Source organism: Moraxella atlantae NBRC 14588, assembly GCF_001591265.1.
GTDB classification, from domain to species: domain Bacteria; phylum Pseudomonadota; class Gammaproteobacteria; order Pseudomonadales; family Moraxellaceae; genus Faucicola; species Faucicola atlantae.
The window spans coordinates 230,687-284,737 of record NZ_BCUL01000002.1 but is presented as its reverse complement, the minus strand read 5'-3'; the positions used below and the strand labels follow the sequence as shown (position 1 = coordinate 284,737).

Sequence of the window (54,051 nt, the reverse complement as noted above, 5' to 3'; positions counted from 1 at the left end):
TAGTTTTTAAAAAACAAGTCCATTGACAAACGTGGGCTTGTTTCTTGTTGAGTATTAATTAGGCGGATTTTATTGAGTTAGCAGTCGCCAGCCGCGGTCGGTGTTCAAAAGCCGTAAGCGTCCGTCCGCCGATACATAGCCGCCTTTGACCGCCGTCAAAATCGTATTTGGCGCTACATCGACCGCAAATAATTCAGCTTGCTGACGATCATCGGATAAAATCACATCTACACGGTATGTTGTGCCATTTTTTTGCTGATTAAAGCGGATATCGGCAACGTCAAATGTCTGCACACACTGTTGTTTGAGATACGACCATGTTTGCCCTGCAGCAGGCAAACAGCCTTGTATATCACGCTGCCCACCAATGCCAGCAGATGGTATTGCAGCAGATTGCGCACCACTGGCAGCGCACCCACTTACACCCAATGCCGCCATACCTACCAACAAAACACTTACCCATCGCTGCCGTATGGCATTGGTCAAAGTCATCATATTGCCCCCGATTTTGGTGTTTAGCGCTTTATTGCCCACCAAATACGCTTGAAAAAATCTTGCTCAAACCATAAGTATAAGCCAGCATGTATGGCACTACCATACCGTTTGCGTAACGTTTGGCATATTGGATACAAATCTGCTAAGCGTCTGTTTTATTTAATTTTTTATTGGATCAATTTTTAGGAAAATTATGTCACAACAACCAACCAATCAGGATACCACCGCGACAGGCGAAGCCAAAAATCACGTGTTTGAAGCTGAAGTCGCGCAATTATTGCACCTTGTCACCCATTCTTTGTACTCAAATGCCGATATTTTTGTGCGTGAATTGGTGTCAAACGCCTCAGACGCTTGTGACAAGCTGCGTTTTGAAGCCACCCAAGACGATAGCCTGTACGAAGGTGACAGCGATTTGCACATTCGCATTGACATTGACAAAGACGCAAAAATCATCCGCTTTATGGACAACGGCATTGGCATGAATGAAGCCGATGTCATCGAAAATCTTGGTACAATCGCCAAATCTGGTACCAAGGCATTTTTAGACAAATTAAGCGACGCGCAAAAACAAGATGGCAATCTGATTGGACAGTTTGGTGTGGGTTTTTACTCAGGCTTTATTGTTGCCGATACCATCACCGTTGATACACGCAAAGCAGGCGAACCTGCCAGCCACGGTGTGCGCTGGGTATCGAGCGGTACAGGCGAGTTTACCACCCAAGCCATCGACAAACCGACGCGCGGCACAGTGATCAGTCTACACATCAAAGACGAGTACAGCGAATACCTTGACCGCCACAAAATCAAAAGCTTGGTCAATAAATACTCTGACCACATCAGCCTACCCATTCAAATGCGCAAAGAAGTGTGGCAAGAAGAAGAGCTACCTGCCGATGCAGACGAAAATGCCGTGCCAAAAGGCGAGATGGTGCTGACCGATGAGTGGGAAACCATCAACCAAGCCAATGCCTTGTGGACGCGCTCACCTAGCGAAATCAGTGACGATGAATATATCGAGTTTTACAAAAACCTAACTTACGACTTTGAGCCACCGCTGACATGGACGCACAACCGCGTCGAGGGGCGCTTGCAGTACACCCAACTGCTTTACATCCCACAAAAAGCACCGTTTGACTTATATCACCGCGAGCAAAAACACGGGCTTAAACTGTACGTCAAACGCGTGTTTATCATGGATGACGCAGAGCAGCTATTGCCTATGTATTTGCGCTTTGTCAAAGGTGTGATTGATACCGCCGACTTGCCGCTCAACGTCAGCCGCGAGATTTTGCAAGAAAGCCGAGATGTCAAAGCCATCCGTGACGGTAACGCGCGCCGCGTCTTGACACTATTGGCAAGCCTTGCCAACAGCGCCGAGACCGAAAAACAAGACAAATACAAACAGTTTTATGCAGAATTTGGCGAAGTGCTTAAAGAAGGTTTGGGCGAAGACCAAGCCAACCAAGAACGCATTGCCAAGCTGCTACGCTATGCCACCACCACCGATGACAACGTGGCAACCAGCCTTGAAGACTACAAAGCGCGTATGAAAGACGGGCAAAAAGCGATTTATTATTTGACCGCCGACAGCCTAGCCGCTGCCAAAAACAGCCCACAGCTAGAAGTATTCAAGAAAAAAGGCATTGAAGTGATCCTCATGACCCAGCGTGTGGATGAATGGGCGATGAACTTCTTGCACGAATTTGACGGCACACCGCTACAAAACATCGCCAAAGGCGCCGTGGATTTAGGCGACTTGACTGATGAAGCAGAGAAAAAACAAGCCGAAGAAGCCGAGGCGACCATGAAGCCTGTGGTTGATAAGCTCAAAACCGCGTTATCAAGCCGTGCCAAAGACGTGCGCGTCTCCAACCGTTTGGTTGATAGCCCTGCACTGTTGGTCACTGCTGAGGGTGAATTGTCGCCACAGATGGTACAAATGCTCAAACAAATGGGGCAACCTGTGCCAGAAACCAAACCAATTTTAGAAGTCAACCCTAACCATCCGCTGATCCAAAAACTAGACAGCGCAGAACAGTTTGACGATTTGGCACAAGTGATTTTTGACCAAGCATTATTGGCAGAAGGTGGGCAGCTAGATGACCCAGCCGCATACCTAAAACGCATCAATGCGTTGCTCATGCGCTAACCAGCACGCTATTGATTTAAAAATGTAAGCAAAAAGTCGGGCACTGCTCGGCTTTTTTTGATTGAAGCTTTTTTTGGTTAAAATACCGCAAAATCAACCCAAAAATTAGGTGTACCATGCCGCGCACTTTTTTACCAACCTCGCCACATTTTGTTTTGCCTGCTCGGCTCATACGGTACACGCGTGTTGGCTTCATCAGCGTCGGCACGGTGATGATAGCGTATAGCCTTGTTTTGCTGGTGCAGCGTAAAATCCATTTGGGTACGCTGTTGCCGCTAGCGATTGGCGCGGCATTGACGGGGCATGGCATCTACTGGCAACGCTTGCAAAACTGGCTGCGCCAACACCCAACATGGCGACGACTGTGGCAAGGTGTTTGGCTTGGGTTTGGCGTGTGGCTGGTCAGTTTTATCGGGTTTTGTGTGCTGCTCAATCAGCACTTGCACCATACGCCTGCCACAGATACAGCACGCGCTATCGTCGTGTTGGGTTCTGGTTTTAAAAATGGTCAGCCCACACCGACGCTGGCACTGCGCCTTGACCGCGCAGCACAGCTTGCTAATCAAGCCCCCAATGCGCTGATCGTGCTGACAGGCGGCTTTGGCATCGGTAAAACCCAAAGCGAAGCTGAGGTGATGGCAAATTATTTGCACGCACGCTATGGCATAGCAGCGCGGCGTATGGCATTAGAAACCAAAAGCACCAGTACCGCGCTCAACATTGCCAACAGTTTGCCAATTTTGCGGGCGCATGGCATTGCACCAACCGATCCTGTGGTGGTGGTGACCAGTGATTTTCATACATTGCGCGCGCAGAAGATCGCACGGCGGCAAGGCTTAGCCCATGTGACGATGGCAGACGCACCCACCCCACCGCTCATGCGCCCTGCAGTATGGCTACGCGAATATTTTGCGTTTATCAGCGGTTGGGTGCTGGGTGAGTTTTGATTTATCATCCGTTGCCGTAAAACCACCGACTTCAGGCGGTGGATATAAGGCAATTGTTAAATGCGATGAGTTTTGCTATACTCATCTCACTATATTCAATGTCTTACATTCCACAGTTAAGTTAAGACTAAATTGCGAGTACGCAGTAACTTAACTGGTAAGACGTTTCCAAACACACACTTAAGCCAATTCGTGTCTATGACAATCCTAACGGTAGGATTAGCTTAAAATAAGAACCTAAGATGTACGGTGTGTCGTACGGGCGGTTGCCATTGTCTTAGGTTTGCGGTGGGGCTTCACCGTCTTGCAGAAGGAATCCCCTCACTTTAGGGAGGGGAGGAAGTCAATCAACCCACACGCCATTTTGTAACGCCAACTGACGATCGGCAAGATTGGCTAATTGGCGGTCATGCGTCACCATCAGCAGCGCGGTATTAAAACTGGCTTGTAACTCGCTTAAAATTTCAAAAATCGCCTGTGCGTTGGCGTAATCCAAATTGCCTGTCGGTTCATCGGCTAAAATCAGCGATGGTTGTGTCACCAACGCGCGCGCAATTGCTACTCGCTGACGCTCGCCGCCTGACAACTCTCCAGGGCGATGACTTAGCCGATGCCCAAGCCCAACACGCTCTAGCAGGTCAATTGCGCGTTGGCGTGCGGTATCAATCGGTACATCAGAGCGCATCAGTAGCGGCATGGCGACGTTTTCAACCGCGTTAAATTCCGCCAATAGATGGTGAAATTGATAAATAAAACCCAAATGCTGATTGCGCAGCTGTCCGCGTTGGGTTTCATTCAGCTGATTAACACACTGCCCATGCAGCCATACCTCGCCTGACGTCGGCACATCCAGCCCGCCCAAAATATGCAATAACGTGCTTTTGCCTGAGCCGCTGGTACCGACGATGGCGATTTTTTCACCTTGTTGCACGCTGATATTCAGCCCATCAAGCACGCGCGTCACGGTTTTGCCGTCTTGGTAGGCTTTGGTGATTTGTTTGGCGGTTAAAATCGGTTCGGCGGTTGGCATAATTGGCTACTTGTTAATCAAATATGTTAAAAAATGTGTTGATTTATTCATAACGCAAGGTTTGTGCAGGCTGAATACTGGCAGCACGGCGTGCAGGATAAATAGTTGCCACAAAGCTAATCACCAGCGAGGCTGCAACGATAATCACCACGTCTTGCCACTCTAAATGCGACGGCAAATACTGCACAGGATACGCGTCAAATAAATGCAGATTAAAGGCATTGTTAATTGCCCCGATAACAGGACTCACCGACAACGCCATGATAATACCCAGCAGCGTGCCCGCCAGTGTACCCACCACACCGATAAACAGACCTTGCACCATAAAAATTTGCGTGATGAGCTTGGGCGATGCGCCAAATGTTTTTAAAATTGCGATATCGGCTTTTTTGTCGGTCACCAACATCACCAGCGATGACACAATGTTAAACGCCGCCACCAGTACGATCAAAAACAACAGCAAGCCAATCATGGCTTTTTCCATCTGAATTGCGCTGAATAAATTCCCGTGCGTCACCGTCCAGTCACTGGGTATCAGCAAATTTGGCTGCAAATTTGCTGCTTGTTGGGCGACCTGTGGTGCGGCAAACAAGTCATTAAGCTTCATGCGCACGCCTTGCGCCCCCTCGGGCAACCGTAGCAGTCGCGCCGCGTCTTGCATCGGAATGTACGCCATCACGCTATTGACCTCGGCGCTGATGTCATAAATACCGCTGACGGTAAAACGTTTAAACCGTGGGATCACGCCTGCAGGCGATGGTGAGGCTTCAGGTAGTACCAAGGTGACCTTATCGCCAACGTTGAGTCCCATGCCTTGGGCCATATCTTTGCCCAAAACGATAGTAAACTCACCGCCGCGCAGCGTATCCAGCGAGCCTGCCTGCATGTGCTGTCCGATAATCGACACCTGTTTTTCATAATCAGGCTCAACACCCGTCACCACCGCGCCTGCCACCTGCCCATTTGCGGTCAGCATACCTTGCAGCTGAATAAACGGCGCCACCGCCTCAACTTTGGGATTTTTGGCAATATCCTGCGCCAACACCTGCCAATTTGGAATAATCTGATTTGCCGTGACGGTGGCTTGTGGCACCATGCCCAAAATTCGACTTTTGATTTCACGATCAAAGCCGTTCATCACCGACAGCACTGTAATCAGCACCGCCACGCCAAGCGTCAGCCCAATCATCGAAATTAGCGAGATAAATGAAATAAAGCGGTTGCTGCGTTCGGCGCGTGTATAACGCAACCCCACAAACAACGCCAACGGTCGAAACATACCTTTTTGCATTGCGCTCGCTGTCCCAAGTTAACCCATCTAAACGCCTGTGTGGCACTGGCGTTTTCGGCAATTTAAAAGCCCATAGTCTGCCACAAATCGGCGCAAAATGGCAAAAAATTTGCAGCCATACCCACCATCACCTGCCAAAAACCCTGCTAAAATCAAAAAAATCAATCACAGACTTGAGCAAAAATCGCTTGCTATTGCCAATATCTATGGAAAAACCTGCGTCTGCCCCCATAACAACACCAACCGCCGACACATTCGGCTTGCCTAGCTACTGTACGCTTAGCTACTGTATCCACAAATACTGAGCGCCTAGATACAGATTCAGACTTATTTTACATTGCGCATATTTTAACAAGGACAACGCCATGACTGCTCCCAGCCAACAGCCCGATATCATCGATTTAACACCAGAACAAATTGTCGGGCATGCCGACCATTGGCGCTGTTTTACCCACAATATCAGCGATGATGTGCCCAGTTGGCTACGCGAACACATTGACACCTGCGCCCTGCCTAAAGCATTAGCAGAAAGCAGCACACCGCGCACACATTTACTTTTGACGGGCAACACGCCCATTCATCTAAATCAATTGATTGAACTTGATGACCAGCAAAAACCGACGCGCTTTATTAACGCTTATCCTTGCGTGGATAGCCCATACGGCCGATGGGCGACGATCGAAAGTATTTACCAAGCACCAACCACGCTTGAGGCCGTCTTGCGCTTGCAGCTTGATGACGACACTGTGATGTATGCGTTTGACCCGTATTACAGCATCAACCGTGAGCATTACTGCAAAGGGCAGCGGTATTATGTCAATCTGTCCGCGCTGGCGTATGAAGTCAGCCGCAGCAAGCGCGATGAAGTCATTGTGGTTGATGATCCTGAGGCGATTCGCTACCATCGCGCATTCAATGCCATCATGGTGCAAAACAATGGCAACCTGCCTGCCGACCTACAAGCCCAAATCGCAGCCTGGCAACCTGCCGCTGATGAACTACCCCTCGCGCCCATTCATATCAATGTGGGCGATATGTGTGCGTATTTATTTGGTGACACCATTGGTCAGCAAGATGAAGCGTGGTGTCAAGGACAAGTTATCGGAAAATCCACGACAACTTTTGAAGGGCAAGCGTTTATCCTACTTGATGTGGTGATTTTGCGCGAAAGTTTGGATAAACCTGTGGTCATTCGCCTGGCGGTCAATCAAAAAGATTTTGATGATAGCATACAAGTCAATGATTACATTCAAGCCAATATTTGGCTACAAGGCATTATCTACCAAGAAAACCAAACCCAAAGCCCAGATGTACCGAGCAAATCTGCCTAATTTTGCCCGATAGTCTTGCGTAACGTTAAAAATAGTAACAAAATATTTCTTAGGCGAATTTTTGGCGATAAAGTGTTTGATTTTATCGCCTTTTTGTTTTATCGTGAAGTCGTTTTAAGGCACAGTAAAGCGCTATTTAAAGATAGCAGACACACTGGCGTATACATTTAAAATCGCTTTGCTGATTGTGGTATTTGTTCGTTTGTTGGATTTATGATGACTGACCTTGCCCCCTCTGCACAATTTTCACCCACCGCCGCACCTACCGCTTCCATCACCAATCCGTCTGTTCATCCGCCAAGGCTGGGTCTATCGCCTGCAGCGAATTTGATAACAGCAAAGACGGTAAGTTACTACCATCTAGTCCGTTTTATTTTGGCTGCGGTGTGTTTTGCGTTGGGTGCAGGGCTGATGGCGTGGTTATTGCATGGGCTTGGCTGATTTTTTACAAGCAAAACAAAAAGGCAAATCGATACAATTTGCCTTTTTGATTAAAATTTATGCTTTCGCGCAAGTTTAAATTACAAATCTGTGATTTCTAGGATTTTTTCAAATAGCTGACGTTGTTTTGGGCTTGGTTTGCCTGATTGCATGGTGATCAGCTGACCCATGTCGCCATCGACACGAATTTTACCTGTCATAAAGGCTTCCATGGCGCGGTTGGTATCACCATCTAGCATGACTGCCTTTAGCGTATCTGCATCTAAATGCACGGTAGTGGTCGCATCGTCGTTGCTACCTTGATGGATGGTGCCGTTTGAGAATGACGCGCTAACGGGTTGGTCTTGCAAGCCTGATACTTCAAAATTCATGTTCAAGCCTGCAATAGCAGGTGGCAAATCTAGGTCACCTGCGTCTTGGGTCAATTGATTGACTTGTGAAAACCATTCATCGGATAAAAATTTTGCCTTTGCCATCATTTGCTACCTTGCTTATGCTGTAACGGTGGATTGTAAAAGATTAAAATCTTTGATTGAACAGCTATCATAGCAAGTCTAACAGGCTTGTCAAGCAGAACCCATGAGCATAAGGTTCATACAGGGCGGTTAAATTCCTTACAATATTTATGGGATTTTGACTAGGTTTCGTATTATAATGGCAAGGCAAAAATTTTTTTCCCCGTCTTTTAGCAGATTTTTTTGGTATTCGTGGCGTTACACTGGGTGCTATTTAGCAAACTTTACGTTACAATAGGGCGTTAAAAAACGGGTGTCTAGCAGCGTGCTCGCTCATCGCCAGCTAGCGACTGACCTATATTTTGTACCAAATTTATAAATAGTTTATACGACAGGGGTGCAAATTAGGTTGGCATCTGTTTGGGCTACAAGCTGTCAAGGAAAACATCGAATGAATGTACAAACCACAGCAGTACCTGTCACCGATGACTATGATATTGAGATTGTTAAATACTTCTCAATCATGGCGGTGGTGTACGGTATTATCGGTATGGGTGTGGGGGTGTTCATTGCATCGCAATTAGCATTTCCCGCGCTAAACTTTGGTATTCCGTGGCTGACGTTTAGCCACTTGCGTCCGCTGCATACCAACGCGGTTATTTTCGCGTTTGGGGGTTGTGCGCTGTTTGCTACGTCATATTATGTCGTGCAGCGCACGTGTAAAACACGGCTGTTTGCGCCGTATTTGGCATGGTTCACGTTTTGGGGTTGGAACTTGGTGATTCTGGCGGCGGTGATTACCTTACCGCTTGGGATCACGTCGTCCAAAGAATATGCTGAGCTTGAGTGGCCAATTGATATTTTGATCACGATCGTGTGGGTATCTTACGCAATTGTGTTCTTTGGTACGCTCATCAAGCGTAAAACTTCGCATATTTATGTGGCTAATTGGTTCTTTGGTGCGTTTATTGTGACCATTGCGTTGCTGCATGTTGTCAATAACATGGCAATTCCTTTGACATTATGGAAGTCCTACTCGCTATACGGTGGTGCAACTGATGCGATGGTGCAATGGTGGTACGGACATAACGCGGTCGGTTTTTATTTGACAGCAGCGTTCTTGGGTATGATGTATTACTTTGTGCCTGTACAAATTGGTCGTCCAATTTACTCCTATCGTTTGTCAATCATCCACTTTTGGGCATTGATCAGTGCGTATATGTGGGCAGGCGGTCACCACTTACATTATTCAGCCTTGCCAGATTGGACACAGTCTTTGGGTATGGTGTTCTCGTTGATTTTGTTCGCGCCATCATGGGGCGGTATGATTAATGGCGTTTTGACCTTGTCAGGTAGCTGGGATAAGCTGCGCACCGATCCAATCATTCGTTTCTTGATCGTGGCGTTGTCATTCTATGCGATGTCCACGTTTGAAGGTCCGATGATGTCAATCAAGACTGTAAACGCACTATCGCATGATACAGACTGGACGGTAGGTCACGTGCACTCAGGTGCATTGGGTTGGGTGGGTATGATCACTATCGGCTCACTGTATGTGTTGATTCCGCGTATTTGGCACAAAGAGCGTATGTATTCAACCAGTTTGATTACCACGCACTTTTGGCTAGCAACGAGCGGTACGATCTTTTATATCGTGTCTATGTGGATCTCGGGTATCGGTCAGGGCATGATGTGGCGTGCCACTAACCCAGATGGTACATTGGTGTATAGCTTTGTAGACACTGTTGCGTTTTCACACTTGCCATATATTGGCCGTGCATTTGGTGGTTTGTTGTATCTATCAGGTATGTTTGTGATGGCATACAACGTATATCGCACCATCAAGATGCCTTCGCGTAAAGAGGCAATCACAACAACTACAGCTGAGACAGAAGCGACCCCTGTGTTGGTTAAGCAAGCGTAAGGGGCAAGACGATGAAATTTACTCATGATATTATTGAACGTAACACAGGACTGCTATTGACACTCATCGTGGTGTCAATCAGCTTTGCCACGTTGGTTGAAATTGTGCCGCTGATTTTCACCAAAGAGGTCAATCAGCCGTTGCCAAACATGAAGCCTTGGACAGCACTTGAGCTTGAAGGCCGCGATATTTATATTCGCGAAGGCTGTCACGTATGTCACACCCAAATGGTTCGCCCGTTGCGTGCTGAGGTAGAGCGTTATGGACCTTACTCACGTGCTGCAGAATCTGCGTGGGATCACCCATTTTTATGGGGCTCAAAACGTACAGGACCTGATTTGGCGCGGGTTGGCGGTCGTTATTCAGATGACTGGCAACGTAAACACTTAATCAATCCGCAATCGTTGGTGCCTGAATCGGTGATGCCACCGTTTCCTTGGCTAGATAAGCGCACAGTAAACGGTGAGCAAGTGCAAGCCAAAATGCGCCTATTCCGCGATCATTTTGGCGTACCCTACAGCGATGCCGACATTGCAGCTGCACCTGATGCCGTACAGGGTAAGACCGAACTTGACGCGTTGGTTGCCTACCTACAACAGCTTGGCACAGCCATGCAAGGACAACGCTAATGTCGTTGGCGACGTTACACAGTATTGCAACGGTCGCCGCGTTTACGGCATTTTTGGCGATCGTGTGGTGGGCTTACTCACCACGCAATCGCAAACGATTTGAGGAAGATGCAAAACTTGCGTTAGATGACGACTTGAATGACGAAAAAGTGGCTGACGTGACCGATTTGTCAGACGCATCACGACGTGATAAGGATAACAAATGAGCCTATTTTGGAATATTTGGGTAACGATACTTTCCATCGGCTGTTGGGCGTGGATATTATATTGGCTAGCCAGCACGCAGCGTTTTCGTCCAGAATTGGATGAAGAAGGCACGACAGGGCACGTATATGATGGTATCTCTGAACGTGATGGTCCATTGCCAAAGTGGTGGCTAGTCATTTTTTGGGGTACGCTGGCATGGGCATTGTTGTATATGCTGCTCTACCCGTCAATTTTGCCATCGCATTGGAAAGGTCTAGCTACCGTCAAGGTTGATGGGCAAGAAGTGCCTTGGACAAGTGCCAATGAGCTTGCTAGTGACCTTGAGCGCAACAACGCGCTGTTTATCAATACCTTTAATGAAAAAATCTTGCAAGATCCACAAACAACGCAAGTTTTACAAAAAATCGATCAGCTACAAGCCGAGCAAATGAAAAAGCAAGGCGATGATGCCGATCTAAAAGCTGAGATTGATAAAAATATCGAATTGCTTGCACCTGCTGTTTTAAAACTGTCACAAAACCCACAGGCGGTTAAAATCGGTCAGCGTTTGTTTTTACAAAACTGTTCGGTTTGTCACGGTTCGCAAGCCCGTGGCGCACCAGGTTTCCCCAATTTGACTGACAACGACTGGTTGTATGGCGGTAAACCTGAAAACATCTTGATGACTTTGAACCACGGTCGTGTTGGCGGCATGCCTGCTTGGAAATCACAAATTGGTGAAGACGGTGTGCGCGCTGCCTCTGAATACGTTTTGTCATTGTCATCAGAACATGGCGGTGCGCAAAACGGTAAGCTTGACCCTACCCTCGTGGCACAAGGTAAAGCTATTTTCTCTGCCAACTGTGCAGTGTGTCACGGTGAAAATGCCAAAGGTAACCACGACGTGGGCGCGCCAAACTTGACAGACAATATTTGGTTATATGGCGGTGATCGTGAGACTGTGCGCGAAACGCTACGCGGTGGACGTGCAGGTGTAATGCCACACTGGGATACCAAACTGGGTGAAGAGCGCATCATGTTGCTAGCAGCATACGTGTATCAGCTAAGTGATCACGGCAAAGACGTGCCTGATAGCAAAGAAATGGCAGCTTCAGCAAACGCTGATTCTGCTTCTGGTACGGCTAGCACGCCAATGAACACAGCGGCAAGCAGCAACACAGCGACTGCTACAGCCAGTACAAACTCAGCAGCCAGTAACGCTAACGCCAGCTAACATCCAATCAGTAGCAACAAAAAAGCGGATTTTGACATCCGCTTTTTTTATCAGCGCGTATTAGCTTGCTAAAGCTTACATCAGCTGTTGATAGGCGGCTTTATCGAAGCCAACAATCAAGCCATCAGTATGTTGCAAGATCGGGCGTTTGATTAGATTGGGTTTTGCCGTCATCAAAGCGACCGCACCATCGAGTGTATCGGCATTGGTTTGTTCATCGGGCGATAATCTGCGCCATGTTAGGCTGTTTTTGTTTAGAATTTTTGCCAATCCTGCTTGGGCAATCCAATCGCGCAATAAACTTTCATCTACACCTGCCTTTTTAAAGTCAGTAAATTCATAATCTGCGCCTGATGCATCAAGCTGTGCTAAGGCATTTTTGACTGTGGTGCAATTTTTTATGCCATAGATTTGGTAAGCTGCCATTTATTTTACTCCTGTTTAAACACGTTGACTTCCTCCCCTCCCTAAAGTGAGGGGATTCCTTCTACAAGACGGTCAAGCCCGACCGCAAGAATGTTCCGACTGGCGTTAATATCTCTATCATGCCGTGTGCCACACTTCGCACAAGTCCATTCTCTTATTCGCAAACCTGCTCTACCTTTCGGACTACTGGACGTATCGCCACAGCACGAACAAGTTTGGGTAGTGTATTTCTCATTGACGATTTCAAAACGGCAACCTGCGTGCTCGCATTTGTAGGTCAGTTGTCGTTTGAGTTCAAACCAACCTGCATCGTAAACCGATTTGGCTAGTTTGCCTTTTTTACGGCTGAATTGGGTGGTTTTTACATCGCCGACCACGATTAGGGCATTGTCTTTGACTAGCCCTGTGGTGAATTTGTGGATGAGGTCTTGGCGTGTGTTTTTGATTTTGGCATGAATCGCTTTGACACGTTGTTTGTTTTTGGCTCGTTGGGCGATACTCAATTTTTTAGCCCATGCCTGTGTTTGTTTAATTTGTAGTTTATCGCCATTTGAGGCGGTGGCACTGTCTTTTAAGCCTAAGTCAATACCGACACTACCTGTTCCGCACTCGGTTTTTGGGTAGTTTTTAACGGTGATACAGGCATACCAACGGTTACGGCTGTCTTGGACGACCTCAAGGGTGTTTATTTGATATAGGCTAAGATTGTAGCTATCCCATAAGTCTATAATTAGCTTCTGCCCTTTGGCTAAACTAAGCTGTAGGGTGGATTTTAAGCCTTTTTTACCCGTCTGATGGGTAGCCAGTAACTTGATTGCGGATTGCTTAAATGGAATCCAACCTAGGCTTTTACGCTTTGCCTTTGGGTTGTTGGTTCGCCATGATAGTTTAGCCTTTTTGAATTGGCGTCGCGATTTGGCGTGAGTTTCGTTAATGGCTTGTATGGTTTGAGAATGCAAGCCAAGTAGTTCACCGCTACCTTTGGTGTATTCGTTTAGGTCATAGGCACTAAAGAATTTACCAGTACGTTGTAGGTATTTAAAACTCAAGTCATTCACATAGTTCCACACAAAATTGACCAAACCGCTTAGGCGGTTTAGTTGGTCTGTGTGTTTGTCTTTTATGCGTAGCTTGAGGGTTTTCATGGGGTTAGTTTAACATATTTAATAAGTTTCTGTGTGTAAGCATGGTTTCGGAGTTGCCTTATATCCACCGCCTAAAGTCGGTGGTTTACGGCAACGGATGATAAAACCGTCTTGTGCGTATCGCAATTTGACCTATTTTGCGGTATGCTATGCGGCTTAGCTTGGTCTTACTGTTTTAATCTTGCCGATCATTTAGCTTTTTAGTTGTCTTATTTTAACACCGTTAGATTGTTTGCCAAACCATGATGAAATCAACCACTATTGATCCACAATACGATCCCCAAGCCATCGAAACTGCCCAGCAACAGCAATGGGCAGCGGATAAGCGTTATGAAGTCAGCAATGCGCCAACGGATAAGCCAACGCGCTATTTGCTATCGATGTTCCCCTATCCAAGTGGCAAGCTGCACATGGGGCACGTGCGTAACTATACGATTACCGATGTGCTAAGCCGCTATTATCGTTTAAAAGGCGATGAGGTGTTGCAGCCAATGGGTTGGGATGCGTTTGGTTTGCCTGCCGAGAATGCGGCGATTGCCAATAATGTCGCACCTGCAGCATGGACGTTTGCCAATATTGAAAACATGCGCGCGCAGCTTAAGTCGTTGGGGCTGTCGATTGATTGGTCGCGTGAGTTTGCTACCTGCACGCCTGAATACTACCGCTGGGAACAATGGTTGTTTGTGCAGTTGTTCAAAAAAGGTTTGGTGTATAAAAAACTTTCAACGGTGAATTGGGACCCTGTGGATAACACGGTGCTTGCCAATGAGCAAGTGGTGGATGGACGCGGCTGGCGGTCGGGCGCGTTGGTTGAAAAGCGTGAAATCCCGATGTACTATTTTAACATCACCGCGTACGCTGAGGAGTTGCTCAACGATTTGGATAAACTTGAGGGACATTGGCCACCACAAGTTATCACCATGCAGCGCAATTGGATTGGACGCTCTGAGGGTATGGAGCTGCGTTTTCCTTATACATTAGACGGAAAGGCGCGTACGTTGGATGTGTTTACCACCCGTCCTGATACGCTGATGGGGGTAACGTATGTGTCGGTCGCAGCTGAGCATCCACTGGCGCAACACGCTGCTGCCCAAAATCCTGCCCTGGCAGATTTTATCCATACCATCAAGCAAGGCTCGGTAGCTGAAGCCGATATTGCTAAAGCCGAAAAGCTTGGCATGGACACAGGGCTGACTGTGCGCCATCCTTTGACAGGGCAAGATATCCCTGTTTGGGTGGCTAATTATGTGTTGATGAGTTACGGCTCGGGCGCGGTGATGGCAGTGCCTGCGCATGATGAACGCGATTTTGAATTTGCCAACAAATACGGGCTACCTATTCAACAAGTCGTTGCGGTGGCAGATCAAAATGACTTTGACCCAGCCACGTGGCAAGACTGGTATGGCGATAAACAAAACGGCGTGGCGGTGAATTCGGGCGAATTTGACGGCATGAACTTTGCCGAATCATTTGCAGCGATTTTAGCCAAACTTGCGCCACAGGGCTTAGCCGAAAAAACCATCAACTATCGCCTGCGCGATTGGGGTGTGTCACGCCAACGCTATTGGGGCTGCCCAATTCCTGTCGTCAACTGTGAACATTGTGGCGCAGTGCCTGTACCTGAGGCAGATTTGCCTGTGGTATTGCCCACCGATGTTGTGCCCGATGGTCGCGGCAATCCACTAAACAACTTGCCCGCTTTTACCGATACCACTTGCCCAAATTGCGGCCAACCTGCCAAACGTGAAACCGATACGTTTGACACGTTTGTTGAGTCCAGCTGGTATCAAGCGCGTTTTGCCTCGCCACACAGCCAAACTGCGATGGTTGATAAGGCAGCAGCGGCAAAATGGCTACCCGTTGATCAATACGTGGGTGGCGTTGAACACGCGGTGCTGCACTTGCTATATGCGCGGTTTTTCCACAAATTGATGCGCGATGAAGGGCTATTAAAAGGTGATGAGCCGTTTGTCAATCTTTTGACCCAAGGCATGGTGTTGGCAGGTACATTTTATCGTCAAAATGCTGACGGTAGCAAAACCTACTATTTTGCCGATGACGTAAGCCTTGAATTTAATGACAAAGGACAACCGATTGCTGCATGCCTAAAAGCCGATGGTGGGCCTGTGACGATTGGCAAAATTGAAAAAATGTCGAAGTCTAAAAACAACGGCATTGACCCACAAGCAACGATTGAACGCTATGGCGCAGACACCGTGCGGCTTTATACCATGTTCACCGCGCCTGCTGACCAAACGTTAGAGTGGATTGACGATGGCTTAAAAGGCCCGTACAACTTTTTGAAAAAAGTTTGGCGTTATGCCTCAGAGCACCAAGCGCGTCTACAACAAGCCAACTGGCAAGCCGATACCGTCAAGGTGACAGATTTTGACTTTGGCGCGGCTGCTAAAGACTTGCGCCGTAAAACCCATGACACGATTGCCAAATTAGATGATGCACTGGGCAAAAACTTAGCGCTTAATACGCCTGTGTCGTTTTTGATGGAACTTGCCAATGCGCTGACGGCATTTGATGTGCACAATGACGCGGATTTGGCAGCAGCCAATGAAGCGTTAGTCACGCTTTTGACCTTGCTGAGTATGTACGCACCGCACATGGCGCAGGCGTTGCTAGAGGCTTTGGGCATTGACCCATTGCAGCTGACCTACCCAACGGTTGATGACAGCGCGCGCGTACAAGACAGCATTACGTTGGTGGTGCAAGTCAATGGCAAGGTGCGCGGACAGCTGCAAGCACCGCCCGATAGCGATGCTGACTGGCTCAAAGCACAGGCCAAGACGTTGGCTGGCGTGCAAAAATTCTTGACAGGTGAAATTGTTAAAGAAATCGTGGTGCCCAATAAGCTTATCAATCTTGTGGTCAAAGGCTGATCGGCTAAATGGTACACCGCTTAACCCAACTAGCTGACACCAGAAGGCTTACAAAGGATATCCTATGCAGCAGCCGCTAACTTTCATCCGCGCGTTTGGTGTTGTCATTGCGCTTGGTATTGGCACGGTGACATTACACGGTTGCGGCTTTCAGCTGCGTGGCTATCCATCTGCGGTGGTGCAACTGGCGCAATCCACCGAACTGGTGTTTGGTACCAAACCCGATGACATCATGGTCAAAAATGCGCTCAAGCGCCAATTGGATTTGTTGGCATTGGGCTATACTGACTCGGTAAATGATACCGCTGTCAGCCATGTGCCTGCCGCCAGTGAAGTGCCGCGGATTCAGGTGGATAACATTCGCCTTGATACCTATCAGCTACGTGGAATTTTGACCGAAATTCGTATGGTGATGAGTGCCGATGTCAGTTACAGTGTGCAGCAAAACGGCGTGTGGCAAAACAAAACCCAAACCCTGCAAGTACAGCGCAGCTACCAATACGACCAAGCCAGTGTTGCCACTGACAATCCCCAAGCCGACCAAATTCGCGCTTGGTTGGCAGATAATTTGGCGCAGCGCATTGCCGATCAATACGTTGCCTTATTGATGCCTGCCACGTCTTGATTGATTAAGCCCATCATCTACCCCATGCAGCTGGATTTTTTGACTGCCTTTCGGCAAGCCCAACCGCAAAATAGCTCTACGCCCGCAACGGGACTGTGGCTGCTGCACGGTGATGAGGATTTGCTACAACAATGGTTGGTACAGCGCATGGCAGTCACTTGGCGTGCGCAAGGCATGGCGATACAACGCACAGATATCGTCAATGCCAAGTCTTGGCAGGCGGTGTTGGGCGAGTTTGATAGTCTATCGCTGTTTGATGAGCGCCGCGTTATCATCGCGCAAGGCAATCACAAGCCCGACGGCAAACGCGATGGTGAAATTTTACAAGCTCTCAAAAACTTTGCCGAGCATGCGCAAGCCGATCCACAAAACGCGCTGATTGTCCTAAGCCCACGGTTTGATAAGCGCGCGCAAAACTCGGCGTTTTATCAGCTTTGCAACCAATACGGGCAGGTGGTGGATTGCCGCCTGATACAGGCGCGTGACCGCCATGCCTTGCTGATTGCCCATGCAGCCGATTTTGGCTTGACGCTGACCACTGATGCTTGGCAACAGCTAGAAGACCAAACCCAAAACAACCTGCTCAGCGCGTACCAAACCTTATGGCGGCTCTCTTATCTGTTCGCCGCGCCTGCGCCATACCCAGCCAAACCAACCCTGATGACCATTGACAGCACACAATTGGCGCAAGGTTTGGTACGGCAGGCACAATTTAGCACGTTTGACTTGTCTGATGCGATGTTGGCAGGCAACAGTGCGCGCGTGGTACGCATTATGCGCCAGCTGAAAGCCAGTGACGAGCCGCCCAGCTTGGTGCTGTGGACACTAAGTAAAGACATGCGCGCGCTACAAGCCATGCAAACAGGTACCAGCCCTGCCAGTCTTGGCATTTGGCAAAGCAAGCAAAGCCTGTATCAACAAGCCGCCCACCGCCATCATGGGCAGAATTTGGACGCGTGGACAACGCTGTTGTATCGCTGTGACCAAGCCATCAAAGGGTTAATCGCGCAACCTGCTTGGGAACTATTGCTACAAGCCGCGCTGACAGTGGCTGGGGTAACCCTATTTACCCCATAGTCAGCGACTATTTAGCCATATTAAACCCATGCCATTTTTTGGCAAGTTAATCTTGAGCAAAATACGGTTACCTATTCTTACCACTCGCCCAAATAAGCGTCAGGCAAGTTTGTTATGCTAATGCATAGCTTATTCATCAATATTTCAGCGCGTGCTAGCAGTACAAAATCTGGCGATTATAAATGCAATCTGTTATCATATGATAATTATTTGCCAAAATCTAACAGATAGCTGACCCAACACGGATCTGACTATTAGACAACGCTGTTTAGTAGACAGCGCTGTTTGGTAAAATTGCTGGGTACGGCATATGTTTTACCTTGTTGATACCAAACTATCAAACGCTAACCACAACCGCCAACAGGTAAGGGCGCACGATGACGCGAATGCAAAAAAAATGGTTAAAATGGTCACTCATCGCACTGGTGATCGGCGCACTGGCGGTAGCAGCGTACTGGTATTTGCGCCCCAAACCTACCGAACCCAATTACATCACCGCACAAGTTGAGCGCAGCGATATCGAAAACAGCGTCATGGCAACGGGCAAGGTTGAAGGTCTAAACCAAGTCGATGTCGGCGCGCAAGTATCAGGCGAGGTCACCAAACTATATGTTGATGTCGGTGACACAGTCAACAAAGGCGACCCGATTGCCCAAATTGACCCCGTGACCATGCGCAACCAACTCACCACCCAACAAGCCAACTTGCAGCAAAGTTTGGCAAATCTTGACAGCACCAAAGCGGCATACCAAACGCGGCAAGCAGCATTGGCGCAGGCGCAAGCCGATCTTGCCAGCAAACAGGCGACACTGGCACAGGCGCAAAACGAATACCGCCGTATGCAAGGCTTAATGAGTAGCGATGCAATTTCACGCCAAGAGCTTGAGCAAGCACGTACCAGCGTACAAACCGCGCAAGCCGCCGTTGATAACGCCCAACAAGCCATCAAAACCGCACAAGCCAATCTGCAAGCAGGCAAAGCTGATATCACAACCGCCGAAGCGTCAATCAAAAAATCACAAACCGAAGTCAGCACCGCGCAGCAAAACCTAGGCTATACCCAAATCACCGCCCCCATGTCAGGCACAGTGATTTCTGTCACCACCAAACAAGGGCAAACAGTAAACGCCAATCAAACCGCGCCGACCATCGTCACCTTGGCGGATCTAAGCACCGTGCGCATCAAAGCAAAAATTTCTGAAGCCGATGTCATCAACCTAAAACCTGGTATGCCCGTGTATTTTAACATCATCGGCAACCCCGACAAAAAAATGCACGCCACCTTAAGCGCGATCGAGCCCGCCCCCGAAGGCACCACTGCCAATAGCAGCACAAGCAACGATGATTCTGCCGTGTATTACTTAGGCTATTTTGATGTACCCAACCCCGACGGTATCTTACGCATCAACATGACCGCACAAGTATATATCGTTGAAAGCAAAGCCGACAACGCGCTAAGCGTCCCTGCTGCCGCCATTAAAACCGACAAACAACTGGGTAAATACGTTTTGCTCCTACAACCTGACAACACAACCAAACAGCAGCCCGTCAAAACTGGTTTGAGTAACCGCATTAACACACAAATTTTAAGCGGCGTGCAAGAAGGTGATACCGTGGTGATTAGCGAAGAAGGCAGCGACGATAGCAAATCGGGCAAAGATAGCAGCGGCAAAAACAGACGCAGCAAACGCCCACCGATGATGTAAGGTGATGGCTATGCACCCAACCACCACCCCAATCGACACCCCGATCAACACCTCAGCCGCGCACACTGCCAGCCCTCTCCCACAAACGCAAACGGCTAAAATTCCCATTATGCAAGTTGAGGGCTTAATTCGTGAATTTAGCGCAGGCGAACAAAAAATCCGCGTACTACACGGCATTGATTTAACCATTTATCAAGGTGAAATGGTCGCCATCATCGGGCAATCAGGTTCAGGCAAATCTACCTTGATGAATATTCTAGGCTGTCTTGACCAACCAACGGCAGGTAGCTACCGTGTGTACGGCAAAGCCATTGACCAACTTACACCCGATGAACTGGCAAAGCTACGCCGTGAGCATTTTGGCTTTATTTTTCAGCGTTATCACCTACTTGGCGATATCAACGCACAAGCCAACGTTGCCGTGCCTGCTGTATACGCAGGTATGCCTGCCGATTTGCGCGAACAGCGTGCGCAGGCGCTGCTTGATCAGCTAGGGCTTGGTCAAAAAACCGAAAACCGTCCCAGTCAGCTATCAGGCGGACAGCAACAGCGCGTGTCAATTGCGCGCGCGCTGATGAACGGCGGCGATGTGATTTTAGCCGATGAGCCAACAGGTGCGCTAGATAGCCAATCGGGTAAAGACGTGATGGCGATTTTGCGTGACCTCAACGCGCAGGGGCATACCATCATCATGGTGACGCATGACCCATCGATTGCTGCACAAGCCGAACGCGTGATTGAAATCAAAGACGGGTACATTTTAAACGACTATTACACCAACAACACCTTTGTGCGTAAGCCTGCTGCCGACAAACCGCCACTAACCCAAAAAACGGGCGTGATGGCATTTTTAGACAGACTGTCTGAAGCGTTTAAGATGTCGCTGCTTGCTATGCGCGCGCACAAAATGCGCACCTTACTGACCATGCTTGGGATTATCATTGGTATTGCCTCAGTGGTCACTGTGGTAGGCTTGGGGCAAGGCTCACAGCAGCGGATTTTGGCGGATATCAGCGCACTTGGCACCAATACCTTGACAATACGTGACGGCTATCGCTACGGCGACCCACGTCGCCGCTACCACAAGCCCAACCTAACCGATGACGATGCGTTTGCCGTTGCCGATCAGCCGTACGTGCAAAGCGTAAGCCCCGTGGTCAATACTTCAGCAACCGCACGTTATCGCGAAACCGAAGCGTCAGTCAATGTCAGTGGCGTGGGGCAAGATTATTTTAGCGTCTCAGGCAACAAGCTCAAACGCGGACAAAATTTTGATACCACCAGCATCCGCCAGTTGGCACAAGATGCCATCATTGATGACAACGCCAAAACCACGTTTTTTCCCGAAGATTCTGCAATTGGCAAGGTGATTGTCTTAGGTAGTGTTCCTGTACGCGTGGTGGGTGTACTTGCACCGCAGGAATCGGCAATGGGTCCAAGCAGTGACACGCCAACGTTTTACCTACCCTACACCACCGTCATGCGGCGTATACTAGGTACCAGCAATCTAAACAGCTTTGTGGTGCTGCTTAAGGATACCATATCCAGCAGTGCGGCAGAGCAAGCTGTCAGTGACCTGATCGAACAACGCCACGGTACGGATGATTTTCGCATTCAAAATGCCGATTCAATTCGCCAAACCATTCAATCGACCACCAACACCATGACGCTGCTGATCTCATCGATTGCCATCATATCTTTGATTGTTGGCGGTATTGGTGTGATGAACATCATGCTGGTGTCAGTGACCGAACGCACCAGCGAAATTGGCGTGCGCATGGCGGTGGGTGCACGGCAAAGTGATATCTTGCAGCAGTTTTTGATTGAGGCGGTGCTGGTGTGTATTTTGGGCGGTGTGCTTGGTATTGCGCTGGCATTTTCTATCGGCGCGTTGATCAATCATTTTGCTGGCAGTACGTTTGAGGTGGTGTATTCAACCAGCTCCATCATCGCCGCGGTGGTCTGCTCAACGCTGATTGGCGTGGTGTTTGGCTTTATTCCTGCGCGTAATGCCGCCAAGCTCAACCCCGTGGACGCACTTAGCGGCGAATAATCCTGCTAAATTGGTATAAAATTGCCCCAAATTGCGATTGGGGCAATTTTTTTGACAAAAAAACTTGCAATGATGCGATTTATGCGTATAATATGCTCTCACTTGATGGCTAAGCGGTAAAATACACCGCAAACGCTGATGGATCGTTAGCTCAGTTGGTAGAGCAGCGGACTTTTAATCCGTTGGTCCCGCGTTCGAGTCGCGGACGATCCACCATTTTTTGAATGCGCTGATAGCGTTTATTCACATGATTTGGATCGTTAGCTCAGTTGGTAGAGCAGCGGACTTTTAATCCGTTGGTCCCGCGTTCGAGTCGCGGACGATCCACCACTTTCAAGTAAACCAATGCGTCCCTCGGTGGGCGTATTTTTTTGTCTAAAATCTGCTTGAGGATTTTAGCTTGGTGTTCATACACGCGTTAAAAAACCAAACACTCTAAGCAGTATTTGGTTTTGTGTCATTATTTATATTATTAACTGAAGTTACGCAAACCATCTATATGTTGCGTTTTTAAATCTCCAAAAACCGAATATATAGTAGTATTTCTATTCTTTCTGCGTAACTCCACTTATTAAGCGTTCAAGCTAATCTTTCAGGCGACTAGCCTATTAACGTTGATAAGGATAGCTTTGGGTAGTGCTTAGGGCATAGCCTGTTGCACCACCAGCTGCCGCACCGATTGCTGCGCCTTTGGCGATGTCACCGCGGTTACCGTCTGATCGCGCCAATGCACCGATTGCCGCACCTGCCAATGCGCCGTTAGTTGCTGCGGTTGTTGAGCCTTGATTGGTGCCGTATGGGTTGCTAGCACAAGCCGTCAAGCCCAATGCTGCGCCGATTACTGCGATACCTGTTAGTTTGCTTACTGCTTTCATTATGATTCCTCGCTAAAATATTTGCTCATGGAGTTGTTAGAAGCCAGCTAGGCTTTGTATTTAGCATACACGTTTATGGCGCGGCTTGTGTTATGTACACGCGAATTTTTTTACCTGTTGTGTAACTATTGTCTCATATTTGCTTGAATATATACCAAACCACGTTTATGGCGTGGCTGTATGCGCAAAATCTGCCAGTAGCTGCATAAATTCGGCTTCATTGACAATGCGAATACCTAAGTTTTCGGCTTTGACAAGTTTGCTGCCTGCTTTTTCACCTGCAAGTAGCACGCTGGTCTTACTCGATAAGCTACCCGATACGCTTGCGCCCAATGCTTGCAGTTTGGCTTTGGCTTCATCACGCGGCATTTGTGCCAATGTGCCTGTGATGACCCACGTTTGTCCTTTGAGCGGCTGTTGCCCATCGGTGGTTTGGCTGACTGCCTCCCATTGGATACCTGCGGCAAGTAGGCGTTCGATGACCTCGCGGTTGTGCGTGGCGGTAAAAAATTCATGGATGGACGCGGCAGTGATATCGCCGATGTCGGGCGTTTTTAGCAGCTCATCGGTGCTTGCCGCCATCAGTGCAGGCAAATCGCCAAATTGGCGTGCTAAATTTAACGCAGTGCTCTCTCCCACACCACGAATGCCCAAGGCATAGATAAAACGCGGTAGGGTTGTGTGTTTGCTTGCTTCGATGGCATTGAGCAGGTTATTGACGGATTTTTCACCAAGTTTGTCAAGTGCGATCATGGCGCTTTGGTGCTTGGGCAAGTCGTAAATATCGGCGACGTTGTGTAGCCAGCCTAAGGCAAAAAACTGTGCCAACAGCCGCTCACCTAGCCCGTCAATATCCATCGCACGGCGTGATACAAAATGCACCAACGCCTCTTGCTGCTGTGCAGGACAATATAAGCCGCCTGTACAACGTGCCAATGCTTCGCCTTCGGGTAACACAACGGGAGATGCACACACCGGGCATTGTTTGGGCAGAGTGACAGGCACGCTGTCGGCAGGGCGTTCATCCAACCACACACGGGTGAGTTTAGGAATTACATCGCCTGCGCGGTGTACGCTGACCATATCGCCCACGCGCACATCTAGCCGTTGAATCTCACCAATATTGTGTAGGCTAACGTTGCTCACCGTCACACCGCCAACATTGACAGGGGCAAGCTTGCCTACGGGGGTCAGCTGTCCTGTGCGCCCAACTTGCCAGTCAATGGCATTTAGCCGTGTTATGACGGTTTGGGCGGGAAATTTGTACGCCATCGCCCAGCGCGGTTCTCGGCTTAAAAATCCAAGCTGGCGTTGCAGGCTTAAATCATTGACCTTAATCACCACGCCGTCAATTTCATACGGCAAGTCGGCGCGTTTGACGTTAATCGCCTCATAAGCAGCCTGCACGGCGGCGCTGTCGGTAGCGGTCTGAATTTCACCAATGCTAAAGCCTAAACCTTGCAGCCATCTCAAGGCTTGCGTTTGGGTGGTGATATCGGCAGGCAATCCGTCATTGACCGAATAAGCATAAAACGCCAGCGGACGCTGAGCAGCAATACTGGGGTCAAGCTGGCGCAAACTACCTGCCGCCGCGTTACGCGGATTGGCAAAGGTTTTGTCGCCGCGTGCTTCGGCTTCGCGGTTAAGGCGCAAAAACCCTGCTTTGGGCATCAGCACCTCGCCGCGCACCTCAAGGCGTGCAATGGCTTGCCCAATCTTGGCAGGCAGCACCTGTGGCAAATTGCGAATCGTGCGTGCGTTGTGGGTGATGTCCTCGCCGACTTGTCCATCACCGCGTGTCACAGCTTGGCGCAACGTGCCGTGTTCATAAACCAATGCCACCGCCAGCCCATCGAGTTTTAGCTCAATGTCATACTCAGGATTTTGCTGCGCGTCGCTTAGACGCTCATTGACGCGGCGCATAAAATCTTGCAATTCGGCATCATTAAACACATTGCCCAACGACAGCATCGGCGTAGCGTGAGTGACTTGGGTGAATTGCGCCAGCGGTGCGCCGCCGACTTGGTTGGTTGGGCTATCAGCTTGCACCAAATCAGGATGCGCCGCTTCTAGGCTCAACAAATTCTGGCGCAACTGGTCGTATTCACTGTCTTGCAAGATGGGCGCGTCTAGCACATAATAAGCATGGTTGTGGCGTTTGAGCGCGTCGATTAAATGGCGCATTTTTGCTACGATGTCGGCAGCATCACTGGGCTGTGGTGTCGAATTTGGTATCATGATTGGACGATAGCAAGTTTGGTAAATGTTCTAATTGTGATTGGTCTGGCGACAAAAAGACGCATGACCGTTGGTTGCGTCTTTTTGTTTTTTCATTGATGCGCTTAAGTTACTGGACAATACAAGGCTTAAGGTTGTGAAAAAATTGGGCAAAAACTAGGCAAAATTCACCGCAATTTCGCGCATACGATGGATCTGCTCTTTGGTTAGCGGCATATTGTTTTCATCATACAAGCTAGCTTGTAAGGCTTGCGCCATCAATCCTGCAATGCTGATCATGCTATCAAAACCCTGCGCAGCTTTGGGATGAGGTAGCGACAAAAACAACGCCAAACCATTGACGCTTTGCATGGGCAAACGGTTTAAATCAAACGCTTCAATGTCCTGATCGCCAACCATCATTACGCTAAACCACAAAATCCCCGTGCCATCTTTGCCCTCATAGCGGTGAAACATGTTCATCGCGCCATATTTAAGCCCATACACGTCAAATAGCTGCAACAAATCGCGTCCTGCAATGCGCGCGTTGGGCTGATTGGGATACAAAAACACACTGACGTTTTGTTCGGCGTGGTTGAGTGGGCTGTTTTGGTCGTGGTCGATTTGGCTTTGGATATGCCCATCCACCACTGGGCTGTTGTCGGTGAATTGCTCACGCAGCTGGCTTTCATCGTACGTCGTCACAGGCGGTCTGATGTGCTCGGTGGCATCGGCAAGCAGGCTAAACGCATCGGGTTCGTTATCTGGCTCAACCGTGGCACTGGTAAAGGCTAAGTGACTGCTGCCAGATGGTGCTTGATCGCTATGGGTCTGCGTTGATGACTGCGGATACTCAAAATCGGTGTTCGCCGCACTCAGCTCAACGCTGCCATCGGGATTATCGGGTGTGATTTCGGCTTTAAATGTCGACTCATGCTCAACAGGTACGCGCTCGTGACGTGGCACAATGGGCAGACCGTTTTTGCCAGTTTGCTGATTGACCGCGCTGTCCACAGGTGTGCTGCTTAGCATTTTGGTGCGGACAGGCTTGTTTTCAGGGTGTTTTTTTTTCTTGAGTGCACCCACCAGTGTCACAATGCCCCAAACGATAGCGATAATCGCCAATACCAACAAAATCATTTGAGTCACAGTCATGGGCATGTCACACCTAATATTATTAAATTTTTAAGAATCAAATTTTAGTACCGTTTAAAAAAATCGCGCTGAGGTTTTAAGGATACAGATTTTTGCCTATACTAGCACGACAAGCCGCGCACGGCTAGCAAAAACCGTGACAAAACGACGGTTTGGCGCGGTTTTTTGGCATTTATGGCAGTTTATTGCTAAAAAAATTGTCGCAAAATATTACACCGTCTTTCATCAAGCAATGTGTCACTGTTTGCCAAACATCTTCAATCTAACGCGCCTCATCTTGCGCCAAATAACGCTCGGCTTGGGTCAAATCCACATCAACCAACGTTGAAATGCCTGCTGTCGGCATGGTCACACCTTTAAGCTCGTCTGCCGCTTGCATGGCAAGTTTGTTGTGGCTGATAAAAATAAACTGCACGCCTTGTGCCATCTGCGCAATCAAGCGCGTAAACCGTTCAACGTTGGCATCATCAAGCGGCGCATCGACTTCATCAAGCACACAAAACGGCGCAGGCTGCTGCTCAAAAATCGCAAAAATTAGGCTGAGCGCGGTCAAGGTTTTCTCACCACCCGACAGTAAGGCCAAACGACTGTTTTTTTTGCCTTTGGGCTGCGCCATTAGCGTCAAGCCTGCTTGCCAGTTTTTGTCAGTGTTGGGGTCGCTGTTGGTGTCTAACACCAACTCGGCATGTCCACCGTCAAACACTTCGGCAAACAAACGCTGAAGCGCGGTATTGACATCGCGTAAAGTGGCCAAAAACCGCTGTTTGGTTTGGTTGTCAATTTGGCGCATGGCATGGGTCAGCTGCTCAATACTTGCGGTCAGATCAATGATTTGCGCATCAAGCGGCGACAAACGTGCCTCAATATCGGCAAGTTCGGCGGCAGCGGCGTGATTGACGGCACCTAGCTGCTTGATTTGGTTGTGTTTGTGGCGTTGTTGTTTCGTGATTTTTTCACGCTGTTGGGTGGATAGTACAGGCAGCGTGGTGTCGTTGGGCACGGCTAAGCCGCGATCTATCAGGGTTTGTTCAATTTGCGCCAATGCGTGCTGCGCCAAGGTGCGTGTGGTGTCGGCTTGGTGGCGTTCGGCTTGACGCATAGCAAGCGTCTGTTGGGCGGTGCTCAAGGCGGTGGCATGCTGCTGTTGGCGATCGTGTAGCGCGGTAATGGCCTGACGCTGTTCGGCAAGGCGTTGCTCACTGCGCGCATGCGCGGCGGTGGTGGCGGTAAGATTGGCTTGCTGCTGCGGCAACTGCTGTTGCCCGTCGGTTTGTCGGTCGGTAAGCTCGGCGATGGTATGTTGCAAGCGTTGGGCGCGTGTTTGCAACGTGGCAAGCTGTTCGCGCTGATGTTTGGCGGTCAATTGCGCTTGGGCAAGCTCGGTTTGTAGTGCGTGTTGCTGACGCTCGGCTTGTTTGACGCGTTGGCTGTGTTCACTGATGGCGTGCTCAATGGCTTGACGGTTGCGGTTGGCATCGCTTAGGGTTTGTGGGTCAAACTGATGGGTAAGCTTATGCTGTTGGCGTTCTTGCTCGCTGATAGCCGCTTGCACCTGCGCCATGCTTTCGTGTAGGCGAATTTGCTCTTGTGCCAAACGCTGCGCGGTGGCGTGGCGTTGCTCGGCGGCACGGGTCAGGCGGTGGACATCATTTTGCAAGCTCAGTTGTTGTTTGCCTAAACGTACCAGTTCAGCGCGCTGCTGTTGGTTTTGTGCTTGCCACTCTTGCACGCTCATGGTTTGTTGGTCAAGACGGCGGCGCAATGCAGCAAGTTTGGGCTGCTCGCGTTGGATTTGGGTGTTTAGCGCGTCAATGCGTATTTGTTGGCTAAAATGCTGATTGGTAGAGGCAGTTTTTTGTGCTTGCTGATTGCTCGCCGTGTGCCACGCGTCAAGGTTTAGACAGATTTGTCGATTCAGCCAAAGATGGCGGTGCGCTTGCTGGTCTGGGTGTGTCACCATGGCATATAGCCACCCATCGGGCGATAAATCGGCAAGCATTGCTGCTAGCTGCACGGGGGTGACGGGCTCGGCATTGAGCCAAATTTTTTCAAACAGCGTCAGTGTGGGCTGGGTTATCAGTTGCGCCAAGCTGTACCAACCTGTGGGCGGTGCTGGGTATATGATTTGCGCGTTAGACGTTGGCGCATCTGTTGGCAAGATGGGCGGCAAAACCACGGCAGGATAATCCAACCACATTTGCCACGTTTTGGTATCGGACAAAAGCTTAGCCTGCGACGCGCTAAACCAGTACGTCAGCCAATCGCCAAGTTTATCAAAACGTGTGGCGAACGCCTGCCCTGTCGCGTTAAGCTCGATTTGTTGGAGTAGGTTTTGCGCGGTGTCAGTTTGCGCGGTGGCTTGTGCGTGGGGCTGAGCCGTGGTAAGCGGTGCAGTCGTCAGCTGCTGCAAAGTCGCAAGCTCGGTTTGCCAGCGTTCAAGTTGGCTGGTCGCGCGGCGGTAGTCTTGCTCAAGCTCTGCCAAAGCGTCTTGCTCATCTAGCAACGTATCTTGACGGGCTAAAATCGCCTGTTCGGTGCGCTCAATGACGCCAACGACGTCGGCAAGCTGCTGCTCGCTGATGGTAAGCTGCTGCTCTGTTGGGCTATCGTCTGTGTCAAATTGCGCTTGGCGTTTGGTGTGCTCGGTTTGCTGTTGTTGCAGCTGCGCCAGTTGCTGGTTAAGCCGTGTAAGCTCACGATGTATGAGCGTCTGCTCGGTGTCATGTGCTTGTTTTTGTTGATTGAGCGTGTGCAGCGTACGCTTGCTGGCTTGGCGGTCGGCTTCAAGCTTGGCAGTGGTGGCGGCGTGGGTTTGCAGCTCATCGGCAACGGCGGCAAGGCGTGGCGGCAGCTGCTGCAAATGTGGCGCGATATCTGCTAGCGCGGTTTGGCTGCGCTGGATATCGGCTTGCAGTTCTGTGTATTCTTGAATCAATCGCGCCTGTTCGGCGGCAAATTGACTGAGCTGCTGCTCAAGCTGCGTCACGGCATTTTGCGCGGCAAGTTTTTCGGCAAAGGCGTGTTGCTGCTGCTGTTGGATGTGCTGCTCGGCAGCTTGAGCGGCTTGTAAATCGGCGGCAAGCGTGTGCGCGGTTGCGGTCAGCTGCGCCACGATATCGGCTTGCGCCTGCCATTGCTGCACCTGCTTGGCGTAGTCGGCTTGAGCAGCTTGGGCATCGGCGTGGGCGCAAGCATAGTCATCTAACAGCAAGGTTTGACTGAGCGCGTCATATTCAGCTTGCCACGTTTGTGCTTGTTTGGCAGCGGTGGCTTGTTTTGCCAGTCGCGCCTGCTGCTCGCGCAAGCCATGCGCCATATCCCCTAAGCGCGCCAAATTGTCCTGTGCGGTGGTCAGTTGGCGTTCGGTGTCATCGCGCCGCGCTTGATAGCGTGACACACCTGAGGCTTCCTCAATAAATGCGCGCAGCTGTCGCCCATCGGCATCGATAATGCGCCCAATCATGCCTTGCTCGATGACCGCATACGAACGCGCGCCTAACCCTGTGCCCAAAAAGACATCAACCACATCACGCCGCCGCACCTTGCTACCGTTGATGAAATAATCGGATTTGCCGTCTTTGCTCATCTGGCGGCGTACAGATAGCTCATGATATAGATTAAGCGCGTGTTGAATGCCACCTTTGCCATCATCGCCTTGGGTGTGCTCAAACACCAGCTCAACACTGGCAAGGCTTTTTGCTGCGTGCGCCTGTGTGCCTGCAAAAATCACATCACTCATCGCACCGCCGCGCAGCTGTTTGGCAGAGCTTTCGCCCAATACCCAACGAATCGCGTCAATCACATTGGATTTGCCGCAGCCATTGGGACCAACAATTGCGGTGATGGGGTGTTTAAAGTACAAGGTGGTTGGGTTGGCAAAGGATTTAAAGCCAGAAAGTTTAAGCTGCTTTAAGCGCATGTTACTAATTTGAATACATCAACAAGGCGGCGATTTAGCAAATCGGCTGCTTGACACTTGAAAAAGACTGCGGTTTAAAAAGTCGGCTATTTTAGCAAGATTTGCGCCTTTGGCAAAGTTTGTTGGCGGTTAAGGTCAATTATTTGACACATAGGCAAATTGAGCCAAAGCCATTTTTTCAACCAGTCGTCTGCCGTCCGTGTGCTACAATCTTTAGCCGATTGTTTGCTGGCTTAAAAAAGAGGAAAATATGCAGCTACAAGTCAAAATTTTAAACCCTAATATCGGCAAATTGCCTCACCTACCCTTGCCTGCGCGCGCTACCGATGGCTCGGCAGGGCTGGATTTGCGTGCCTGTATTGACACGCCGCTCACCATCGCCGCAGGGCAAACCGTGTTGGTTGGTACGGGATTGGCGATTTATTTGGCTGACCCAAACTATGTTGGGCTGATTTTGCCACGCTCAGGACTTGGGCATAAGCACGGCATTGTGTTAGGCAATTTAACGGGCGTGATTGACGCGGATTATCAAGGTGAGTTGATGGTATCGGTGTGGAACCGCAGCCAAACCGATTTTGTGCTCCAGCCAGGTGAGCGCATGGCGCAGTATTTGGTCGTGCCTGTGGTGCGTCCACAGTTTGAGGTGGTCGAGGAGTTTTCAGATATTAGTGCGCGTGGCACGGGCGGCTTTGGCTCAAGCGGGCGTATTTGATCACTTGTTTGATGCAAGCCCTTAAAAAGTAACATAATATTACAGCATTTTGCCGCGTGTTGTTTCTATAATGCGACACGACGTGGATAAAATTGTAGTGTTGGCGTATGTGGTTACATCCTTTTTTACCGCAACAAGCCTTGTTTAAGGCGTATGACATTCGTGGCGATATCACGCTATTTAGCGACGATTTTTTGTGGGCGTTGGGGCAAGGCTTTGCACGGCTGTTTGTCCAACATGGCGGCGGACGTGTGGCGATTGGCTATGATGTGCGTAAGTTTAGCCCGCGCATGGCTGCCTTTATTGCCTATCACTGTCATGTGCAGGGCTTGCGCATCGACTGGTTGGGACAGGTGACCACGCCGATAATGGCGCACGCTGCCAGCTGCCAAGACGGGCACGGGGTGATGGTCACAGCAAGCCATTCACCGCGCCATGTGCATGGGGTCAAGTGGCTGTGCGCCCATCATTCGCCAAGTGCAGAGGCGATTGGTGCATTGTTTGATACCCTTGCCGATGTGCCTGCGTATGTGCCCACGGCAGCGGATTTGGCAGCAGTGCAAGCCTTTGTCACTCAGCTTTGCCAAACTGATGCCACGGTGTTCAATGCTTATCAAGCCTCGATGACGCAAGCCTTCGCCCGTATTCAACACGCCTGCTACTGTGCTCACACGCCTAGACACGCGCCGCTACGTTTGGTTATTGACTGCATGAACGGCGCGACCAGTCGGTTTGCCGAGCGGTTATTTAGCGGTTTTGGCTACGATTGCCAGATGCTCAACGCCATGCCCGATGGCAGCTTTCCCAAAGGCAACCCCGATCCTGCCGAACCTGCACGCCTTGCTGAGCTTAGCCATGCGGTGGTGGCAAGCGGTGCGGATATGGGGCTGGCGTTTGATGGCGATGGCGATCGTGTGATGGTCATTGATGGGCATGGGCGCATGATCGCACCTGATAATCTGTTGTATCTACTGGCACAAATTGCACTTGCCGAACGCCCAACGCTTGCTGGTGTTGAGAGCACCGCTGAGGTCATGTTTGATGTCAAATGCTCGCACCATGTGCCAACGCTACTTGCCGCACACGGCGCACTGCCTGTCATGCAAAAAACTGGCAGTAGCCTGATGCGCCAAGCTTTGCAACGTCGTCACCGTGCGTCGGTGTTTGCAGGTGAATTGTCGGGGCATTTTTTGTTTAATGATGGCTATTTTGTATTGTATGATGACGCGATGTACGCCGCACTGCGCCTGCTCAACTGGCTGCGCTATCAGCCTGTGACGTTTGCCGAATTGCTTGCCCGCTTGCCTGTCAGCGTCAGCACAGCAGATATGTACTTGCCGATTGCCAGTGCTGAATACGGGCAACGCCTGCTCAACCAACTGCTTGCCGCTGCCCAAAAACCGTTTAGCCGCCTCAGGCGTGCGCTTGCTGTGCGTGAGGTTAGCACTGTTGATGGCTTGCGGCTGGATTTTGCCCATGGTGTAGGGATTTTGCGCCGCTCAAACACAGGCAACTATCTGACGGTGCGGTTTTGCGGCGATACCTTGGCAGATTTGCAACACGCCCAGCAGGTATTTAGTTGGCTGTGCGCGTCGGTTGATGATGACCTTGCCACACAGATCGCCCAAATTCAGCCCGTATAGTGTTGTTATTCGGCAATTTTAGCTTTATTAAATTTAGTCTATAACTAGGAATAACTATGCTTGATTTAGCCCAAGCCACCCAAACCGCCGAGGTTTTGACCGAAGCCCTGCCCTATATTCAGCGTTTTGAAGACAAAGTCATGGTGGTCAAATACGGCGGCAACGCGATGACCGACCCTGTATTAGAAAGCTCATTTGCGCGCGACATCGTCCTGCTCAAAACCGTGGGCATACACCCAGTCGTTGTGCACGGCGGCGGCCCACAGGTCGATAGCCTGCTCAAAGAACTTGGGCGCACCTCAGAGCGCATCGACGGCATGCGCGTGACTGACAGAGCGACTATGGATGTTGTTGAGATGGTACTTGGTGGTAGCGTCAATAAGTCCATCGTCAATCTAATCAACCAACACGGCGGTCGCGCGATTGGTTTGACAGGCAAAGATGCAAGCCTCATTCGCGCCAAAAAACTGATGATGCACAAAATCGACGACGACGGCAACATGGATATGTTGGATTTGGGTTTTGTCGGCGATGTGGTATCGATCAAAAAAGACGTGATTGATCTGATGATTGCGGCAAATTTCATCCCCGTCATTGCACCGCTTGGTGTCGATGAAGATGGCAATACCTACAACATCAACGCCGACGTCGTCGCAGGCAAGGTCGCCGAATTTATGCAGGCAGAAAAATTGATTTTGCTGACCAACATCAAGGGCGTACTTGATAAAAACGGCAACATAGCCACAGGTTTAACGCCGAGCAAGGTCGATGACATGATTGCCGATGGCACAATTTCAGGCGGTATGATTCCCAAAATCAGCTACGCACTTGAGGCAGTCAAAAACGGCGTGAAAAGTGCAGTGATCGTCGATGGGCGCGTACCACATGCCACACTGCTTGAGGTTTTCACCGACAAGGGAGTCGGCACGCTCATTAGCCAAGGCAGCTAGCTCCATCGCACCACAGACAAACGCGCTCAATCATTGGCAATATGCTATACTAAGCGCGTTTTTTATCGGTTAAAATTCAGCAAATGTTGGATGTTAAACCAGTTTGCAGATTTTGGCGTTTGGGTGAGGTAGGTAAGCGATGCGTTTAGGTTTAAAAAATACGCTGCGTTTTTGGATGATAAGTTTTGCGTTCATGGGTGCAATCGACACGATTAGCGTCGCACACGCCGACCAAGTACCACCAAGTGATAAACCTAGCGATAAAAGCAGCAACAAAAAAACCGATACCAAAGCAAGCAAAAAAGCCTCACCCAGTTCAGCCGACACATCCGCCAAGTCACCTGTCAATCCGTATCTGGACAAATCAGGGCGAATTGATTGGACACCTGTACTCAAAACCATGCAAAACGGCTGTGACTTGCCCGACATCGACAACGCGCCGATGGAAATTTTAGCCTCCATTCGAACCGACAGCGGCGAACGCGGTGGCACAGGCAAGATCACCGACGGCTACAAAACCTTGCAACTAAGCAACGCCAGCGCGTTTGGCTATCCCATTCGCAAGATTTATTTTGGCTCACAAGGTGCAGGCTTTAGCTCTGCTACCATCTATTTTACCGACAACCGATTTTTGGCATTGCGCCCCAGATTCTATGTTCAAACCGTGGCAGGTAAATTGACCGCCAAAGACAGAATGGTCATCACCGACCGCAACGCCTTTGCTGGGCAATACCTTGCCAATGGCATGGGTTACAGCGACGGGCGCAGCGGCGTGATCTTTAGCCCAAAAACCCATTCTATCACTTGTAGTTGGGCGCATTTATAAGTTTGCTTATGCCGTGCGCGCGCTGCGTTGCCATTCATACAGCCCGACCAGCGCATTGACTTGATAAATCACGGTTTGAATGGCAAAAATATAATTGTGGGTCATTAGATTAACAATCAGCCACACGGCATTGACCAAAATCCACAGCCACCAGTTAAACGAATAGCGCAAAATCATCGCAGTTTGGGCGGTAATCGACAGCACAAACGCCAACACATTGATCCAAAAAAAGTCAATTTTTCCCAAAAATCGGCTGCCGTCGTTGTCAATGATATTGCCATAACCCAACGATGCCAGCCAGCTATTGAGCGTTGGAAACAACAGCAACCCCACCACAATGATGAAAAAAGTCACCAGCCACACCGCACGGTTGGCAGACTTGGGGATCATATTGCCATCGCCATCACTGTTTTTTGCCCAGTACACCAGCCCATACACATGGGTAAAAAAATTAAAAATCGGTGCAAGCATCAGCCCGACCGAGCCGTGCATACCTTGCACCACACTCTCGCCTGCCGTTGCCAACATGCCAAAGCCATTACCCAACACATTGCGCCGAAAACTCAAAGACACCACGCACACCAGCCCAATGATAGACACGGCAAAATAAAACCAGTCTGCCGTCGTGTGCTCGGTGGTTGTCCAAAATCCCCAAAATAGCGCCGCTACGCCGCAAACAAACCACGTCACGATCCATTGCTTGGCATATTTACCTGTAATTTTGTCCAAAAACTCAATCCGCATATTACATCCTTGCTTGTATATCTTTCACAAAAAATTAAAACACATGCAACTATCCATACCACCAAAAGCCAAAAGCTAGCCAATATCTGTCGGGGATTTGCCAAAAATAGCGCGATCAATAAAACGCACTGCTGCCAAAAACCGCGCTTGATAATCGGCATCGTTGATACATACAGGTGTAATCTGATGGCGTGCATAAATATCCGTTAAGCGTGCGGCAAAGCGTTGGCGGGCATCTAATGTGCCCAGTGAGCGCATGCCATCGGCAACCCACGGTGTATTATTGGCTAGCATCAACGTATAGTCTAAACAAAACGTATCAATACACGCCGCCAAAAATGGATGCGCGCGCCCCTCGTACTCCTCACAAAACGCCTGTGTGGTGACAAAATCAGTATCAATCAACGTCACGGGGGCAAGCGCGTGACGACACGCCGCGCGAATCGCTTGCGCATGGTCGGTTGCCATCAGCGGATAATCGGTGTACTGCATGCCCAATTCAGTACCACCCAAATCAGTCTCAACAAACACGCGCCCCATCTCAAGCGCGTAGCTTGCACCGTAATGATTCACCAGTTTGTACAACAACGTGGTTTTACCCGAGCTCTCCCCGCCAACGATAGCAACGGTTTTGGTATAACTAGCGCGCGCTTCAGGATGGATTGCCGCCCAATGCTGGGCAGGATTGGCATGAATTATTGCGCTGTCAAAGCCTGTGGGCGGTGTTGGCAATACCTGCCAGCCGCTTGGCAACGTGAGCATCGCCACGTGTCCGCCTAGCGTCTGCCAGTCGGCTGCATCCACGCACCACGCCAACGTGTCATCGGCTGTCAAACCACGCTCGGCTTTAATTTGTGCCGCCAAGCGTGCCAATGCCGAACGCTGCATGTCATCCAACGCTGTCATCTTGCCATCAAACGCAGGCAAATCCGCGTCATCTGCCAACATCACCCGAACAAACGGCAAGTGCGCCAGTGCCATCGTCAACCAACGCGCTTTGTCTTTTTGGGTGATGTGAAATTTTGGATTGGGCGCAGGATGCGGCAACACCACCACGGTGAGCTGCTCAACCTGCCCTGCAGCAAACATCATCGCCTGCATATGCCCCAAGTGCAGCGGCTGAAAATAACCAATGATCACGCCGTGAGTTGGTTTGTTGGGTGCCTCGGTTAGCGCAGTGATGGAAGGTTGCATGGTCGTCCTTGACAAAAAAGATAGTGGCTGTTGTTGGGTGGGTTATTTTTCGTGACAGATTTTAGCAACAAGTTGGCTAAATAGCTGCTATTGTAACCGATTTTGCGCCGTTTTGGTTTTAATGTTTCTTTATCAGTAAGTTTTTTTGGCAAAACATTACGCAAGTTGCACAAGACACAACCCTAAAATTATGTTATTGATTTATAATAATTTCATCATCAAGCACAGGTGGTAATTGCTTCATGATGTCAGCCTTTTGTTTAATGATAATTACTCAATACCCGTTTTCCTCCTGCCCAAATGCCATGTCATTTGGGTATTTTTTTGGCGATTGGGTGCTTAGTTGTATCAAAAATTGCGCTATAATGCTAGGCTTATATGTTTGTTTAATGTTGGCTTAAGCTTTTTTTGTCCAAAATTGGTGATTGCCTCAAGCCATTGGCGTGTTTAATCGCGCGACTGTTAGGATATGATGTTGAAGTTTGCCCGTTTTTGGTTTGATAGCTTATTGTTCAGCACCGTGTTGGCATTGGCAGGCTGTTCACATGAGCCTACCGCTACCGATACCGCTGCTTTAACAGCAAGCCAGTCTGCCAGTACCGCAAGCGCGCCCGATAGCAATATGCCCCCTGCCGATGTGCGTAGCGTGCTGCACGTGTTTAGCAGTATTGAGCCTGCATCCATTCGCCCACTATTGCAAGATTTTGCCAAACAACATGATGTGGATATTCGCGTGGTGTATGCCGCACCCAAATATTTGGTTACTGCGCTGACCAATCAGCCTGCCGATGTGGTGCTTAGCAGCGATACCGCTGTTTTGCAACAGGCGGTTGAGGCAGCGTTACTGCAGCCGTTTGATGCAGAACAAGCCGCGGCAAGCGTGCCCGATACTTATCTTGACCCCGATGGCAATTGGCTGCCGTTATCGTATCACACGCGCGCAGCGGTGTATGACAGTCGTTTGCTCAAAGCCGCTGATATTGGCAGCTTTGCCAGTCTTGCCGCGCCCAAATGGGCAAACAAACTTTGCCTCACGTCAGCGCAAGACCCTGCTAACCAAGCTTTGGTGGCACAATTGATCCACGATATGGGCGAAACCAAAACGCGCACGGTACTACAAGGTTGGCTGTCAAATTTGGCGCGCCCACCGTTTGGCGATGATGATGCCTTGCTGGCTGCCATTGCGCGCGGTGAGTGCCAGGTCGGGCTTGCCGATAGCCAACGCTTTGCCCATGCAACCGCGCAAAATCCCAACTCACCGCTGGCATTGGCATGGATTAACGCATCCTCAGGTGGCGTACCAAAACGCTTGACAGCGATTGCCATGGCACGTGCCAGTCACCAACCTGAGCTTGCCTTGCAGCTGATAGAATGGCTTGCCGCACCCGATCAGCAAAGCTTATTTGCTAGCCTCACCGACACCTACCCGATCAATCCACAAGCCGAAGCCTCGGTGCGTCTCAAGGCGTTGGGTGATGGTGTGTATAGCCCGATGACCCCCGAACAACTCCATACAGGGCTTGCAAATGCCAAGATGTTGATGGATGAAGTGGGCTATCGCTAAGTTTATCAGTCAGATAGTGGTTAGGTACTAAAATTGGCTAGGTTTTTGTGCCAATAGATGAATATAACGCCCAAGCCATTTGTACGGCGCTTGTGTGCTGTATTTAAGCTCCATCTCGATCACCGCCTCAGGGTTAGCATGACCGCCGCGTTTGAGCGCGGCGTAATCATGAAATACGCGTAGCCCCGAGCTTTGCACCACCGTGTAGCCAAGCGCATCTAACCAGTCTTGCACCTGTGCTAGCTCAACGGGGTGATTGGGCGTAAGACTGCCTGAATCGGCTTGAAAATCGGCATTATTGAGCAAGTTAAAATTGCCCATGATCAAATTACGATACACAAAACTGGCAGGGTTATAAAAACACAATGACAACGCGCCGTCTGCCACCAGCCAATCATCGACAAATGCCAGCACGTTCTGTGGCTGATCAAGCCATTCAAGCACCGCATGGCATAAAATCAAATCAAAAGGCGGCGTATCTGCCTCACGCAAGCGCACCGCCAAGTCTTGATACGCGCAGGTGTACCAGCTGATGGCATTTGCCACACCTTGTGCCTGTGCTGCCTGTCGCGCCGATGTCAGCATATTTGCCGACACGTCATTGACGGTGACTTCGTGCCCTGCTACTGCCAGCTCAATGGCAAGCTGCCCAAGCCCTGCACCGATATCTAGCACCCGACACGCGCGTGACGGGTATTGCGCTTGCCACGCTGCCAGCCAAGTTTGCAAATCACGGCGCAGCACTGCTAGGCGGATTTTTCCCTTCAAACCGCCATAGATTTTTTGGGCAAAATGCGCGCTGATGTCGTCAAAATTACGATCAGTCATGATTTTTGCCAAATTTTTTATACAAGGTTTTTAAAACCACGTTGTTTGTCACGCTGATAATCGCGTTCTTTGAGCGTTGCGCGTTTGTCGTGCAGTTTTTTACCTTTGGCTAGTGCGATTTCACACTTGACCAGCCCATGGTGCCAATACACCTTGAGCGCGACACAGGTATGCCCTTTTTGATTGACCATGCCAAATAGCTTGTCAATCTCGCGCCGATGCAGCAAAAGCTTGCGTGTGCGCATGGCATCGGCAGCTACATGGGTTGAGGCAGACAACAGGGGCTGAATATGCGCCCCGAATAAAAACGCCTCGCCATCTTTGAAGGTGACGTAGCTTTCGGTGATACGCATTTTGCCTGCTCGAATCGATTTGACCTCCCAACCAAGCAGCTCTAACCCTGCCTCATAGGTCTCCTCGATGAAGTATTCATGACGCGCCTTTTTGTTACTGGCAATTAGGCTCGGCGTTTTCGCCTTTTTACTCATAATCTTGTCCTAAATTAAACTGACTAATATAGGGTAAATTGGTTTAAAAAACAATGTGGCCTGTGCAACCAATCATACAGATTTTGCACACGCTAAACACAAGTCGTTCAATGCGCTGTGATCTACCGATCCAAAGCGCAATGTTTAACGCGGTTTTTTGCGACAATTTTGTGCTACAATATTGTCTTATATTGCCTGCTTGTTTTTTCTTTTATTCAATCACGTTAGGCGTTGCCATGGTTTCTACCGCTGACCTCCAAACCACCACAAAGCAAGCTGCCACCAAGACCGACACTTGCCCCCCAAAAACTAGCCGTATCTTGTATCCTGGTACCTTTGACCCCATCACTAATGGGCATTTGGATTTGGTCAAGCGTGCAAGCAAACTGTTTGATGAAGTCGTGATCGCGGTCGCGCATGGTCACCACAAAAAGCCGTTGTTTAGTTTGGCAGAGCGCGTGGCATTGGTTGAGGCGTGTGTGCGTGGTATGCCAAATGTAACAGTGATTGGATTTTCGGGACTGTTGGTCGATTTGTTTACTGCCCAACGTGCCAGTGCCGTGCTGCGTGGACTGCGTGCGGTGTCGGATTTTGAGTACGAATTTCAGCTTGCCAATATCAACCGTGAGCTGCACCCCGATTTTGAGGCGATTTTTTTGCCACCTGCACAGCAATATTCGTTTATCTCCTCAACGTTGGTGCGTGAGATTGCCAAGTTGGGCGGTGACAGCAGCAAGTTTGTGCCGCCTGAGGTTGAGGCTGCATTTGCCCAAAAAAAGCGCGATGGCGTGATTTAGTTTTTTATTTTTAAAATTAACAAGACATGGCATTAAAAATTACCGACGAGTGTATCAACTGCGATGTTTGCGAGCCGCAATGCCCAAACGCAGCGATTTATATGGGTGAGCTGATTTATGAAATCGACCCTACGCTGTGCACCGAATGCGTGGGGCATTATGACACGCCGCAATGTGCCCTGCTGTGCCCTGTGGATTGCATTCCTAAAGACCCTGACTATGTCGAAAGTCACGATGAGCTGTTGGCAAAGTATCAGCGTTTGACTGCGCAACACGACGCGCCAAATACTTGATCAGGCTAGATGCGTCTAGGCAATGCTTTGCTGACTTTAGACACGTTATTTGACAAAATCAGCTAAAACTGTGTTACAATTTGGCTTTGGCAGACCAGACGAACGCTGTACCACGCCACAGCAGGCAACGGTAGGGAGGAAAGTCCGGGCTACATAGGGCAGAGTGCCAGCTAACGGCTGGGAGGCGCAAGCCTACGACCAGTGCAGCAGAGAATAGACCGCCTCGGCAGGCAATGCCGCGGTAAGGGTGAAACGGTGGGGTAAGAGCCCACCGCGTGCTTGGTAACAACGCACGGCAAGGTAAACTCCACTCGTAGCAAGACCAAATAGGTGTCCGTTTCGTGTGGCCCGCATAGGACACGGGTAGGTTGCTTGAGCGTAGTGGTGACGCTGCGCCTAGATGAATGTTCGTCCTCGACAGAACCCGGCTTATCGGTTTGTCAAATTTTTATTTAAAAAAAATCCCAAGCTATAGAGGTTTGGGATTTTTTTTGGTCAAACCAATCAATAAGGTTACAGTGGGTAATCATGCACCGCGTCGATAAACGCTTTGGCATGATCGGGATTGACCCATTGGCTGATGCCATGTCCAAGGTTGGCAACGTAACCAGTTTTTACACCATCGCTGTACACATCATCAAGCATGGCATGGGTATGTCGGCGAATATCGGCAGGCGCGACGTACAAGGTGGCAGGGTCAAGGTTGCCCTGTAGCGCGACCTGCTTGGGCTCGGCGATTTGCCGCGCGCGCGCAAGTGGCATTGTCCAATCCATACCCAACGCGTCCGCGCCACTGGTAACTTGTTGATCCAACCACAAGCCGCCACCTTTGGTGAATAGCACCACAGGTACATCAGGAAAACGCGCCTTGAGCGCGCGCACGACTTGACAATTGTACTGGTGAGAGAATTCAACAAACTGGCGATGCCCCAACGCCCCACCCCAACTGTCAAACACTTGCACTAACTGCGCACCTGCCGCGATTTGCCCCACCAGATATTCGATAATTGCGTCAGTCAGTTTGCCAAGTAGCGCGTGTAGCGTGTCAGGCTCACGATACAGCAAGCCTTTGGTATAACGAAAATCACGCGAGCTGCCGCCTTCCACCATGTAGGTTGCCAACGTCCACGCGCTGCCTGAAAACCCAAACAACGGTACTTGTCCATTAAGTGCGCGGCGAATACTGCTTACCGCTGCCATGACATAATCCAATGCCTCAACCATATCGATTTTGGGCAATGCTGTGACGTCTGCCATGCTGCGCACGGTACGCCGAAATTTGGGACCTTCGCCTGTCTCAAAATATAATCCCAAGCCGAGTGCATCAGGAATGGTGAGAATATCGCTAAACAAAATCGCCGCATCCAAGTCAAAACGCCGCAACGGCTGCAAGGTGACCTCAGTCGCCAGTTCGGTGTTTTTGCACAGGCTTAAAAAATCGCCTGCTTGCGTGCGCGTGGCTTTGTATTCGGGCAAATAACGCCCTGCTTGGCGCATCATCCACACAGGCGTGGTATCAATCGCCTCAAAGCGTAGGGCTTTTAACAGGCGGTCATTTTTTAAGGTGGGAAAATCGTGTTGGGTCATGGATCACCTACAGATATTAAATTTTTTCATTGATGGCAAGTTGCTTGATTGGGCGAAAATTCAAACCACCACCGCCATGTTATCGCGGTGCAAGATAATCAAATTTTGCGCAGACTGGTTGGCAAGCGCGTCATGGGCGGCTTGCGCGCTGATACTCACCTGCCCCACTGCCACGCGCACCCCCTGCTCATCGACACATTCGACCACATCGCCTTCGGCAAAATCGCCCTGTAACTCACGCACGCCGACCAGTAGCAGACTTTTGCCATGATTGACGATGGCATTAACCGCACCTGCATCAAGCACCAATCGCCCTGCCATACGCAAATGGGCAGCCAGCCATTGTTTTTTGGCAATGATTTTATCCGCGTCATTGGTTGTCAAGCGTGTGCCAATCGCCTCACCGTTTGCAATGCGTGTGATGACATCATCCACACGCCCGTTGGCAATTACCGTTGGGCAACCGCCCATCGCCGCCAGTCGTGCCGCGCGAATTTTAGTTAGCATACCGCCGCTACCCAGTTTGCCGCCTTCACCTGCGATATCAAACAGATAATCTGCCATCGCGCGCTCACTGGCGATCAAGGTAGCTTCAGGGTTGTGGCGTGGGTTGTCGGTAAATACACCCTCTTGATCCGTTAAAATGATGTATAAATCCGCTTTGACCATCGCAGCAACCATCGCGCCTAAGCTGTCGTTGTCGCCAAATTTGATCTGCCCGACGCTGACCGTGTCGTTTTCATTGATAACAGGCAACACTTGCCAATCAAGCAGCTGTTGCAAGGTATTGGCGGCATTTAGATAGCGGTTGCGGTTTGCCAAGTCATCGTGGGTCAAAAGCAGCTGCGAGCTTTGGATACCGTATTGAATCAGCGCCGACCACCATGTTTCAATCAAACCCATTTGCCCAACCGCGGCGCACGCTTGCAAGGCGGCAAGTTTTTTGGGGCGTTCATCAAGGTTCATACGCACCACGCCCTCTGCCACCGCGCCTGATGATACCAGTAGCACCTGCTGCCCTGCTTGGTGTAGGCGTGCAATTTGTTTTGCCCATTCATAAATCGCCGTGCGGTCAAGCCCGCGCCCGTTGTTGGTCAAAAGTGATGAGCCGATTTTCACCACCACAATCGGCGCATGTTTGGGCTTAGGCGCTTGTATTGCGTCTGACGCTGAGGTCATGGCTGAGTTTTGGCTGGTTGGGTCTTGATTAGTTAGGGCTTGGCTGGCTGAAGTGGCGGTCACCGCGCGTGTTCCTTACTTGGTTTTTGGTGTGGATTGAAAGCAAAACAGCCTGCTATCTTAGCAAGTTTACACCTAAGAATAAATGGGCTTGTGCTGATATTGGTAAAGATTTAACCCAAATTTACGCGCTTGTTAATAGGCACCAATCATGGCAAATATAATGGCTAAGCGGTCACGCGTCGTGTGTTGATTGATGGTGCGTAAGGCTTGCGATAGGTTGATATTTTTGCTATGTTAGCCAAGCTTTAGCCGTTATGAACGCGATATATGGATATGATAGGGCGACAAACGGCAATCACAATCACTATATTAAATTAAACGTCATTTTCAGCGCATACTAGCAAGGAAAGCTATGAAATCCATTGTCGTGGCTACGTCATCGTGTTGTTTGCAGGGTATTGGTATTACCTTACCGTTTGAGCTTGAGTTGTTGCGTATGCACGTCAAGGTCGATACGGTTGAATTTACTGATGGTAAAAATATCAACAGCGAACGGTTGGTTGAGATCATGACCAATCCACTGCACCCCAATGTACTAGCCTCCTCCACCCCTGCCAGCGATCATGAAATCGCCAATTTATTTGCTCAATTGGTTCAACGCGGCTATACCCATGTGTTTGTTAGCTGTATTTCATCTCAGTTTAGCGATAGCTTGGCGATTATTGAGCGCGTGCGTCCACGGTTTGCCGACAAGCTTAGCATCTGTGTGTATGATACCAAGTCCATCAATATTGCCGAAGGTGCGTTGGTGTATGAGGCAGGTGTCATGCTTAGCCAAGGCAAGTCGTTTGACGATATCGTGGCGCGGCTTGATACGCTGCGTGCCAACAGTGACGTGTATTTTACCGTCAGTCGGCTTGATTATCTGATTCGCAACAAAAAAATCTCCGCGCCTGCAGGTTGGGTAGCGAATTTGCTTGATATCAAGCCTGTAATTCATCTTGATGAAACGGGTACATTGGTGGTATCCGACAAGGTGCGCAAAACCCAAAAAGCCATCACGCGCATTGCTGAACACCTCGCCAAACGCGCAGGTTTGCGTGCCAGTGCGTTGTTTATTGCCGACACGGCGATGTCGCGCGATATGTCAGTTGCGCTGCAACAGCTATTAGCGCAGCAATATGGACTCACGCAAGTACCGATTGTTGATTTATCGGCGATTTCAATTGCCAATCATGGACCGTTCGCGGTTGGCTTGTGCGCGTTTTATGGCGATATTCCGCTGCTATATCACCGTTTGCACAATGCTGCTTAAGCTCAAAACTTGACGTGACCCATGTGACTAAAGCAGCAAACTAAGGCAACAAGCGTTCACGCGTCCAGCTAGCATCTTGCCATACATAGACTATACGGTCGTGCATGCGGTTAGCGCGTCCTTGCCAAAACTCAATGCTTTCGGCAGTCAGCTGATAGCCGCCCCAAAAATCGGGCACAGGCACAGCTTGGTCGCGATACTGCTCGGCTAACGCGTCATACCGCTTTTGCATGGTATCGCGGCTATCAACCACGCCACTTTGCGGTGTACTCACCCAAGCCGCCAGTTGGCTGTCGTGTGGGCGTTTGACAAAATAATCGGCGGTTTGCGCACGGCTGACCTTTGCCACCTGCCCGCTGATACGCACCTGCCGCTGTTGTGATGCCCAAAAAAACAACGCCTCGGCACGCGGATTGGCGGCTAAGTCGGCAGCTTTGGCGCTGTCATAATTGGTATAAAACGTCAGTCCGATTTGTCCACTGTCTAGCGCGACTAGTTCACGCATCAACACAGTGCGCACCGATGGCTGCTGATCACGCCCACAGGTTGCCAATGCCAAGGCGTAAGCCTCATGTGGCTCGCTGGCGATGGCTTGCTCAAGCCATGTTTGTAACAATGGCATCGGCGTATCAGGCAAGGTGGTTTCTAACAATTCGCCTTGCTCATAAGACTGGCGTTGATTGGTAAAATCTAGCTCGATGTGGCTGTTGGCTGTGCTTGACATAGTATTGGCTCGGTTATTTTAATGAAAAAATGGGCTAAACTGGTTGGATATTGATCCAATCAGTTTAGCCCAATCTTGCCAAGACAACAAGCTTAGCGCATGCGTGTTTAAGCCTATTATGCCAACGCTTGCTGAATTGCGTCGGCTAACTCACGCGCCATGGCGTCGCACTCAATTTTATCGTCACTCTCGACCATCACGCGGATAACAGGCTCAGTACCCGATTGACGAATCAATAGCCGTCCACGTCCTGCTAGTACTTGTTCTGCTTTGGCAAAACGCGCGGCAAGCTCATTGTGGGCAAACGGGTCTTGGCGTTGATTGAGACGCACATTGACCAACGTTTGCGGCAGTTGGGTGTAGCCTGTCAGTAACTGGCTCAACGATTTGCCCGTTTCGACAACCAGTGCCAACACTTGCAACGCCGCCACGATGGCATCGCCCGTGCTGGCTTTATCCAAGGTCAAAATATGCCCTGAAGATTCGCCGCCAAGCGTCCAACCGCGTTTTTCAAGCGCTTGCATGACGTAGCGATCACCCACCTTGGCGCGCACAAAGTCAATACCTTGCTGCTCAAGTGCGAGCTGTAAGCCCATGTTAGTCATCAAGGTGCCAACCACGCCGATGGCTTTGTGCTTGCCTTGGGTGGCAAGCGCGTACAAAATCGCGTCACCATCAACCAATTTGCCATGCTCATCAACCATGATGATACGGTCACCATCGCCATCAAGGGCAATGCCCAAATCCGCACTGTGCGCCAATACTGCTTGTTGCAGCGCCTCGGGGTGAGTCGAACCCACTTCGGCATTGATATTAAGCCCATCGGGTTCATCGCCCATGCCGATGATAGTCGCGCCAAGCTCACGCAGCACACGCGGCGCGACGCTATAGCCTGCACCGTGCGCAGTGTCAAGCACGATGGTTAAGGTATCAAGGTTTAGATGATACGGAAACGTACCTTTGCAAAACTCAATATAACGCCCTTTGGCATCCTCAACCCGATAATGCCGCCCCAATGCCTCAGGGCTGTCAATCACGATCGTTTGGTCATCTAATTGTGCCAATAACGCGTTAATCGCATCTTGGGTGGCATCGGACAATTTTTTGCCATCACGCGAAAAAAACTTGACACCGTTGTCATAAAACGGATTGTGCGAGGCAGAGATGACCACGCCAGCATCGGCATGAAAACTGCGCGTCAAATGGGCAATCGCAGGCGTGGGAATCACGCCCAGCATGTGTACATCTACCCCTGCTGCGTTAAATCCTGCCTGCAAACACGCCTCGATGACATAGCCCGATAGCCGCGTGTCCTTGCCAATCACCACGTTGGGCACTTGCCCATCGCGGCGTGCGCTTTGCTCGGCAAGCAACACCTTGCCTGCTGCATAACCCAATTTAATCAAAAATTGCGGGTGAATTGGCTGTTCACCAAAACGCCCACGAATACCATCTGTACCAAAATAACTCATCATCACCACACTAATCCGTTTAATGTTTTATATGCAAGCCAAACGTGATTAGTCAATGCGATAATTTGGTGCCTCTTTGGTGATTTGCACGTCATGGACATGCGATTCTTTCATGCCTGCTGAGGTCACTTTGATAAACTGTGGTTTTTTGCGCATCTCTTCGATATTGGCGCAGCCTGTGTAGCCCATTGACGAGCGCACCCCACCTGCCAACTGATTGACAATCGCGACTACAGGGCCTTTGTAGGGCACGCGACCTTCAATACCTTCGGGCACCAGTTTTTCTACGCCGTCTTTGCTGTCTTGGAAATAACGATCAGACGAGCCGTTTTGCCCGCTCATCGCCCCAAGGCTGCCCATACCGCGATAGGCTTTGTAGTAGCGCCCTTGATACAGCTCAACATTACCAGGTGCTTCTTCAGTACCTGCCAACAAGCTACCGATCATAATCGATGACGCGCCTGCTGCCAAAGCTTTGGCAATATCACCTGAGAAACGAATACCACCATCTGCAATCAGTGGAATCTCATTTTTAAGAGCGTCGGCAACGTTGCTAATCGCCGAAATTTGCGGCACGCCAATGCCTGCAATAATGCGTGTGGTACAAATCGACCCAGGACCAATACCGACTTTAACCGCGTCTGCGCCTGCATCGCGCAAGGCTAATGCCGCATCAGCCGTAGCGATGTTACCGCCGATGACTTGCACTTGTGGGTAGTTGCGTTTGACCCACGCCACGCGGTCAATCACGCCTTTTGAATGCCCATGCGCGGTATCCACCACGATGACATCAACATCTGCAGCAATCAGTGCTTCGACGCGCGCCTCGGTGTCTGCACCTGTACCCACCGCGGCACCCACACGCAAACGCCCTTGCGCGTCTTTTGCGGCATTTGGGTTATTTTCTGCTTTGGTGAAGTCATTGACGGTGATCAAACCTTTGAGCTTACCGTCATCATCAACGACAATCACTTTTTCGATGCGGTGCTCGTGCAACAGACGTTTGATGTTCTCTTGTGACTCACCTTCTTTGACGGTGACTAGTTTTTCTTTGGGTGTCATCACGCTACGCACTGGCACGTCAAGTTCGGTGACAAAGCGCACGTCACGATGGGTCACGATACCCACCACTTGGTTGCCTTCAACCACTGGCACACCGCTGATTTTATTTTCACGCGTGATACGCAGCACCTCGCCGACGGTCGCATCGGGCGCAACCGTAATCGGATCGGCAACTGTACCTGCTTCAAATTTTTTGACATGGCGCACCTGCCGCGCTTGACGGGCGATGTCCATGTTTTTATGAATGATACCAATACCGCCTAATTGCGCCATAGAAATCGACATTTTGGCTTCTGTCACCGTATCCATTGCCGCCGATACCAACGGCAAATTCAACGTAATATCGCGGGTCAGACGCGTTTTTAAATCAACCATCTTGGGCAAGACTTCAGAATACGCGGGCAACAGCAGCACATCATCAAAAGTCAAGGCTTCATCTACGATTCGGAGCATGGGATTACCTCGTTTGCCATCGGTGTCAGGGCGCGTGATGTGTATTTTACCTCAAAAACTGCGATTTTTAACCAGCCAAAAACCGCAAAAGGCTGAACAGTTCCCTGCCCAGCCTTATCAGTTAGAAGGTGTAATTAGCCATCACGCAGACACCTGCCTGTATTTGTTTTAAATTTGACCGCGTATTTTAGCAGATTTTCGCTCGTTATGCCAGAATTTTTATTGTTTTATAGTTGATAAAATGCCAACCACGCTAAAAAACTTATCGCGCGCGTCGCCTCACCTTTTTGCCAAACCTGCATATAGATGTGGTTTTATTTTGGCGATAAAACGGCAAAAACTGACGCGCCAAGCCAGTGCGGTGCTACCGTTTTTTGACAAACCTTGTTACAATACCGCTTAGTATGCGCTAGACACGTGGGTTCTGCACGCGCTTGACCATACACAACAACCGCCCAACGGAATCGACACAAGGCTATTACATGGACATCGCATTTATCAAACAGTTGATTGATTTGATGGAGCAGCGTGCGCTTGCCCAGCTTGAATTACAAGATGGTGACAAAAAAGTTGCTATCTTGCGTCACTTGCCACAAGCAGGCGGCAGTGTGACAGCTGCCCCCATGCCGACAGTCACACCAACACCTGCTGGTGCGGTAGAGCCATCGCCGATGGTTGGCGTGTTTTATGTAGCGCCTAGTCCCAATGATGCGCCGTTTGTGCAAGTTGGACAACGCGTGCAGGCAGGCGATACGCTTGGCATCATCGAGGCGATGAAAATCATGAATCCGCTTGAGGCGACCCAAAGCGGCATCATCGCCGAAATCTTGGTACAAAATGGCGATGTAGTGCAATTTGGGCAACCGATCGTGCGCTATCAAGCTTAATGCCTTTTTCATTATGTGTGCTTGTTAAATCATCATGATCAAAAAACTGCTCATCGCCAATCGCGGAGAAATCGCGCTGCGCATTGTACGCGCGTGCAAACAGCTTGGCATTCAAACCGTTGGTGTGTATTCAACCGCCGATAGCAACTTAATGCATTTGCGTTTTGTTGATGAAGCGATTTGCATTGGCGAGCCAAGTCCCGTACACAGTTATCTCAATGTCGAGCGGATTTTGACCGCTGCCGATGTGTCGGGCGCAGATGCCATTCATCCAGGTTATGGTTTTTTATCAGAAAATGCTGAGTTTGCTGAGCGTGTTGAGGAAGCAGGCTTGACGTTTGTTGGTCCTGCCGCTGAGCATATCCGCTTGATGGGTGATAAAATCTCTGCCATCAATGCGATGAAAAAAGCAGGTGTGCCAACCGTGCCTGGTTCGGCAGGCGGTGTGACCTTGGCAAACGCCGAAGAACAAGCACGAACAATTGGTTTTCCGCTGTTAATTAAAGCGGCGGCAGGTGGCGGTGGGCGCGGTATGCGCGTTGTTGAGCGCGTTGAGCATTTGTTGCCACAGCTACAGGCGGCTAAGCAAGAGGCGGAGCTTTGGTTTGGCGATGATAGCGTGTATATGGAGCGTTATCTCAAAGATCCGCGCCATGTTGAGGTGCAAGTGCTTGGCGATGGTCAAGGCAATGCCATTCATCTGTATGACCGCGATTGCTCATTGCAGCGTCGTCACCAAAAGGTTCTCGAAGAAGCACCTGCCCCCGATATTCCTGAAGATGTCAAAGCACCGATTCTTGCCGCGTGCGTGCGTGCATGTGAGCAAATGGGCTATCGTGGCGCAGGTACGTTTGAATTTTTGTATGAAAACGGCGAATTTTTCTTTATTGAGATGAATACCCGTGTGCAAGTTGAGCACCCTGTTACCGAACAAGTAACAGGCATCGATATCGTGGTTGAACAGCTTAAAATCGCCTCAGGCTATGGGTTGTCGTACCATCAAGACGAAATTTTCGTGCGCGGGCACGCCATCGAGTGCCGCATCAATGCCGAGAATCCGCGCACGTTTTTACCTTGTCCTGGTACTGTGCAGCATTTTTTTGCACCCAACGGCTGCGGCGCGCGTTTTGATTCACACCTCTACCCCAACTACACAATTCCAACGTTTTATGATTCGTTGGTAGGCAAGCTGATTTGTCACGGGCAAACCCGTCAGCAAGCGTTGGCAAAGCTGCGCCATGCCCTCGATGAGCTGATTATCACAGGCGTTACTACCAATGTCGCGCTGCATCGTGATGTGATTTTGCAAGATACAGCATTTTGTGAGCAGGCGCAAAACATTCATTATCTAGAAAATGTTTTGCTCAAAAACAATTCAGCCTAAACTGCCAATGCACGCAAGGCAAGTTTTAACAGGTTTTGTGTGGTGAGATCAGCTGTGCCTAAATCGCTGTGCTCACGGGCGACTTTAATCGCTGCTTGTGCCTCTTTATCACGGTAGCCTAACGATACCAATGCTGCCTCAACTTCAGCGATCACCACCGCTTCGCTAACGGTATCATTTGGCAGGATGATGTCCATCTGAACATCCGTTGCCACCACACTTGTGCCTAAATGCGTGAGTTTGTCGGTCAATTCAACAATCAGACGTTGGGCGGTTTTTTTGCCGACCCCTGGAATTTTGGTCAGCGCGTGCTCATCTTGGTTTTGGATATGCCGATGTAGCTCAGCAAGACTGAGGGTAGACATCATTGCCAGTGCCATTTTCGCGCCCACGCCATTGACTTTCAGCAACACACGGAACAAATCGCGCTCAGCTTGGCTTAAAAATCCGTACAATAGCTGCGCGTCCTCACGCACCACTAAATGCGTCCACAGCGTTACAGTTTGCTTAAGCTGCAACTGACAAAACGCATTGAGCGCCAATTCAACCTCATAGCCCACGCCGTTGGCAGTCACAATTACCGCCATCGGTGCTAGCAGGTCATATACCTGCCCTTGTAACAATGCAATCATGTAATAGTATCTTTTAAAATCAAACAATAAAGGCTAAGCTTGCCGATGACAAACCTAGCCTTTTAATCTTAGCCTTTAGACCGATATTGGGGCAATTATTGGTAATAATCGACCATTTTTTCTAGGCTGATTGGGCGGATTTTGTCCGCATGCCCTGCTGTACCAAATGCGGTATAACGCGCCACACAAATATCTTTCATCGCATTGATGGTTTCTTTGAGGTATTTACGTGGGTCAAACTCGGCAGGATGCTGCGCTAAATAGCGGCGAATCGCACCCGTTGAGGCAAGGCGTAAATCTGTATCAATATTGACTTTACGCACGCCGTGTTTGATAGCTTCAACGATTTGCTCGACAGGCACGCCATAGGTTTCGCCGATATCGCCGCCATATTCATTGATAACTTTTAGCCACTCTTGCGGCACGCTTGATGAGCCGTGCATCACCAAATGGGTATTGGGAATACGCGCGTGAATCTCTTTGATACGTGCAATAGATAAGATATCATCCGTTGGCGGACGGGTAAATTTGTACGCACCATGGCTGGTACCTACCGCGATAGCTAAGGCATCAACGTGTGTGTCATTGACAAATTGCTCAGCTTCATCAGCACTGGTCAAAAGCTGTGAATGGTCAAGCTGCCCTTCTGCGCCCACACCGTCTTCTTCGCCTGCCATACCTGTTTCAAGGCTGCCCAAAACGCCAATTTCACCTTCTACTGATACGCCACACGCGTGCGCCATCTTAACAACTTCACGCGTGACAGCCACGTTATAATCATAATCGGCTGGGGTTTTACCATCGTCTTTGAGTGAGCCGTCCATCATCACCGAAGAAAAACCCAGTTGAATCGAACGCTGACACACAGCAGGGCTGGTACCATGATCTTGGTGCATCACGACAGGAATATGCGGCCACTCCTCAATCGCCGATAAAATCAAATGCCGCAAAAACGGCGCACCTGCGTATTTACGCGCGCCTGCACTGGCCTGCACGATGACAGGCGAATTGGTTTCATCCGCTGCCATCATGATGGCGCGCATCTGCTCTAGGTTATTGACATTAAACGCAGGTACACCGTAATTGTGTTCGGCAGCATGGTCAAGTAATTGACGCAAGGAAATTAAAGCCATAAAACCATCTCTTTAAAAAAATAACCTTATTAAAAATTTTATTCAATGAGGATATGTGATTTAGATATCACGTATGAATTAGATCACTGCCAGTATAGCAGAATGGCTCAGCAAAAACCATGCCAAACACAGCGCGCAATACACCGCTTACGACCCATGCCACCCTACCAACCACTAAAAGCCCAAACTATGTTAGGTTTGGGCTTTTATTAACACATCAAATCAGTAATTTTGTTTTTCTGGCACCAAATTTGGGTTTTGGTTGGGGTCAGTTACCGCTTGGTGTTCGGCGTGTGCGGCGGCGGCATTGTCTGCAACGTTCTCTGCGCCTTGTGCTACGTTTTGTGCCCCTGTGGCTACTGCATCAGCAGTGGCGGCGGTCGCTGCGGTTGAAACACTGGCGATTGCTTCACCTGCGTTCATGGCAGCACCTGTGGCAACCATCGCCCCTGTTTGGGCAGCTTCGGCTACGTTTTGCCCAGCTTGTTCAACCATCGCAGCAGATTCTGCTGTGTTTTGTTTGATATCCTGACCCGCTGAATCCGCCGCCGCTTGCGGATTACCATTAGCAGCTGCTTGTTCTGTGCGTTCGCTACAAGCACTGGTTGCCAAAACCACGGCACACATCGCACCTAACAAAACTTTTTTCATGGCAAATATCCTTAATTTGTCAGCACTTTTTATGCACGTTTACTCAAGTCAAAGCGCAAAACTTGTTTTAACCTTTTAGGCTTTTTAACCTTTTAAATTAAACTATCGCTATAGTTAGTTAGACAGTTATACGGTCACGACTGTAAAAGTGAACGCTAGTTTAAAGCAAGAAGCCTACTGAAACAACATTAAACTTAGCTAAACTACATTTTATTACCAATTGGCTATCTAGCTTAGTAAAAAGCTAGCAGCAAGTAACATCGGCTAAAAATATAGATTAAAATTACGCGCCCAATGAGTTAGTTTTTTTAGTTACCTTGATAGCGCTCGCTCAAAGCATATACCGCTGGCAAGGTTTTGCCCTCAACAAATTCTAAAAACGCGCCACCACCTGTTGAGGTATAACTGATGCCATCGGCAACCTTGAATTTATCAATCGCTGCCAACGTATCACCGCCACCAGCAATGCTGAAGCCTGCACTGTCTGCCACCGCCTGCGCGATAATTTGCGTACCTTGGGCAAACTTGTCGTCTTCAAATACGCCCACTGGACCATTCCACAAAATGGTTTTGGCGTCATGCACGGCTTGCGCCATTTGCTGGGCGCTGTCAGGCGCGATATCCAAAATCATGTCATTTGCGCCGATCTCATCGACAGATTTGGTGATTGCCTGCGCGCTTGCCAATGATCCGATAAAATCGTCAAAATCAATCGCCGATTTGTCCGCCACAACAACGGTTTTGGGCAGTAACACATCGGTTTTTTGCATGATGGCGCGCGCGGTCTCCACCATATCGGCTTCATACAACGATGCCCCGACATCCACGCCTTGGGCTGCCAAAAATGTGTTGGCGATGCCGCCACCTACGATGATTTGGTCGCAAATATCAGCCAACGAGGTCAGCACATCCAGTTTGGTTGAAACCTTTGAGCCGCCAACAATCGCTAACATCGGTTTGGCAGGGTTGTGCAAGGCTTTACCCAATGCATCCAATTCTGCCGCTAGCAGAGGACCTGCACATGCCGCATTGGCTTGGTGAATCACGCCTTCGGTTGAGCTTTCAGCGCGGTGCGCGGTGCCAAATGCGTCCATAACAAACACGTCACACAAATTGGCGTATTGCTTGGCAAGCGTGGCATCGTTTTTCTTTTCGCCTGCGTTAAAGCGCACATTCTCAAGCAGTACCACATCGCCTGCCTGCACATCCACACCATTTTGCAAATAGTCGGTCACCAAACGCACAGGTTGCCCCAGTGCTTGGGTTAGGTAATCGGCAACAGGCTGCAAAGAATATTTGGCTTCAATATTGGCAGGGTCAGGTCGC

The 54,051-nt window shown here is 49.7% G+C and carries 48 protein-coding genes, 2 tRNA genes and 1 other RNA gene (1 of these 51 running past the window's edge); 28 read left to right on the top strand and 23 right to left on the bottom strand.

Features of this window, described 5'->3' with window-relative positions; all coding sequences use genetic code 11:
- Positions 1-69: 69 nt before the first annotated feature.
- On the bottom strand, positions 70-495 hold the full coding sequence (locus MA2_RS02665; RefSeq protein ID WP_211269871.1) for a hypothetical protein: 426 nt from the start codon (positions 493-495) through the stop codon (positions 70-72).
- A 193-nt stretch (positions 496-688) separates the two neighbouring features.
- Here MA2_RS02665 and htpG point away from each other — a divergent pair, with 193 nt between their 5' ends.
- On the top strand, positions 689-2,647 hold the full coding sequence (gene htpG / locus MA2_RS02660; protein WP_067056064.1) for a molecular chaperone HtpG: 1,959 nt from the start codon (positions 689-691) through the stop codon (positions 2,645-2,647).
- Between the two features lie 116 nt (positions 2,648-2,763).
- Positions 2,764-3,594, top strand: coding sequence for a YdcF family protein (locus tag MA2_RS02655; RefSeq protein ID WP_067056062.1), 831 nt, complete (start codon positions 2,764-2,766; stop codon positions 3,592-3,594).
- Between the two features lie 343 nt (positions 3,595-3,937).
- On the opposite strand, the gene lolD is transcribed toward MA2_RS02655, so the two are convergent.
- Positions 3,938-4,624, bottom strand: coding sequence for a lipoprotein-releasing ABC transporter ATP-binding protein LolD (gene lolD / locus MA2_RS02650; protein ID WP_067056058.1), 687 nt, complete (start codon positions 4,622-4,624; stop codon positions 3,938-3,940).
- A gap of 43 nt (positions 4,625-4,667) precedes the next feature.
- Positions 4,668-5,903, bottom strand: coding sequence for a lipoprotein-releasing ABC transporter permease subunit (locus MA2_RS02645; protein WP_067056164.1), 1,236 nt, complete (start codon positions 5,901-5,903; stop codon positions 4,668-4,670).
- Between the two features lie 109 nt (positions 5,904-6,012).
- Between MA2_RS02645 and MA2_RS11085 the strand changes: the two genes are divergently transcribed.
- From MA2_RS11085 to MA2_RS02635, 3 genes are all read left to right on the top strand, one after another.
- Positions 6,013-6,183, top strand: coding sequence for a hypothetical protein (locus MA2_RS11085; RefSeq protein ID WP_156470935.1), 171 nt, complete (start codon positions 6,013-6,015; stop codon positions 6,181-6,183).
- Positions 6,184-6,280: 97 nt separating this feature from the next.
- A complete protein-coding gene (locus tag MA2_RS02640) occupies positions 6,281-7,246 on the top strand; it encodes a hypothetical protein (protein ID WP_067056055.1) in 966 nt (321 codons plus the stop codon).
- Positions 7,247-7,462: 216 nt separating this feature from the next.
- Positions 7,463-7,687: a hypothetical protein gene (locus MA2_RS02635; RefSeq protein ID WP_067056046.1), complete on the top strand. Its 225-nt coding sequence runs from the start codon at positions 7,463-7,465 to the stop codon at positions 7,685-7,687.
- Positions 7,688-7,767: 80 nt separating this feature from the next.
- On the opposite strand, the gene MA2_RS02630 is transcribed toward MA2_RS02635, so the two are convergent.
- Positions 7,768-8,163, bottom strand: coding sequence for an SCP2 sterol-binding domain-containing protein (locus tag MA2_RS02630; RefSeq protein WP_067056161.1), 396 nt, complete (start codon positions 8,161-8,163; stop codon positions 7,768-7,770).
- 430 nt (positions 8,164-8,593) lie between these two features.
- Here MA2_RS02630 and ccoN point away from each other — a divergent pair, with 430 nt between their 5' ends.
- From ccoN to ccoP, 4 genes are read left to right on the top strand one after another with little or no spacing between them, the layout of a single operon-like run.
- Complete coding sequence (gene ccoN / locus MA2_RS02625; protein ID WP_067056043.1) at positions 8,594-10,066, top strand: cytochrome-c oxidase, cbb3-type subunit I; 1,473 nt, start codon at positions 8,594-8,596, stop codon at positions 10,064-10,066.
- An 11-nt stretch (positions 10,067-10,077) separates the two neighbouring features.
- Entirely contained in the window at positions 10,078-10,695 is a 618-nt protein-coding gene (gene ccoO, locus MA2_RS02620; RefSeq protein WP_067056040.1) for a cytochrome-c oxidase, cbb3-type subunit II, read from the top strand.
- Positions 10,695-10,901 (top strand): cbb3-type cytochrome oxidase subunit 3, encoded by a 207-nt coding sequence (locus MA2_RS02615; protein ID WP_067056036.1) that lies wholly within the window; start codon positions 10,695-10,697, stop codon positions 10,899-10,901. The genes ccoO and MA2_RS02615 overlap by 1 nt, the downstream gene beginning before the upstream one ends.
- Positions 10,898-12,115, top strand: a complete 1,218-nt coding sequence (gene ccoP / locus MA2_RS02610) for a cytochrome-c oxidase, cbb3-type subunit III (protein WP_067056033.1) — start codon at positions 10,898-10,900, stop codon at positions 12,113-12,115. The genes MA2_RS02615 and ccoP overlap by 4 nt, the downstream gene beginning before the upstream one ends.
- A 75-nt stretch (positions 12,116-12,190) precedes the next feature.
- Here the strand turns inward: ccoP and MA2_RS02605 are convergent, their stop codons facing one another.
- Positions 12,191-12,541 carry a Spx/MgsR family RNA polymerase-binding regulatory protein gene (locus MA2_RS02605; RefSeq protein ID WP_067056030.1) on the bottom strand — a complete coding sequence of 117 codons (351 nt, stop codon included), beginning with the start codon at positions 12,539-12,541 and terminating at the stop codon, positions 12,191-12,193.
- Positions 12,542-12,582: 41 nt separating this feature from the next.
- Positions 12,583-13,686, bottom strand: coding sequence for an RNA-guided endonuclease InsQ/TnpB family protein (locus tag MA2_RS02600; RefSeq protein ID WP_067056027.1), 1,104 nt, complete (start codon positions 13,684-13,686; stop codon positions 12,583-12,585).
- Positions 13,687-13,928: 242 nt separating this feature from the next.
- On the opposite strand from MA2_RS02600, the gene leuS reads away from it, so the two are divergent.
- From leuS to MA2_RS02565, 7 genes are all read left to right on the top strand, one after another.
- The gene (gene leuS, locus MA2_RS02595) at positions 13,929-16,577 is read left to right on the top strand and encodes a leucine--tRNA ligase (RefSeq protein WP_067056025.1); all 2,649 of its coding nucleotides are present in this window, start codon (positions 13,929-13,931) and stop codon (positions 16,575-16,577) included.
- Between the two features lie 64 nt (positions 16,578-16,641).
- Entirely contained in the window at positions 16,642-17,202 is a 561-nt protein-coding gene (locus MA2_RS02590; RefSeq protein ID WP_067056023.1) for an LPS-assembly lipoprotein LptE, read from the top strand.
- A gap of 24 nt (positions 17,203-17,226) precedes the next feature.
- A complete protein-coding gene (gene holA / locus MA2_RS02585) occupies positions 17,227-18,279 on the top strand; it encodes a DNA polymerase III subunit delta (protein WP_067056020.1) in 1,053 nt (350 codons plus the stop codon).
- 377 nt (positions 18,280-18,656) lie between these two features.
- Positions 18,657-19,985, top strand: coding sequence for an efflux RND transporter periplasmic adaptor subunit (locus tag MA2_RS02580; protein ID WP_067056017.1), 1,329 nt, complete (start codon positions 18,657-18,659; stop codon positions 19,983-19,985).
- A gap of 109 nt (positions 19,986-20,094) precedes the next feature.
- Complete coding sequence (locus MA2_RS02575; protein ID WP_067056158.1) at positions 20,095-22,038, top strand: MacB family efflux pump subunit; 1,944 nt, start codon at positions 20,095-20,097, stop codon at positions 22,036-22,038.
- Between the two features lie 140 nt (positions 22,039-22,178).
- Positions 22,179-22,254, top strand: a tRNA-Lys gene (locus tag MA2_RS02570).
- 38 nt (positions 22,255-22,292) lie between these two features.
- A tRNA-Lys gene (locus MA2_RS02565) sits at positions 22,293-22,368 on the top strand.
- Positions 22,369-22,646: 278 nt separating this feature from the next.
- On the opposite strand, the gene MA2_RS02560 is transcribed toward MA2_RS02565, so the two are convergent.
- From MA2_RS02560 to MA2_RS02545, 4 genes are all read right to left on the bottom strand, one after another.
- On the bottom strand, positions 22,647-22,913 hold the full coding sequence (locus MA2_RS02560) for a YMGG-like glycine zipper-containing protein (protein WP_067056015.1): 267 nt from the start codon (positions 22,911-22,913) through the stop codon (positions 22,647-22,649).
- A 165-nt stretch (positions 22,914-23,078) separates the two neighbouring features.
- A complete protein-coding gene (ligA, locus tag MA2_RS02555) occupies positions 23,079-25,151 on the bottom strand; it encodes an NAD-dependent DNA ligase LigA (RefSeq protein WP_067056012.1) in 2,073 nt (690 codons plus the stop codon).
- Positions 25,152-25,307: 156 nt separating this feature from the next.
- Positions 25,308-26,285 carry a cell division protein ZipA C-terminal FtsZ-binding domain-containing protein gene (locus MA2_RS02550; RefSeq protein ID WP_067056155.1) on the bottom strand — a complete coding sequence of 326 codons (978 nt, stop codon included), beginning with the start codon at positions 26,283-26,285 and terminating at the stop codon, positions 25,308-25,310.
- A gap of 262 nt (positions 26,286-26,547) precedes the next feature.
- The gene (locus MA2_RS02545) at positions 26,548-30,204 is read right to left on the bottom strand and encodes an AAA family ATPase (protein WP_067056010.1); all 3,657 of its coding nucleotides are present in this window, start codon (positions 30,202-30,204) and stop codon (positions 26,548-26,550) included.
- Between the two features lie 250 nt (positions 30,205-30,454).
- Here MA2_RS02545 and dut point away from each other — a divergent pair, with 250 nt between their 5' ends.
- From dut to MA2_RS02525, 4 genes are all read left to right on the top strand, one after another.
- A complete protein-coding gene (gene dut / locus MA2_RS02540; RefSeq protein WP_067056007.1) occupies positions 30,455-30,916 on the top strand; it encodes a dUTP diphosphatase in 462 nt (153 codons plus the stop codon).
- 107 nt (positions 30,917-31,023) lie between these two features.
- A complete protein-coding gene (locus MA2_RS02535) occupies positions 31,024-32,559 on the top strand; it encodes a phosphomannomutase/phosphoglucomutase (protein WP_067056003.1) in 1,536 nt (511 codons plus the stop codon).
- Between the two features lie 56 nt (positions 32,560-32,615).
- Positions 32,616-33,509, top strand: coding sequence for an acetylglutamate kinase (argB, locus tag MA2_RS02530; RefSeq protein WP_067056000.1), 894 nt, complete (start codon positions 32,616-32,618; stop codon positions 33,507-33,509).
- 139 nt (positions 33,510-33,648) lie between these two features.
- Positions 33,649-34,335: a hypothetical protein gene (locus tag MA2_RS02525; protein WP_067055997.1), complete on the top strand. Its 687-nt coding sequence runs from the start codon at positions 33,649-33,651 to the stop codon at positions 34,333-34,335.
- Between the two features lie 6 nt (positions 34,336-34,341).
- Here MA2_RS02525 and pnuC read toward each other — a convergent pair whose 3' ends face one another.
- Positions 34,342-35,079 (bottom strand): nicotinamide riboside transporter PnuC, encoded by a 738-nt coding sequence (gene pnuC / locus MA2_RS02520; RefSeq protein WP_067055995.1) that lies wholly within the window; start codon positions 35,077-35,079, stop codon positions 34,342-34,344.
- A gap of 75 nt (positions 35,080-35,154) precedes the next feature.
- Entirely contained in the window at positions 35,155-36,273 is a 1,119-nt protein-coding gene (nadR, locus tag MA2_RS02515) for a multifunctional transcriptional regulator/nicotinamide-nucleotide adenylyltransferase/ribosylnicotinamide kinase NadR (RefSeq protein ID WP_067055991.1), read from the bottom strand.
- Between the two features lie 472 nt (positions 36,274-36,745).
- Between nadR and MA2_RS02505 the strand changes: the two genes are divergently transcribed.
- The gene (locus MA2_RS02505; protein WP_158080595.1) at positions 36,746-37,837 is read left to right on the top strand and encodes an extracellular solute-binding protein; all 1,092 of its coding nucleotides are present in this window, start codon (positions 36,746-36,748) and stop codon (positions 37,835-37,837) included.
- Between the two features lie 27 nt (positions 37,838-37,864).
- On the opposite strand, the gene MA2_RS02500 is transcribed toward MA2_RS02505, so the two are convergent.
- Together MA2_RS02500 and smpB are read right to left on the bottom strand one after the other, a co-directional pair.
- On the bottom strand, positions 37,865-38,665 hold the full coding sequence (locus MA2_RS02500) for a methyltransferase (RefSeq protein ID WP_067055982.1): 801 nt from the start codon (positions 38,663-38,665) through the stop codon (positions 37,865-37,867).
- 17 nt (positions 38,666-38,682) lie between these two features.
- Complete coding sequence (smpB, locus tag MA2_RS02495) at positions 38,683-39,153, bottom strand: SsrA-binding protein SmpB (protein ID WP_067055979.1); 471 nt, start codon at positions 39,151-39,153, stop codon at positions 38,683-38,685.
- 236 nt (positions 39,154-39,389) lie between these two features.
- On the opposite strand from smpB, the gene coaD reads away from it, so the two are divergent.
- From coaD to rnpB, 3 genes are all read left to right on the top strand, one after another.
- Positions 39,390-39,950, top strand: a complete 561-nt coding sequence (gene coaD / locus MA2_RS02490; protein ID WP_079352060.1) for a pantetheine-phosphate adenylyltransferase — start codon at positions 39,390-39,392, stop codon at positions 39,948-39,950.
- Positions 39,951-39,976: 26 nt separating this feature from the next.
- The gene (locus MA2_RS02485; RefSeq protein ID WP_067055976.1) at positions 39,977-40,243 is read left to right on the top strand and encodes a YfhL family 4Fe-4S dicluster ferredoxin; all 267 of its coding nucleotides are present in this window, start codon (positions 39,977-39,979) and stop codon (positions 40,241-40,243) included.
- 86 nt (positions 40,244-40,329) lie between these two features.
- Positions 40,330-40,691: RNase P RNA component class A (gene rnpB / locus MA2_RS02480), an RNA gene on the top strand.
- Between the two features lie 65 nt (positions 40,692-40,756).
- Here rnpB and hemE read toward each other — a convergent pair.
- Both hemE and proB read right to left on the bottom strand, forming a co-directional pair.
- Positions 40,757-41,830, bottom strand: a complete 1,074-nt coding sequence (gene hemE, locus MA2_RS02475) for a uroporphyrinogen decarboxylase (protein ID WP_067055974.1) — start codon at positions 41,828-41,830, stop codon at positions 40,757-40,759.
- 60 nt (positions 41,831-41,890) lie between these two features.
- The gene (gene proB, locus MA2_RS02470) at positions 41,891-43,009 is read right to left on the bottom strand and encodes a glutamate 5-kinase (protein WP_067056151.1); all 1,119 of its coding nucleotides are present in this window, start codon (positions 43,007-43,009) and stop codon (positions 41,891-41,893) included.
- Between the two features lie 415 nt (positions 43,010-43,424).
- On the opposite strand from proB, the gene MA2_RS02465 reads away from it, so the two are divergent.
- Positions 43,425-44,327, top strand: coding sequence for a DegV family protein (locus MA2_RS02465; RefSeq protein WP_067055970.1), 903 nt, complete (start codon positions 43,425-43,427; stop codon positions 44,325-44,327).
- Between the two features lie 40 nt (positions 44,328-44,367).
- Here MA2_RS02465 and pdxH read toward each other — a convergent pair whose 3' ends face one another.
- The 3 genes from pdxH to guaB form a co-directional block, all read right to left on the bottom strand.
- Positions 44,368-45,051 carry a pyridoxamine 5'-phosphate oxidase gene (pdxH, locus tag MA2_RS02460; protein WP_067055968.1) on the bottom strand — a complete coding sequence of 228 codons (684 nt, stop codon included), beginning with the start codon at positions 45,049-45,051 and terminating at the stop codon, positions 44,368-44,370.
- A gap of 116 nt (positions 45,052-45,167) precedes the next feature.
- On the bottom strand, positions 45,168-46,523 hold the full coding sequence (glmM, locus tag MA2_RS02455) for a phosphoglucosamine mutase (protein ID WP_067055966.1): 1,356 nt from the start codon (positions 46,521-46,523) through the stop codon (positions 45,168-45,170).
- A gap of 48 nt (positions 46,524-46,571) precedes the next feature.
- Positions 46,572-48,038, bottom strand: coding sequence for an IMP dehydrogenase (gene guaB / locus MA2_RS02450; RefSeq protein WP_067055964.1), 1,467 nt, complete (start codon positions 48,036-48,038; stop codon positions 46,572-46,574).
- On the opposite strand from guaB, the gene MA2_RS11080 reads away from it, so the two are divergent.
- The 3 genes from MA2_RS11080 to accC all read left to right on the top strand — a co-directional run bounded on the left by MA2_RS11080 (position 48,037) and on the right by accC (position 50,309).
- The gene (locus MA2_RS11080) at positions 48,037-48,210 is read left to right on the top strand and encodes a hypothetical protein (protein WP_156470934.1); all 174 of its coding nucleotides are present in this window, start codon (positions 48,037-48,039) and stop codon (positions 48,208-48,210) included. The genes guaB and MA2_RS11080 overlap by 2 nt on opposite strands.
- Positions 48,211-48,520: 310 nt before the next feature.
- Positions 48,521-48,925 carry an acetyl-CoA carboxylase biotin carboxyl carrier protein gene (locus MA2_RS02445; protein ID WP_067055962.1) on the top strand — a complete coding sequence of 135 codons (405 nt, stop codon included), beginning with the start codon at positions 48,521-48,523 and terminating at the stop codon, positions 48,923-48,925.
- 34 nt (positions 48,926-48,959) lie between these two features.
- Positions 48,960-50,309, top strand: coding sequence for an acetyl-CoA carboxylase biotin carboxylase subunit (gene accC, locus MA2_RS02440; protein ID WP_067055960.1), 1,350 nt, complete (start codon positions 48,960-48,962; stop codon positions 50,307-50,309).
- On the opposite strand, the gene ruvA is transcribed toward accC, so the two are convergent.
- The 4 genes from ruvA to MA2_RS02420 form a co-directional block, all read right to left on the bottom strand.
- Positions 50,306-50,941, bottom strand: coding sequence for a Holliday junction branch migration protein RuvA (gene ruvA / locus MA2_RS02435; protein ID WP_067055958.1), 636 nt, complete (start codon positions 50,939-50,941; stop codon positions 50,306-50,308). The two genes, accC and ruvA, sit on opposite strands and share 4 nt — an antisense overlap.
- A gap of 95 nt (positions 50,942-51,036) precedes the next feature.
- Positions 51,037-52,074 carry a class II fructose-bisphosphate aldolase gene (gene fba / locus MA2_RS02430; protein WP_067055956.1) on the bottom strand — a complete coding sequence of 346 codons (1,038 nt, stop codon included), beginning with the start codon at positions 52,072-52,074 and terminating at the stop codon, positions 51,037-51,039.
- Positions 52,075-52,296: 222 nt separating this feature from the next.
- Entirely contained in the window at positions 52,297-52,725 is a 429-nt protein-coding gene (locus tag MA2_RS02425; RefSeq protein ID WP_067055954.1) for a hypothetical protein, read from the bottom strand.
- Positions 52,726-53,033: 308 nt separating this feature from the next.
- On the bottom strand, positions 53,034-54,051 hold the 3' portion of the coding sequence (locus MA2_RS02420) for a phosphoglycerate kinase (RefSeq protein ID WP_067055951.1). Its footprint extends 182 nt past the window's final position; only the last 1,018 of its 1,200 coding nucleotides appear in the window; its start codon lies beyond the right edge, outside the window; it ends in the stop codon at positions 53,034-53,036.

Coding starts and splice junctions, on each gene's coding strand:
- pnuC (WP_067055995.1), bottom strand. CDS start 35,079: ATGCGGATTGAGTTTTTGGACAAAATTACAGGTAAATATGCCAAGCAA.
- lolD (WP_067056058.1), bottom strand. CDS start 4,624: ATGCCAACCGCCGAACCGATTTTAACCGCCAAACAAATCACCAAAGCC.
- MA2_RS02645 (WP_067056164.1), bottom strand. CDS start 5,903: ATGTTTCGACCGTTGGCGTTGTTTGTGGGGTTGCGTTATACACGCGCC.
- MA2_RS02635 (WP_067056046.1), top strand. CDS start 7,463: ATGACTGACCTTGCCCCCTCTGCACAATTTTCACCCACCGCCGCACCT.
- smpB (WP_067055979.1), bottom strand. CDS start 39,153: ATGAGTAAAAAGGCGAAAACGCCGAGCCTAATTGCCAGTAACAAAAAG.
- MA2_RS02425 (WP_067055954.1), bottom strand. CDS start 52,725: ATGAAAAAAGTTTTGTTAGGTGCGATGTGTGCCGTGGTTTTGGCAACC.
- MA2_RS02535 (WP_067056003.1), top strand. CDS start 31,024: ATGTGGTTACATCCTTTTTTACCGCAACAAGCCTTGTTTAAGGCGTAT.
- MA2_RS02525 (WP_067055997.1), top strand. CDS start 33,649: ATGCGTTTAGGTTTAAAAAATACGCTGCGTTTTTGGATGATAAGTTTT.
- MA2_RS02590 (WP_067056023.1), top strand. CDS start 16,642: ATGCAGCAGCCGCTAACTTTCATCCGCGCGTTTGGTGTTGTCATTGCG.
- proB (WP_067056151.1), bottom strand. CDS start 43,009: ATGACCTCAGCGTCAGACGCAATACAAGCGCCTAAGCCCAAACATGCG.
- MA2_RS02560 (WP_067056015.1), bottom strand. CDS start 22,913: ATGAAAGCAGTAAGCAAACTAACAGGTATCGCAGTAATCGGCGCAGCA.
- leuS (WP_067056025.1), top strand. CDS start 13,929: ATGATGAAATCAACCACTATTGATCCACAATACGATCCCCAAGCCATC.
- holA (WP_067056020.1), top strand. CDS start 17,227: ATGCAGCTGGATTTTTTGACTGCCTTTCGGCAAGCCCAACCGCAAAAT.
- guaB (WP_067055964.1), bottom strand. CDS start 48,038: ATGCTCCGAATCGTAGATGAAGCCTTGACTTTTGATGATGTGCTGCTG.
- MA2_RS02485 (WP_067055976.1), top strand. CDS start 39,977: ATGGCATTAAAAATTACCGACGAGTGTATCAACTGCGATGTTTGCGAG.
- MA2_RS11080 (WP_156470934.1), top strand. CDS start 48,037: ATGGGATTACCTCGTTTGCCATCGGTGTCAGGGCGCGTGATGTGTATT.
- ruvA (WP_067055958.1), bottom strand. CDS start 50,941: ATGATTGCATTGTTACAAGGGCAGGTATATGACCTGCTAGCACCGATG.
- ligA (WP_067056012.1), bottom strand. CDS start 25,151: ATGATACCAAATTCGACACCACAGCCCAGTGATGCTGCCGACATCGTA.
- MA2_RS02550 (WP_067056155.1), bottom strand. CDS start 26,285: ATGACTGTGACTCAAATGATTTTGTTGGTATTGGCGATTATCGCTATC.
- hemE (WP_067055974.1), bottom strand. CDS start 41,830: ATGACCCAACACGATTTTCCCACCTTAAAAAATGACCGCCTGTTAAAA.
- htpG (WP_067056064.1), top strand. CDS start 689: ATGTCACAACAACCAACCAATCAGGATACCACCGCGACAGGCGAAGCC.
- ccoP (WP_067056033.1), top strand. CDS start 10,898: ATGAGCCTATTTTGGAATATTTGGGTAACGATACTTTCCATCGGCTGT.
- pdxH (WP_067055968.1), bottom strand. CDS start 45,051: ATGTCAAGCACAGCCAACAGCCACATCGAGCTAGATTTTACCAATCAA.
- MA2_RS02505 (WP_158080595.1), top strand. CDS start 36,746: ATGTTGAAGTTTGCCCGTTTTTGGTTTGATAGCTTATTGTTCAGCACC.
- MA2_RS02605 (WP_067056030.1), bottom strand. CDS start 12,541: ATGGCAGCTTACCAAATCTATGGCATAAAAAATTGCACCACAGTCAAA.
- dut (WP_067056007.1), top strand. CDS start 30,455: ATGCAGCTACAAGTCAAAATTTTAAACCCTAATATCGGCAAATTGCCT.
- MA2_RS02465 (WP_067055970.1), top strand. CDS start 43,425: ATGAAATCCATTGTCGTGGCTACGTCATCGTGTTGTTTGCAGGGTATT.
- MA2_RS02545 (WP_067056010.1), bottom strand. CDS start 30,204: ATGCGCTTAAAGCAGCTTAAACTTTCTGGCTTTAAATCCTTTGCCAAC.
- MA2_RS02600 (WP_067056027.1), bottom strand. CDS start 13,686: ATGAAAACCCTCAAGCTACGCATAAAAGACAAACACACAGACCAACTA.
- MA2_RS02630 (WP_067056161.1), bottom strand. CDS start 8,163: ATGGCAAAGGCAAAATTTTTATCCGATGAATGGTTTTCACAAGTCAAT.
- fba (WP_067055956.1), bottom strand. CDS start 52,074: ATGGCTTTAATTTCCTTGCGTCAATTACTTGACCATGCTGCCGAACAC.
- MA2_RS02575 (WP_067056158.1), top strand. CDS start 20,095: ATGCAAGTTGAGGGCTTAATTCGTGAATTTAGCGCAGGCGAACAAAAA.
- MA2_RS02655 (WP_067056062.1), top strand. CDS start 2,764: ATGCCGCGCACTTTTTTACCAACCTCGCCACATTTTGTTTTGCCTGCT.
- accC (WP_067055960.1), top strand. CDS start 48,960: ATGATCAAAAAACTGCTCATCGCCAATCGCGGAGAAATCGCGCTGCGC.
- nadR (WP_067055991.1), bottom strand. CDS start 36,273: ATGCAACCTTCCATCACTGCGCTAACCGAGGCACCCAACAAACCAACT.
- MA2_RS02665 (WP_211269871.1), bottom strand. CDS start 495: ATGATGACTTTGACCAATGCCATACGGCAGCGATGGGTAAGTGTTTTG.
- MA2_RS02640 (WP_067056055.1), top strand. CDS start 6,281: ATGACTGCTCCCAGCCAACAGCCCGATATCATCGATTTAACACCAGAA.
- MA2_RS02580 (WP_067056017.1), top strand. CDS start 18,657: ATGACGCGAATGCAAAAAAAATGGTTAAAATGGTCACTCATCGCACTG.
- ccoN (WP_067056043.1), top strand. CDS start 8,594: ATGAATGTACAAACCACAGCAGTACCTGTCACCGATGACTATGATATT.
- MA2_RS02615 (WP_067056036.1), top strand. CDS start 10,695: ATGTCGTTGGCGACGTTACACAGTATTGCAACGGTCGCCGCGTTTACG.
- MA2_RS02445 (WP_067055962.1), top strand. CDS start 48,521: ATGGACATCGCATTTATCAAACAGTTGATTGATTTGATGGAGCAGCGT.
- MA2_RS02500 (WP_067055982.1), bottom strand. CDS start 38,665: ATGACTGATCGTAATTTTGACGACATCAGCGCGCATTTTGCCCAAAAA.
- glmM (WP_067055966.1), bottom strand. CDS start 46,523: ATGAGTTATTTTGGTACAGATGGTATTCGTGGGCGTTTTGGTGAACAG.
- ccoO (WP_067056040.1), top strand. CDS start 10,078: ATGAAATTTACTCATGATATTATTGAACGTAACACAGGACTGCTATTG.
- argB (WP_067056000.1), top strand. CDS start 32,616: ATGCTTGATTTAGCCCAAGCCACCCAAACCGCCGAGGTTTTGACCGAA.
- MA2_RS11085 (WP_156470935.1), top strand. CDS start 6,013: ATGGCAAAAAATTTGCAGCCATACCCACCATCACCTGCCAAAAACCCT.
- coaD (WP_079352060.1), top strand. CDS start 39,390: ATGGTTTCTACCGCTGACCTCCAAACCACCACAAAGCAAGCTGCCACC.